Source organism: Bradyrhizobium sp. th-b2 (assembly GCF_000426785.1).
GTDB classification, from domain to species: Bacteria; Pseudomonadota; Alphaproteobacteria; order Rhizobiales; family Xanthobacteraceae; genus Bradyrhizobium; species Bradyrhizobium septentrionale.
Genome location: NZ_AUGA01000006.1, coordinates 113978 through 170777, shown reverse-complemented (window position 1 = coordinate 170777; position 56800 = coordinate 113978). Strand labels below are relative to the sequence as shown.

Here is a 56800-nt window from a genome sequence, read left to right as displayed (position 1 = left end):
AGCGGGTGCGCCAGTCCCTCGACCTGCGGCTTGGCGGCCTGGCCGCGCTTGTGCACGACGAGGCGAAACCGGCCGGTGAGCGAAAGCTCCAGCGCGGTGCCGTTGATCTCGCCGTCGCCTTGCGCGAAATGCGGATCGCCGATCGAAAACAGGGCGCCGGGCACGGCGACCGGAAGATAGAGCGTGGTGCCCTTGGTGGCGCGCCAATTGTCGACATTGCCGCCGAAATAGCCGGGCGGAATCGAATCGATGATGTCGGACTCGCGCGGCGCCACGGCCATGAAGCCGAAATGCAATCGTGCCGGGATGCGCACGCCGGCCAGCACGCCCGGCTGCTTCTCGACGATGGCGTGATCGACCGGCACGCCCGGGTAATCCATCGTGGGGTGGCGCACGCCGAACGGATCGGTCTGCGGCGTCCAGCGATAGGAATAGACCGCGCGGGCCCACTCCGCCTGCGCATCGGTCTCGAAGATCGTGATGGTCTCGCGCTTGGCCGGCGGATCGATCAGGTCGTTGTACTGGAAGCCCCACCACGCCGCAGCGTTGCTGCCGAACGACTTGCCGGCGAAGGCTGGATTGGCGGAAGGCCGCGGCCAGATATCGAGGATCTGCACCTCGAGCACGTCGCCCGGCTCCGCGCCGCAGACATGGATCGGGCCGGTGCAGATGTGCACGCCAAAACCTTCACCGGCGCCGCGGCCGAAGATCGAACCGTCCATCGGACCGGCACCGCGCCGTTCGATCGCCTTGCCCTCGGCGGTCCAGTGAAACACGCTCTCCGCGCCCGGATCGCCCTTGATCATGCGCTCATGGTCGTCGAAGGCGTGCTGGGTCAGCGTCTCGATCGTCACCAGCGCGCCCGACTGCACGCGCATGACAGGCGGAATGGCGCGGCTGAGATAGCCCCAATGCGCGGTCTCCCTGGACACCTTGAGATGGTGATGTGACGCGTCCGGCGGTGCCGCTGGCGGCTCAACCGGCAGGACCGGCTCTTGCCGCGCGACGCTCTCGCGAGCCGCCTGGCTCGGCGCGAGCCGCAGCACCGTTGCGCTGCCGCGGGCGAGCCGCGGCCGGCCGCGCGTGCGCTCGGCCTCCACATCGCGCGGCACCGCCTTGCGGAAGTCGCGCGGCGAGGTGCCGTAGGTCGCGCTGAACATTCGGCTGAAATGCGCCTGATCGGTGAAGCCCCAGCGGTAGCTGATTTCAGCAATGCGCTGGTCGGCATAGTTCGGGTCGATCAGGTCGTTGCAGCACCGTTCCAGCCGCCGCTCGCGCACATAGGCCGAGAATGTCGTGTTCTGCCGCTCGAACAGCCGTTGCAGATAACGCTGCGAGAGCCCCTCCTGGCGCGCGATATCCGCAATCGTCAGGCTGGCATTGCCAAGCTGGGCCTCGATCGCGGCATCGACCCGGCGTAGATGGCCGGCCTGGACCTGCGTCATCGTCTCGGCATCGAGCCGGGTCTCGCCGAGCAGCGCGCCGGCGACGAGCTCCGTGACCGCAACCTCAGCCGTGGCGAGATCGGCCTTGTCCAGGACCGCGAAATTGCCGCCCAATGTCCGCATCACTGGACGGACGGAAGCGGCGGCAATCGTCGCTCCGAGCACGGTCGGCAGACGCAGGCGGTTGTGCCCGAGCCGGCCGAACAGCCGCTCGCGCGGCAATTCGAGCAGCAGGATTTCGAAATCCTCCCGCAACGTCATGCGCCAGGGCGATTGCAGGTCGCACACCGAGACGTCGTTGTCGGCGAACTCGCAGCTGCGTTGCCCGGATGTGATGCTGCCGCGGCCGCTGGCATGGAAGATGATGGCGACCATCGCCGGCATTGCCGGCGATGCCGCATGACCGTTGCAGACGATCTGCTGTTCGGTCGAACGTAGCAGCGCGAGCTGCGCGCCGCTGGTCGAACGCTTTGCGCTCAACTCGCCGAACTGGAATGGGCCCTCCGGCAATTCACAATCGAGCCGCAAACCGGACAGCGCTTCGCGCCAGACCTCCCGCCGGTTTTGCCGCGGGATCGCATCGACCGAAACCCGGTAGGTCGTCGCGACCATCACCCCTCCAGGCCGCCGCACCGCGGCCTTCCAGTCACAGAGCCGTGAAGACAGCGTGCACCGATTGCGGGAGGGCGGCAAGCGTGTTGCGGTGGCACGAATTGCCCAGCCTTCGTGCAGCGGGCGACATGGGTTCCTCGGCCGGCGCGGACGCAGCGCAACTTGACCCCATGCGTCCGAATTCTTGACCACGCCCGCCATCCCGCGAAACAAAGGCGGCTGCGGCAGACGTTTTGCACGCGCTCTCACGCAGCGGAGAAGGCACGCGCACCGGCAAATTATTGGGCGCGCCCGGTCATGTCGGGACGACGCGGCGCGGTGCACTCTCACGCTCACTTTTCGAACCAAAGGGAGAGCAGAGATGTGCGCAGGTGACGACAAGAACTGCCCGGACTTCGAATTGCATCATCGCCAGTTCAAGGAGACGCTCGACCGGGAACGCCGCTCGTTCCTGCGGTCGAGCTTCGCGGCGGCGGGCGGCGCCGCGGCGATGACCGCGGGCGGCATCTCGCTGGTGACGCCGAAGATGGCGGCCGCTGCCGAGAAGCATCAGCCGGCGCAGCGCGCCTATCACCATCTGCCGGCGACTGCCGACACCGTGCACTGGGGTTATTTCAGCAAGACGCTGAAGCCGGCCGTCGAGATCAATTCCGGCGACTTCATCACGATCGAAGCGCTGACCCACCACGCCAATGACGATGCCGAGCGCATGGTCAAGGGCGATCCCGGCGTCGAGAGCGTGTATCTTTGGACCAAGGAGAAGAAGGGCGTGAACCGGCGCGGTGCCGGCCCGATGGATGCCTCGCTGTTCGGACGCGGTGCCGGCGAAGGCCTCGGCGTGCATATCTGCACCGGGCCGGTGTTCGTGCGCGGCGCCGAGGAAGGCGACGTGATCGAGCTGCGCATCATCGACGTCGCGCCGCGGCCCTGCGCCAATCCGAAATATCCGGGCAAGGCGTTCGGCAGCAACGCTGCGGCGTGGTGGGGCTTCCACTACAAGGATTTGCTCACCGAGCCGAAGCCGCGCGAGGTCATCACCATCTACGAGGTCGACGCGACAGGCGAACGCAACTGGGCGCGCGCGGTCTACAATTTCACCTGGACGCCGCAGACCGATCCGTCCGGCGTGGTGCACAAGACGATCGACTATCCCGGCGTCCCGGTCGATCATTCGACGATCAAGGAGAATCACGGCATCCTGAAGAACGTCCGCATCCCGGTGCGCCCGCATTTCGGCGTGATCGGGCTCGCGCCCAAGGAAGCCGACTTCGTCGATTCGATCCCGCCGAGCTACACCGGCGGCAACATCGACAATTGGCGCATCGGCAAGGGCGCCACGATGTACTACCCGGTGGCGGTCGAAGGCGGGCTGCTGTCGGTCGGCGATTCCCACGCCTCACAGGGCGATTCCGAACTGTGCGGCACCGCGATCGAATGCTCGCTCAACGGCACTTTCCAGATCATCCTGCACAAGAAGGCTGACCTCGCCGGCACCGCGCTGGAAGCGCTCGACTACCCGATGCTGGAGACCAAGGACGAATGGCTGGTGCACGGCTTCAGCTTCGCGAACTATCTGAACGAGCTCGGGCCCAAGGCGCAGTCGGAAATCTACAGCAAATCGTCGGTGGACCTCGCGCTGCGCGACGCCTTCCGCAAGATGCGCAAATTCCTGATGACGACGAAGAAGCTGACCGAGGACGAGGCGATCTCGCTGATCTCGCTCGGCGTCGATTTCGGCGTCACCCAGGTGGTCGACGGCAATTGGGGCGTCCATGCGGTGATCCGCAAGGACATCTTCGCCGGCGGCGATAGCTGACGGAAAGAATCTGGAGCGCGGCGATCCGCCGATCATCGCGCTTCAGCCGCGTCGAAGCCTTGGCGTAGACGGGACCGGGCGATCCAGTATTCCAGAGACGCCAGAGTTCCAACCGCTACGGCGCGGCGGTGCTGGATACCCGCTTTCGCGGGTATGACGACCGACATTGTGGATCAGCTTGCGGCCGCTCAGCCCGCGGCGGGCACGGCCTTCTCGGCCGGTGCGTTCCAAGGCCGGTCCGGCGAAGCGAGGCCGATCAGGCGGCCCTGGATGAAGTCGCAGCCCCACTCGCGCAACATCACGGCGGCCTCTTCGTCCTGCACCCATTCGGCAACCGTCTTGATCTCAAGACGGCGGGCGAGATCGATCAGCGTCTGCACGAAGGCGCGGTCGTCGGCCGAGCGCACGATGTTCTGCACGAAGGCGCCATCGATTTTGACAATATCGACGCCGAGCTTGCGCAGATTTCGAAACGAGGTGTAGCCGGCGCCGAAATCGTCGATCGCGATCCGGCTGCCGAAATTCTTCAGCCGTGTCACGAAGCCGCGGACGTCGTCGATGTCCTGGATCGCGACCGTCTCGGTGATCTCGACGATCAGCCGCTCGCCGACGCCGGGATGCGCCCGCATCAGCGATTCGATGGTGGCCCACCAGTCCGGGTCCATCGTGGTGTCGGGCGAGATGTTGAGGCTGAGCTGGACATCAGGTGCGGCGGCGAGCTCGGCGATGGCCAGCTCCAGCACGCGATGATCGACCATCCGGATCAGGCCGAGCCGCTCGGCGACCGGCACGATATCAGGCGCGAGCAGCGCCCGGCCGTCGTCCTGCTCCATGCGGACCAGGCACTCGTAAAACGAAGCCTGCCGCGAACGCGCATCGACCACCGGCTCGAAGCCGATCACGATACGGCGCTCGTTCAGCGCGGTGACGATCTCGTCGGTGACGCGGATGTTGACGCGGCGCTGGGCGTCGCGCTCGACATTCGGCTTCCACAGCGCGAACGATCCGGCGCGGCGGCTCTTGGCGGCGTCCAGCGTCTCCTGGGCGCGATTGACCGCTTCCTCCGCCGACCTGGCATGGCGCGGGATGGTGACGGCGCCGATCGACACGGTCACCGACACCGGGCCGGATTTGGTCGGCACCACCTCGTCGCGGACTGCGGCGAGGAAGCGCTCGGCCGCGATGTTGGTGTCATCGACGGTGCAGTTGCGCAGGATCAGGCCGAACTTGTTGCCGGAGAAGCGGCCGAGCATGTCGCCGCTGCGCAGCCGGGCGCGGATCCGCTTCGCAACCTCGGCGATGACGGCGTCCGCGACATCGAAGCCGAAGGCATCGTTGACTCGCGCCAGGTGATCGATGCCGATCAGCATGAAGGCGCAGGAGGTGCGGAAGCGCGCGCACTCCTCGATCGTCTCGGCGAGCGAGGCGATCAGATAGGTGCGGTTGAGCTCGTTGGTCAGCGGATCGTGCCGCGACAGCTTCATGAGCTGCTCGTCGCGGGCGTGCCGTTCATTGTTGATGCGGACGACGCCTTGCACCAGCGCCGGCCTGCCGTCGGCGCCGGCAAACCAGCAGCCGGTCTCCTCGATCCAGATCACCGGCGCCGAGGTGACGGCGCGCACGCCATATTCGATCCGGTAGGGAACGCCCTCCCCGCTGCGCACAGTCGCGGCCTGGCCGAGCGCATCTGATCGAACCGAACGCATTGGCTCGATCAGCTTGGCGAGCTCGGCGCCGCTCGCGAGCGCAGCGACTGGGATATCCGGGAAGACCGTCGCCGCATTGTCGCTCCAGGCGATCGCGTCGCTCGCCAGGTCCCAGGCGAACGTTGCCTGGCCGAGCGAGGCGAGGATGCTGGCAGCTGGCGGGACAGGTGGCATCGAACATGTCTCGATTTGGGACGGCGCCCGGTGATTCTGCACGCCCTCAAGATAGTGGTTCCGGCGAATCCAACGCTAGGAGAAGTTGATAAATAATCTGGAAACCACGTTTGCGACTACCGGGGAACGAACTGGGGATGCCGGGCATGACCCTTGCCACGGGGGTGTTGCGGAGGGACGCAACGTCCCAAAGTATAACGGTCAACGGGTCTGCGTGCGATGCCTGATATCGATCAAGCGGAAATCCTGGACGGCGAGGTTACAGGCGAACCTGCAGCCCCCTGCACCGCGTTGGTGCCGCTGGCCACGACCACCCATTGGGCGCCCAAGATTCCGCTGCCGCATGCCGATCCGTCGTTTGTGGCGCAGCTGATCGCAACCGCCGCCCACGAACCGCAGACGTGCGAGCTGCGGCGTGGGTCATTGGCCGACGCGCAAAGCGCCTACGGCCCGCACATCGACGAACGCCGCAGCGTCGCACGGCGCACCCGGCAGATCATCTAGATTCCAGAAGAGTATCAGCGCTGCGGCGTGTCCGACGGTGGCTGGCCGCCCGGCTGCAAATCCGGCGAGGTCACCGTCGGCTTTGGCGCGGACTGATCGAGCAGCACGGACTCCGCGACCGACGTCGCCGGAGGGACGGATGCGGCCGGCAGCGGCGCGGCAGGCGCCGGTGTGACGACAGTGGCCGGCGCGGGCTCGGCGACCGGCGCAGGCCGAGGCGCCTCAGCCGCTGCGGGCTGCGACTTGCTGACGCTCGGCGCAGGTGCCGCGACCACCGCACGGCGGCGGGTGCGCAGCGCAATTCCGGAAATGAAATCGACCAGCGCCAGCAGCGTGAGCAGGCCATAGGTCGAATTGCCGAATTTCGGCCAGAGCACGAATTCGGCGGCGGCCGCGCCGAACACGATCAGCGACAGCAGATGGTCGGTGAGAAATTTCGCGCCGGGCCGAGCGCCCTTGATGACCTCGAGCAGCAACAGCAGCACGCCGGCGGCGAGCAGCATGTCGCTGAGCGTGATCTGCCACTGCTCACCCGAGAGCAATGTCAGCCTGATCAGCGGGTCCGTGAAGGACACGCCGGGCATCAGGAAGGCGATGATGTTGTAGACCGCGAGCGGAACCAGCAGCAGCGGAAAACCGACCATCGGGGCTTGCGCCTTATTCCAGGGAGAACCAGCATGCGGCGATGCCTACGCTTCGCCGCGGACGCGCCCGTCTTGACCGGCCTCGTTGGCCGAATTCGGGCGCAGCGCCGTTTTGTTCGGAGCATGATCTTATCGGAAAACCGCTAGACACTTTTCCGGATCATGCTCTGCGGCGCGACAGCCGAATGTCCGATCAGGACTCTTTCTTGGCCTTCAGGACCTGGCGGCCCTTGTACATGCCGGTCTTCAGGTCGAGGTGGTGCGGGCGGCGCAGTTCGCCGGAGTCCTTGTCCTCGACATAGGTCGGGGTCTTGATCGCGTCAGCCGAACGGCGCATGCCACGGCGCGACGGCGAGGTTTTTCTTCTGGGAACGGCCATAACGGTGTCCTCTAGGGGTGTTGCGGAGGCATCGTCCGAAATGGGGACGAGCGCACAGCGCTTCAAAGCGCCAGCTGCGATGCCGGTAAGGCCGCGCTTATAGAGGAAGGCACTGCGTAAATCTAGGGTCCGATACGGTAAAATCCGCCCGAAATCAGCCTCAGGAGCCGCGATTTTCGCGCCAGCAGCGCTCCACCGCATTGCCCCGGGCCATATAGGTCCCGGACAGCCTGCGGACCCCCGGACCCGGGTTCCGGGCGCTCCGTTTCACCGGATTCGGCAGGATCGAAGCCATCAGCGCGGCCTCGCGGGCTGACAGCCCGGATGCCGACCGGCCAAAGGCATATTGGGCCCCGGCTTCGGCGCCAAACTGCCCGGACGGGCCCATTTCGGCGATGTTGAGGTAGATTTCGAGGATTCGCTGCTTGGGCAGCACGAAATCGATCCAGAGCGCCAGCGGCAGTTCCAGCCCCTTCCGGATCATGCTGCGGCCGGGCCACAAGAACAGGTTCTTTGCCACCTGCTGGGTGATGGTCGAGCCGCCGCGCGCCGCCTCACCATCCCCGGCGTCGTCGATCACCTCGCGCAGCGCGCCCCAGTCGACGCCCCGGTGCTTGCAGAAATGGGCGTCTTCCGCGCCGACCACGGACCGCGGCAGATAGGGCGACACGGCGCCGAAATCGATCCAATGCCGCGTCACCGGGGCCCCTCGCAGGGTCCGCCACGCCATCAGGGCCGAGACCGGGTGGCCGGTGCGGTAGAACGGCGTCACCAGATACGGCAGCACCAGCAGGGCCAGCAAAAGCAGCAATAAAATTCGGACGATGCGCAAAACGAGGGTTTCCGGGGAGAACCTCTCCAGGAAGGATTTGGGCCCCGCCCGCCAGGACACGGCCGGCGCTGTCAGACGTCTGTGGGATAATTCACGGTTTTTCCAGCACTTTTAAGGCGCGAATCCGTCGCAGGGTGGAATTGACGAAGCCGATGCCATCAACGATTGTCCGGCCGAAAATCGATCTGGAGCAATTCTTAATGACGACCGGTACTGCAGAGTTTTCCAAGCGGCTGGACCAGACCGCGGAGGATACCGAAGCCCTGCTCGCGAAACTTTTGTCCGACGCGATCGAAACCGACGAAATCGTGCGCCCGAAGCGGCTGATCGAGGCGATGCGCTATTCGAGCCTCGGCGGCGGCAAGCGGTTGCGGCCGTTCCTCGTGGTCGAGAGCGCGGCGGTGTTCGGCATCCCGCGCGAAGCCGCCCTGCTGGTGGGCGCCGCGCTCGAATGCATCCACTGCTATTCGCTGATCCACGACGATTTGCCGGCGATGGATAATTCCGATCTGCGCCGCGGCCGTCCGACCCTGCACAAGGCCTATGACGACGCGACCGCGATCCTGGCCGGCGACGCGCTGCTGACGATCGCCTTCGACATCATCACCCGTGATGCGATCCACAAGGATGCCCAGGTCCGCTTGCTGTTGACCCGCGCGCTGGCGCGCGCTTCCGGGATCGGCGGCATGGCCGGCGGCCAGATCCTCGATCTCGCCGGCGAAGGCCGCTTCGGCGACCGCGAGCCGGTCGACGTCGCGCGGCTGCAGCAGATGAAGACCGGCGCGCTGCTCCGCTTCGGCTGCATCGCCGGCGCGATCCTTGGGCAGTCCTCCGAGAGCGAGTATCGGGCACTCGACGATTACGGCAAAGCGCTCGGCGAAGCCTTCCAGATCGCCGACGATCTGCTCGACGTCGAGGGCGACGCCGCCGCGCTCGGCAAGCCGGCTGGCGCCGACGCTGCGCTTGGCAAGACCACCTTCGTCACCCAGCTCGGCATCGATGGCGCCAAGCAGCGCGTGCGCGATCTGCTGGCGCGAGCCGATGCCGCATTGTCGATCTTTGACGGCAGGGGCGACGTGCTGCGCGCGGCAGCCCGCTTCGTCGCCGAGCGCAAGAACTAACCGAAAGCACAGCGCGAAATGGACAAGGAGTTCACCGACCGCCTTGTTCGCTTCCGCAAGCTGCCGATGCCGGTCCGCTTGGTGGTGGGCCGGCCGCGCATGTTCGGCTCGATCGCCTTCGGCATCGTGGTAGCATTGCTGCTGCCGGGACCGGCACGCCTCGTCACGCATCTGCTGGCCGGCTGGGACGCCTTCGCCGTGCTCTATCTCGTGCTCGCCTATGTGATGATGCTGCGCTGTGACATCGGCCACATCAAGCACAATGCGATCGTGCAGGACGACGGGCGCTTCCTGATCCTGCTGCTGACCGCACTCGGCGCCTTTGCCAGTCTCGCCGCCATCATCTCCGAACTCGGCGCGGCGAAGGACAATCCGTGGGCGCTCGCGGTCGCTGTCGGCACCATCGCGCTGTCATGGACGGTGGTCCACACCGCGTTCTCGCTGCACTACGCCCACGACTTCTATCGCGGCAAGACGCCCGGAGGCCTGCAGTTTCCGAGCGGGGACGAGCATGCCGCGGCCGATTATTGGGACTTCGTCTATTTCTCGTTCGTGATCGGCATGACCGCGCAGGTCTCCGACGTCGGAATCACCGACAAGATCATCCGCCGCACCGCGACCGTGCACGGCGTCATCTCGTTCGTGTTCAACACCGCGCTGCTGGCGCTGATGGTGAACATCGCGGCGAGCGCGATCTAGCCGACACAGCCTAATCGACGGTCCCACCGACGCGCTCCTGCCCGGCCAAGACAATGGCATGGACCATGCCATCCTGACCGCTAGTCGACGAAACAGACCTGCGGTTCGGATTTGGCTGGTCACGATATTTCGGGCACGATCGGGGGAACGAGAACAATGCCACGGAGGACGTCATGCAGGGCGCAACCGCACCGGTTCTATCCGCCCGATCCGGCACGATCGGCCGCATGGCCAGAAACCTGCTCGCCCTCGCGCTGCTGGCCGGCTGCACCGCAGGCTGCGGCATGGTCGACGCCGTGTTCGACGGCTTCAAGCACGCAAAGGCCGTGGAGGAAGATCTCCTTGCGGCAGTCGGGGTCAAACCCGGGGTTGCGTTCAACTGGCGCAATGGCCGGCTCACATCGGTGACCGTCACCTTCCCCAGCCTGCTGCAGGACAAGCCGCTGCAGGAACTCGCCGACCCGGCGCGCAACTCGGTCGACAAGGAGTTCAAGCAGCGCGCCGACAATGTCGTGCTCGCCTTCGCGTTGGGGCCATCCAAGACGGACTCGGCACACGCGGACCAGCCTCAGGGCACGAACTGAGGTGGCGCGGATTTATTCCGCGCCTTTGGTGACGTGCCCCTGATATTGCGGCAGGTCGTCTGATATCGCGTACCACGGCGCCTTGGAGCCGACGAAGATATGCGCGGTCGGCCGGATCGCCGGCGCATCGCGCAGCGTTCCCATCGTGACATGGACATAGGCGCCGTCGCGCACCAGCGAATAGAGCAGCGAGCCGCAGCGGCCACAATGCGCGTCGTGGGTCAGCTCATCGCCGTAGATCATGAGACGATCGGCGCCGCTGACGACGGCGAATTTTTCACGCGCGATTCCCGCGAACGGCTTGAACGCCGATCCCGTGGTGCGCCGGCAGTTCGAACAGTGACAATTCAGCGCATAGGAAAATGCATCAGCCACCTCGTAGCGCACGTCGCGGCAGAAGCATTCGCCCGTCAGGATGCGATCGTTCGAATTTGCAGATGCGGTCACGGCTTTCTCCTCACGCGGAATTTTGCCGACGGCCATGGCGCAATCCGGTGGTTCATGGCTAAATCCTAGCAGACGAAAACCCCGCCGGGAGGACCAACCCATGAGCCAAGATCGATCCAGCGTCGAAAATGTCGTGCAAACCTATTTCGACGGTCTCTACGAGGGCGACGCCGACAAGCTTGCCGCGGCCTTTCATCCAAGCGCCGACCTGCGCTGGGTGGAGAAGGGCGAGCTGAAGGTTCTGACCGTGCCGGACTGGCTTGCCTGGGTGCGCAAGCGCCCGTCGGGGAAGGCCGAGGGCAAGGCCCGCGAGGATTTCATCGTGACCATCGACCGCTCCGACGACAACACCGCCTTCATCAAGGTGCGATGCCAGCTGCCGCCGCGCTATTTCACCGACTATTTGGTGGCGATGAAGCTCGCCGATGGCTGGCAGATCGTCTCGAAGTCGTACCGCTACGACCTGCGGGACTGACCGGCGGACCCGCCGTATCCCCACGACGCCTTTGTGACACACCCAGCGGTCCGGCTCCGGCCGGACCGCATTGACTGCCGGTGGTTTCCGGGCGAATTGAGCCCATTATGGAAGCCAAGTTTCAGATTTTTCTCACCCTGCTCGGCGTGCTGGCGGGAACCGCCCTAGTGGCGCGGCGGACCGACATCGCGCCGGCTATCCTGCTGCTGCTGACCGGCGTCGTGCTCGCCTTCGTGCCGGGCATGCCGTCGCTGGAACTGCCGCCGGAGCTGGTGCTTCTGGTGGTGCTGCCGCCGCTGATCTATTCGGCGAGCGTCGCGATGAGCTGGCGCGAGTTCAAGGCCAATCTGCGACCGATCATCCTGCTGTCGGTCGGCTGCGTTATCTTCACCGCCTTCATGGTCGCGGCCGCGACCCACTATCTGATCGGCCTGCCCTGGAGCGTCGGCTTCCTGCTTGGCGCGATCGTCGCGCCGCCGGACGTGGTCGCGCCGCTGGCGATCGCGCGCAAGCTCGGCCTGCCCCGGCGCGTCCTGGTGGTGCTCGAGGGCGAAGGGCTCGCCAATGACGCGACCGCGCTGATCCTCTACCGCTTCGCGCTGGCCGCCATCACCACCGGGCTGTTCTCGCTGCCGAAGGCGACCGGCACCTTCCTCGTCATCGTCGCCGGCGAGATCGCGTTCGGCACGGCGATCGGCTGGCTCAGCCTGCGCGCCCGCCGCCGCGCCAGGGATCCGCAGGTTGAGATCACGCTGTCGCTGATCACACCCTATCTCGCCTACTGGATCCCCGAGCATTTCGGCGGCAGCGGCGTGATCGCAACGGTTGCCTGCGGTCTCTACATGAGCTGGAACGGACCGCTGTTGATCTCGGCCGCGACGCGCCTGCAGGGCATCTTCTTCTGGGACCTGGTCATCTTTCTGATCGAGGGCCTGCTGTTCCTGATGACCGGCTTCCAGATGCGCTCGCTGTACGAGAAGTCGAAGTCGTTCCCGCTGCACGACATCCTCACCGCCACCGTGCTGGTCGCCGTCATCGTCATCGTCGCGCGCTTCCTCTGGGTGTTTCCCGGCACCTATCTGCCGCGCTGGATCAGCCGGAGCATGCGCGACCGCGATCCGCTGCCGTCGTGGCGGGCGGTGTTCGTGGTCGCCTTCACCGGCGTGCGCGGCGCAGTGTCGCTCGCCGCCGCGCTGGCGCTGCCGCTGACATTGCCTGGCGGAGACGCCTTCCCGTATCGCGACCTGATCCTGTTCGTCGCCTTCGGCGTGATCTTCGTGACGCTGGTCGGGCTCGGCCTCGGATTGCCGCCGGTGGTGCGCTGGCTCGGCCTCGCCCGGGACGGCCGCAACGAGCATATCGCCGAGCACGAGCAGGAGATTGCGGCGCGGCGCGAGGCGCTGAACGCCGCGCTGAAGTCGCTCGACGCCATCACCGACGACCGCGAGCTCTCCGACGAGGTGGTGAAGCTCTTGCGCTCGCGGCACGAGATCCGGTTCAACCAGCTGCCCGATACGCTCGACCCCGAGAAGCACGACGTCTCCGCCGCCGGCACCGCGCTGACGCGGGAGCTGATCTCCTCCGAGCGCAAGTTCATCCACATGCTGCTGCGCGACGGCAAGATCACCGACGAGACCAGGCGGCGCATCGAGCGCGACCTTGATCTGGAGGAGGCGAGCCTCTCCAACCGGGAGTATCGCAGGATTCCGTTGTAGGTTTGCGTCGTCCCGGGCAAGCGAAGCGCGACCCGGGACCCATAACCACAGGACGCTGTTGTTGCGCGACGCTGTGGTCCCAGCTCGCTCCATCCCCACGTCCTGTGGTTATGGGTCCCGGCGTTCGCCGGGACGACGGCAACCCCTACTCCGCCGCGGCGTTCTGCCCGGGGCCGCCGACGAACCCTGCGGGATCGCCGAACCGTTCGATCATCACGGCGGTGAGGTCCTTGGTCTTGCTGGTGACGCAGGCGCCGGAGCGCACGGTGTAGCGATCCTGGTGCGCGACATGCGGCGGCGCCTCGCCCTTCTGCAGCGCGCGGGCCGCCTCCATCATCAGCTTGCGGAAATGCATGATGCCGAGATCGGTCGGGCCGAGATGCTCACGGGTGCGGTCGGCGATCGGGCCCTGGCTGTCCTGCACCGCGGCGTCCTGCTCGGAAACGCCCTTGATGCCGGTATAGCTCTTGGTCCGCTGCAGCTTGCGGTCGATCAGATAGTCGTTCGCCTTGTTGCGCAGAGGCACGTAGTTCTCGTCGACCACCGCCATCACGCCGTTGCCATTGGCGTAGCCCTCACGCTCGGCGTCTGTCAGCGGGCGATGTGGATTCCAGGCGTAAGTGTAGATCCAGCAACTGGTGTCGCTGACCGGCACGAAGGTCTGGCCGAACATGTTCTCGCCCGGCATCGAGCTCGGCGCGTAGCTGTGGAACGGCATCAGGAATTGGGCGATGCGCCAGTAGATATTGTCGCTGCGGGTGAGCCGCCCGCCCGCGACCGTCAGCCCGGCTTCATGCGGATTGATCTTGATCACGGGGCGCGGATCCTCGGCGATCCAGCGCATGTGGTCGGTCGCGACCCGCGTCAGCGGGTTCACGAAATGCTTCTTGATGTCGAGGATCTCGTTCTCCTCCTTCTCGAAGGAGAGATGCGCGAAGGTGAAATGCGCGGTGTCGATCGAGCCTTCCACCGCCTGCACCCAGTTGCAGTCCTGCCACTTCTTGGTGACGAAGCGGTGCGAGGCCGGCAGCAGTGCCATCTCCAGCGCCGGCAATTCGGGCATCGCCTCGACAGGGCCCATATAGGCCCAGATCATCTCGCCCCATTCGCGCACCGGATAGGACTTGATGCGGATCAGATCCTTTGCATTGAGGTCCGGATACGATGTCGGCATGTCGACGCAGCGGCCGTCGGTGTCGAACTTCCAGCCGTGATAGACGCAGCGGATGCCGCATTCCTCGTTGCGGCCGAGCCAGAGATTGGCGCCGCGATGCGGGCAGTATTGATCGATGACGCCGACCACGCCTCTGCTATCGCGGAAGGCCAGCAACTCCTCGCCCATCACCACGATCTTCTTCGGATCGCTGTCCGGCTCCGGGAGTTCTTCCGACAGCAGCACCGGGATCCAGAACCGGCGCAGGAGCTCGCCCATTCCCGTCCCCGCACCTGATTCGGTGAGGAATTTGTTGTCTTCGGCGCGAAGCATGGACGACCTCCCGATTTGTTTTGTTGTTTTGCAGGGCGGGTTAGCCGAAGGCGTAACCCGCCATCTTTCTCGCAAGCACAATGGCGGATTACGCTTCGCTAATCCGCCCTACAGCCTCGGCAATCTCCTCACACCGGCCGTTCTCCCTTGACGGTCACGCGGGTGCCGGAGCGGGTGTGCGGCCAGTAATCCCACATCGCGCGGTGCTGGGCGCAGCGATTGTCCCAGAACGCGATGGCGTTCTCGGTCCAGCGGAAGCGGCACTGGAACAGTGGGTTCTCGGCGTGCTGGTAGAGATAGGCCAGCATGGCGTCACTCTCGTCGCGCGGGATGCCGACGATGAAGCGGGTGAAGCCGCGGTTGACGTAGAGCGACTTCTTGCCCGTCACCGGATGGGTGCGGACCACCGGATGCTCGGCGCGCGGATATTCCCGTTTGTCGGCGACGCCGTAATTCGCGTACAGCCCACGATAAGTCTGCTCGCCGTCATGCAGCGCGGTCAGCCCGTCGAGATAGGCCTTCATGCGATCCGACAGCGCCTCATAGGCGGCGTACATGTTGGCGAACAGCGTGTCGCCGCCGCGCGGCGGGCATTGCTTGATGTAGAGGATCGAGCCCATCGGCGGCTTGAGGTCGCAGGACACGTCGGTGTGCCAGCCCTCGCCGTTGGCGCGTGGTGAATCCTTGTCGGCATAGATCTTCATCAGCGCCGGATCGCCCTCGTTGGGCGCGGCGGGATGCACATGCAGCTCGCCGAACTTGCGGCCGAAGGCGAGATGCTGGTCGGGGCTGATATGCTGGTCGCGGAAGAAGATCACGAGGTTTTCGGCAAGCGCGCGATGGATCTCGTCCATCTGGCGGTTCGAGCGCGCATCGTCAGAGACAAGCTTGCCGATATCGACGCCGGAGATTTCCGCGCCGATAATCGGCGTCAGCTTCTCGACGCCGATGGTCTCATAGGGCTCGGATTGGTCGGCGAGGTGGCGATAGCGCGGACCCTGCTTGCCGGACAGTGAGCTCATGGGCCTTCTCCCGATCGTTCTTGATTGGGAGACATGGTAACGCGCGTCGGTGGAAGCGCAATCTGCACCGCAAACATATCTGACAAGCCAACGGGTCGGCGCGAAGCGCCGCCCGATGACAGGCTCCGCGCAGATCCGGGACCCATAACCACAGGACTGTGTTTTGCGAAGATTCGTAACCCGCATCTCGCGCCACAACCACCGCCTGGGGTTATGGGTCCCTGCTCCCGCGCGCAATTGCGCACTAGGCAGGGACGACGGTTGAGTGTGGGTCACGAGCGGAGTGAAGCTACTCCGCGGCGCCCGCGTGCTCTGGCACCTTGGCACCCGCGCCGTACTTCTGATCGATGTAGTCGATCACCAGCGCCTTGAAGTCGGCGGCGATGCCCGGACCGCGCAGGGTGCGGAACTTCTTGCCGTCGACGAAGACAGGCGCGGCCGGCGCTTCGCCGGTGCCGGGCAGCGAGATGCCGATATTGGCGTGCTTGGATTCGCCAGGGCCGTTGACGATGCAGCCCATCACGGCGACGTTGAGCTCTTCGACGCCCGGATACTTGGTCTTCCAGGCCGGCATCTCGTCGCGGATGAAATCCTGGATCGAGCGCGCCAGCTCCTGGAACGTGGTCGAGGTGGTGCGGCCGCAACCCGGGCAGGCCGCGACCAGCGGCACGAAGGTGCGGAAGCCCATGGTCTGCAGCAATTCCTGCGCGACCTGCACTTCCAGCGTGCGGTCACCGCCGGGCTCCGGCGTCAGCGAGATGCGGATGGTGTCGCCGATGCCCTGCTGCAGCAGGATGCCGAGCGCGGCCGAGGACGCCACGATGCCCTTCGAGCCCATGCCGGCCTCGGTGAGGCCGAGATGGATCGCGTAATCCGAGCGGCGCACGACTTCCTGATAGACCGCGATCAGATCCTGCACGGCGGACACTTTTGCCGACAGGATGATCCTGTTCTTCGGCATGCCGAGCTCTTGGGCACGCGCGGCCGACAGCAATGCGGACTGCACCATCGCCTCGCGGGTCACCGCGCGGGCGTCGCGCGGATTCGGCAGGGCGATGTTCTCGTCCATCAGCTTGGTCAGCAGCTCCTGGTCGAGCGAGCCCCAATTGGCGCCGATGCGCACCGGCTTGTCGTTCTTGTTGGCGATCTCGATGATGTCGGCGAACTGGGTGTCGCGCTTGTTCTTGAAACCGACATTGCCGGGATTGATGCGGTACTTGTCGAGCGCTTCGGCGCAGGCCGGATACTCGGCGAGCAGCTTGTGGCCGATATAGTGGAAGTCGCCGATCAGGGGCGTGGTGATGCCCATCTTGCGCAGGCCGTCGCGGATGTGCGGCACGGCGGCAGCGGCCTCCTCGCGATCGACGGTGATGCGCACCATCTCGGAGCCGGCGCGGGTCAAGGCCGCGACCTGGGCGATGGTGCCCTCGATGTCGGCGGTGTCGGTGTTGGTCATCGACTGCACGACGATCGGCGCACCGCCGCCGACGGCAACGTTGCCGACCATGACTTGCGTGGTTTGGTGCCGCGGCGCGGGGCCGGCGACGTCGTCGTCTTGCGGCAAAATCTCGGGCTTGTTCATGGCGTCTCGAATATCAGGTTTTGGTGACATTCACCAAGGGGGCGATAGGCCACGCGCGCGGCAGGCCAAACGGTCATGTTTCGGAGTGAATTCAACAGCTTATGGCGCCGATTGAGGCCAAAGGCAAGCCATGCAGCGGCGTCCTGCATGATCCGCTATATTGGGCCGAATTGGGGTGAATCAAAGGGCAAAGTGACAGCTTTTCATGTGACCTTGAGCATCTCCTTTGGTTTGAGCATGATCTTTTCGAAAAACCGGTACCCACTTTTTCGGATCATGCTCTAGCATCGTCTTAAGATCATTCCGGGAGGGCGCGACATGGCCGGCCATAGCGAGCTGATCAGCACGGCGGAACTCGCCGACATCCTGACCCGACCGGATCTCCGCCTGTTCGACTGCACGACCTATCTGGAGCCGGCCGCCGCCGGCAGCGGCGTCCCCTATATTGTCGTCTCGGGTCGCCAGACGTTCGAGGCCGGCCACATCCCCGGCGCGAATTTCCTCGATTTGCAGGCCGAATTCTCCGATGCCCATACCGAGCTGCGCTTCATGATGCCGCCGACACCCCAGCTCGAGGCCGCGTTCGGCCGCCACGGCATTTCGGCCAACAGCCGAGTGGTGCTCTACTCGATCGGCACCGCGATGTGGGCGACGCGGTTCTGGTGGATGCTGCACTCGCTCGGCTTCGAGGGTGCCGCGGTGCTCGACGGCGGCATCGACAAATGGACCGCCGAGGGACGCGACATCGAGACGGGGCTCGCCGGCGGCTATCCGCCGGCCACGTTCTCGGCGCGGTCGAAGGACGGCATGTTCGTCGACAAGCATGACGTGCTCGCCGCGACCACGGAGAGCGACACCGTCATCGTCAACGCGCTCGGCCCGCAATTCTACAAGGGCCTGGAGCCGAGCCGCTACGGCAGGCCCGGCCGCATCCCCGGCAGCGTCAGCGTGCCGGCCGCAAGCTTGATCGATCCCAAGCACAAGACGTTCGTACCGCTGGCGGAAGCCGAAGCGACATTCGCCGCGCAGGGCATCAGCAAGGACAAGCGCGTCGTCGCCTATTGCGGCGGCGGCATCTCCGCGACCATCGACCTGTTCCAGCTGCATCGGCTCGGCTACGACAATCTCACGCTCTATGACGGTTCGATGGGCGAATGGGCGAAGGATGCGTCGCTGCCGATCGAGGTGGGGTAGCGAGACGCCTACAGCTCTCTCCACTCGTCGTCCCGGCCTAGTGCGCAATTGCGCACTAGGCCGGGACGACGGTGAGTTTGTTGCGCCACTTGTGAGTCGCACAACTTGCTGAGTTGCCCGTCGGGATATTTTTTGCAGGGCGCAGCGGGACTGCCCAGCAATCACGCTGACTTCTTGACGATCTCGAAGCCTCGGGCCGCCAATTCCTTCAAGATGTTCTTTGCCAGATGGGAGCACTCATCCGGCTTGATCCAGCAGGCACTCCGCCAATCCGGATCATCCTCCTTGGAATATGCGGTGAACGCGGACCGGATTCCGGCTTCGATTGCATCGGTGGCATCGACTGGCATAAGCGCGCCTCCACGGCATCCCTCGCATCGGACACCTCACGTTAGTGGCGATGTTGACGTAGATCAACAACGTCCGGGCTCGTGACATCCGATCGGCCTGGTGCAATCGCGCCTGAAGGCTGCAAAATGCGCCTGAAGGAAATAGAGAAACGTAAATCTTCGCCGCTAGGCTGCCGCCGTCTGCCCGGAGATGGTCATGCAAGCCACCGCTTCGATCGCCACCTGCTTCAGGAAATTCGCCGATTTCAGCGGCCAGGCGTCGCGCGCCGAGTTCTGGTGGTTCTTCGGCTTTTGCCTGCTGGTTCTGCTCGCGGCACACCAGTTCGACAGCGCGATCTACGTCGCGATTGCGATGGCGCAGCCGCTGTTTGCGGTGACGGCCCGGCGTTTCCACGACAGCGGCCTGACCACCGGGCTCGCGGCGTTCTTTGCGGTCGCGCCGTTCGCCATCTTCTACTTCTTTGCCGCGATCCAGGATCGCGTCGAGGCCTGGTTTGGCGTTCACGTGCCGTATGGCCTGATCGCCGCCTTCCCGGCGACCTGCGCCTTTGCCTTCTCTGGTTTCTGTTTCCTCGCCGCGCTCGCAAGGCGAAGCCAGCCGACCGCTTCGACGGCACACCCGGGGGCCGGCGCTGGTTCATCGGGGACCGTTCCGCCTGATGCGGCCGTAGTCGCGAGGCAAGAGGCGGAACGCAAGGTCTCCCGTTTTTCCAAAGCCGTCATGGCCGTATTCGCCATCCCGCCGGATGGCGGGACACAGGCCGTCGCGGACAAGGCCGACCCTGGCGTCACTGCCGCGTGCAACATCGTCGTCGATCTCTGCGCGCGTTACGCACACGGCATCTCCTCGCCGCCCTTCGACGCGCTGTTGTCAGGGACCGGGGCGCGACTTGAAGCCGCCGGCTGGCGCGTCATGCCGCACGGCGGCGCGGAGATCGACCTGAACCATCGGGCAAGCGTCAGCGTCGTGAGCAAGCACGCGGCCGACCTCCGCAAGCAGGCCGGACCAATCGACGTCGACAGCCTCCTGCAGCAGGAGAGAGCGCAGTTGCAGGCGGCCGAAACGGCCACGCCGGAGCAGGATCGAACGGCGGCCTACTACACACTCCACGGAGCGGATGCGGATGCATTCATCGCAATCGAGAAGCAGCGCCAGGACTACAACACCTATTTCAGGATACGCCTTTGCCTTGGCGATAGACACGGGCGGGCGGCGATAGAGGCATTGCGCTCGTCGACGCTCTACCAGGCGTTCCGTCACGCGTTCTCCGATGGCCCGCCGACCTACCCGGCGTTCGGCCAGAGGATCATCAAGGGCTATCAGCCGATCCTGTACCGGGATGGGCTCGGCACTTCACTTGACGTCACCGATCTCGGCGCCGGCAGCGCGAAGATGCTGTCCGACCGCGGCCTGCATCACCCGGCGGTCTATGTCGATTTCGAGATGCATGAGCGGATGATGTAGCGAGCTGCGGCATTAACCATCCGCGCCAGTTCCATGCCGGAACACCGTACTGATCCGGATTTCTGGCGAGCCAGGACGGTCGTAATACAATCTCTGCCGGCACGACCGTAATTTGCAGAGCATTTTTCACGTTTGGGTTTTTACAGGGCAATTTCAACCGGCAGAAAAGGACCGTCCATGTGACGGTCCTTTTCGATTCAGCGGCCCGTCGAACTCAACGTCAGGGAAGCACCGGCGGAAGAGTTCCCTCTCCCCTTGCGGGAGAGGGTTAGGGAGAGGGGTGCCACACGACGTGCGCTCTCCGTACTCGTTATGACGACAAGCGAACAAGTCGCGAAATCGATGCGTTCATCGATCAGCTGGCCCGGGGCCACCCCTCTCCCCACCCTCTCCCGCAAGGGGAGAGGGAGCCTGAGAAGCGTGCTCACCTCACCATTCACGCCGGCACGTTCGGGTCCGGCGTCACCTTCGGGTCGGGCTTGTTGACGAGATAGAGGCCGGCGATCACCAGCAGCGCGGCGACGCCGAACACCGGCGTCAGCGTGTCGTGCACGATGAAATAGGCCGCGACCACGCCGAACAGCGGCGTGATGAAGGTGAAGGCCGACAGCTTGCTCGCCGAATAGGTCTTCACCATCGCAAACCAGATCACGAAGGTGCAGCCCACCACCCAGACCGCCTGATAGGCGAGCAGCGAGAGCGAGAGCGCGCTTGGCACATGGTCGATGCGCTCGCCCGCGATCCAGGCGGCAAACCCGAGGATCGGAATCGAGATCGCGACCTGGTACCCGAGCGCCTTTTCCGGCGCGGCCTGGCGCAGGCGCGTGCCCTTGGCGACCAGCGTGGTCGCGGCCCACAGCGCGCCGCCGCCGACCACCATGAGATCGCCGAGCAGCACCTTGGCGTCGACATTCGGTTGCGGCACGCCGATCGCGAGCGCGACGCCGGCAAAGCTCAGCGCAAGGCCACTCCATTGCACGGTGGAGAGACGCTCGCCGAGGAACTGGTGCGAACCCAGCGCGACGAAGAACGGCGCGGTGTAGAGAAATACCGAGGCGCGCGACGCCGAGGTGAAGACCAGCCCGGTGAAGATCAGCACGAATTCGCAGCCGAACATCAGCCCGGCGATCACGCCGGGCAAGAGCGAGCCGTCGCGCTCGAAGAATCTGACGCCGCGCAGCCAGCCCACGATCAGCATCACCGGCAGCGCGCCTGAGGAGCGGATCATCGCCTGCAGCATCGGCGGCACATCGGGCAGCGCAAGCTTGACCGCGAGCTGGTTGAAGCCCCAGCTGACGCACAGCATCAGCATCACGGCGATGGCGCCGGGCGGCAGCCCATGGCCGACGCTGACGGGCCTCGTGACGTGGGCAGTGATCGCTTGGGTCGACATGTTTCCTCGCGGGCCGGCTTGGTGCCGTGTTGTTGCTTGTGGATCTAATCGCTCAACGCTGCCTCACCTCTCCCGCTTGCGGGGGAGGTCGCTGCGCTCGAAGAGCGCAGCGGGTGGGGGCTCTCTCCACAAAACGACTCGCGGTGACACCCCCACCCCAGCCCCCCCCCCCGCAAGCGGGAGAGGGGCAGAGCATCTTCGCGGTGATCGCCTGCCTCAATCGCATCCGCGCATCACGTCTTCTGGCAATGCGCGCAGGTGCCGGCGATCTCGACGACGGACAGTTTCGGGATGAAGCCCGAGGCCCGCGCCGCAGCCGTCAGGCTTTGCGCGACCGGTGCGGCCGGGATCTCGCCGACCGAGCCGCAATGGTCGCAGATCAGGAACGCCACCATCGAGGCTTCGTCATGGTCGTGCGCGCAGGCGAGGAAGGCATTGCGGCTCTCGATGCGGTGCACGAGGCCGTTCTCCATCAGGAAGTCGAGCGCGCGGTAGACGGTAATCGGTGCCGGCCGCGGCATCGTCTTGGCCAGCTCGTCGATCACCTCATAGGCGCCGAGCGGGCGATGGCTCGACAGCAGCGCCTGCAGCACCTGACGCCGGATCGGGGTGAATTTCTGGCCGCGGCGCGCACAGACCTGCTCGGCATGCGCCATCGCGTCCGCGGCGCAGCGGCCGTGGTCGTGGTCGTGGGCAGGAAAGGTCGGCTTCGCGAGGCTCATACCGCGTTAAGATAGCATTCCAGCCCGCGTTCCCAAAGCCCGCCAGCCTTGCCGGCCCGCAGCCATGTGCGCAACGCGGGGCAGCCTCCCGTTAACCTGGCATGCAGAATTCATAAGCAAGCTTATTATATCCAAAGCTTATGGAGGCAGGATTTATGCGCGGTTCCGTGGATACGGACTTCTTGTTTACGCTCGGCGAGGTGTTCCGCCTGATCCGCGTCTATGCCGACAAGGAGGCCGCCCGCTACAGCATCACCCGCGCGCAATGGGCCGTGCTGTCCAAAGTGGAGCGCCAGGAAGGGCTGAAGCAGACCGAGCTCGCCGAGCTGCTCGAGATGCAGCCGATCACGCTGACGCGGCTGATCGACAAGCTCTGCGACAATGGCTGGATCGAGCGCCGCAGCGACGACAGCGACCGCCGCGTCAACCGCCTCTATCTCAAGAAGGCCGCGCGCCCGCTGCTCGGCAAGCTGGCCGGCCTGCGCTCCGAACTCACCGCGACCGCACTGGAGGGCATCAGCCCGGCCGACGCGCACCGCCTGCTCACTCAATTGGAATCGATCAAGGAAAACGTTCGCAATGCCATCCAAAGCCCAGCCGGCGAACCCTCCCGAAAGGAACAGCGCTATGGCTGAACCCGTGCTCAAGCTGGCACCCGAGCAGAAGAGCAATCCGGAAACGCCCGCGCCGTCGGGCAAGGCCAGCCGCGCGCCGCGCCGTCGCCTGATGGCGGGCCTGCGGCGCTATCGCCGCACGCTGCTGCTGGTCGTGCTGCCGACCGTGGCTGCGATCGGCGGCATCGTGTTCTATCTCAATGGCGGCCGCTATGTCGGCACCGACGACGCCTATGTCGGCGCGCAGAAGGTGCTGATCACGCCGGAGATATCCGGCAAGATCGACAAGATCGTCGTCAAGGAAGGCCAGCACGTCAGGAAGGGCGACGAACTGTTCGAGATCGATCCGGTGCCGTTCCGCCTCGCGGTCGCGCAGGCCAAGGCCGCGCTCGACCAGACCAGGACCAGCTATGACAATCTGGTCGACAATATCAAGATCAACAGCAGGATGCTCGAATTCGCTCAGCAGAGCATCGAGTTGAAGAAGAAGGACGTCGACCGCAAGTCGACGCTCGCCAAGCAGAATTTTGGCTCGCAGCTCGACCTCGACAACGCGGCGAATGCGCAGGTGACGGCCGAGAGCCTCGCGCAATACATCCGCCAGCAGATCTCCAACGCCAAGACGCAGCTGCTCGGCAATGTCGATCTGCCGATCGAGCAGTTCCCGCCCTACGCCCAGGCCAAGGCCAAGCTCGACGACGCCCAGCGCTATCTCGATCACACCGTGCTGCGCGCGCCGATGGACGGCGTGGCGACCCAGGTCGACCAGATCCAGCTCGGCCGCTTCGTCGCCGCAGGCGCGCCGGTGTTCTCGGTGATCGACGTCGACCATCCCTGGGTCGACGCCAACCCGAAGGAAAGCGACTTCACCTTTGTCGCGGTCGGCCAGCCGGTTGAGCTCGACGTCGACGCGTTCCCGAACCATCAGTTCAAAGGCAAGATCGGCTCGCTGTCGCCCGGCACCGGCGCGCAATTCGCGATCCTGCCGCCGCAGAACGCCACCGGCAATTTCGTCAAGGTGGTGCAGCGCGTGCCGGTGCGGATCTATTTCGACGAGAACGATCCGTTCGTGAAGAAGCTGAAGGCCGGCATGAGCGTCTATGCCACGATCGACACCAACCACCGCCGCACGCTGGCGGGTCTGCTCGGGCTGTCGCCGGCCTCGGCGCACCCGGACCACCAGGACTAACGATCGAATTGGGTTTTTGGTCGAGTTGTCGACCGCAGAGACAGTGCGCCCCCTCTCCCGCTTGCGGGGGAGGGTCGGGGTGGGGGTTCTCTCCACGAGTCTTGTGGAGAGAGCCCCCACCCGGCGCTACGCGCCGACCTCCCCCGCAAGCGGGAGAGGTGATTCCCGACACGTTCGACAAGGCGAGACTGACCTGAATGAATGCACCGTCACCATCCGCCGTACCCGGCATGCGCCGGAACATGGTGACGATCTGCGCGATGACCGCGACGATCATGCAGGCGCTGGACACCACCATCGCCAACGTCGCGCTGCCCTACATGCAGGGATCGCTGTCGGCCTCGCAGGACCAGATCAACTGGGTGCTGACCTCCTACATCGTCGCGGCCGCGATCATGACCGCGCCGGTGGGCTGGATCGCCAACCGCTTCGGCCGCAAGCGCATCTTCATCATTTGCTCGGCCGGCTTCACCTTCGCGTCAGTGCTGTGCGGCCTGGCGCAGGACATCAACCAGATGGTGCTGTTCCGCCTGTTACAGGGCGTGTTCGGCGCGGCGCTGGTGCCGCTGTCGCAGGCCGTGATGCTCGACTCCTACGCGCTGCATGAGCGCGCCAAAGCGATGTCGATCTGGGGCATGGGCGTGATGATGGGCCCGATCATGGGGCCGTCATTGGGCGCCTGGCTGACCGAGACCTATTCCTGGCACTGGGTGTTCTTCGTCAATCTGCCGTTCGGCGCCTTCACGGTGCTTGGCCTTGCAATCTTCATGGACGAGACCAGGCAGGACCACAATCTGCGCTTCGACTGGTTCGGCTTTGGCGCGCTCGCGGTGGCGATCGGCGCGCTGCAGCTCGCGCTCGACCGCGGCGAGCAGCTCGGCTGGCTCGAGTCCAACGAGATCATGATCGAGTTCATCGTCGCGGCGGTCGGCTGCTACTTCTTCTTCGCCCATTCGTTGACGACCGACAGGCCGTTCATCCAGTTCGCGATCTTCAAGGACCGGAATTTTCTCGGCGGCGTCGTGTTCATGACGGTGATGGGCCTCGTGCTGTATTCGACCATGGCGCTGTCCTCGCCCTATCTGCAGAACGTGGTCGGCTATCCGATCATTACCGCCGGCCTGCTGCTGGCGACCCGCGGCGCCGGCACCTTCGTCGCGATGATGCTGGTCGGCCGCATGATGCGCTACATCGAGGCGCGCACACTGATCATCTCCGGCCTCGCGCTGACCGCGGCGTCGCTGTTCCAGATGACCGGCTGGACCGACATGACCCAGGCGAACGAAATCATCACCGTCAGCGTGGTCCAGGGCTTTGGCTTCGGCCTCGTCTTCGTGCCGCTCTCGACGGTGGCGTTCCTGACCTTGCCGAACCATCTGCGCACCGACGGCACCTCGATGCTGACGCTGTTCCGCAACGTCGCGAGCTCGGTCGGCATCTCGATCGTTATCGCGCAGCTGACCGAGGGCGGGCGGCGGATCTACGCGAAACTCTCGGAGCAGATCAATCCGTTCAACCACGCGCTGCAGATGCCTGACATATCCGGCATGATGAACCTCAACACCGATACCGGCCGCGCGATGGCCGACAGGATGGTCGCCGCGCAGTCGCAGATCATCGCGTTCTCGCACGACTACCAGCTGGTGATGCTGTTCATCCTGGTCTCGATCCCGCTCGCGATGATGATCGGCTCGACCAAGGCCGCGCTGCGCAAGCAGTCGGCGCCCCCGGACCATGCCGCGGTGATGGAGTAGGTCCGCGCTCCGACCGCACTGCCGACGTCTCCCCCGGTGTCATCGCCCGCGAAGGCGGGCGATCCAGTACGCCGCGGCCTATCCTGCTCAAGCACTGCTGTCTCTGGAATACTGGATCGCCCGGTCAAGCCGGACGATGACAGTGTGGACCGCGACACCCTCCGAAAGCGCAAGACCCCGCGCCCGCAATCGCGTTGACTTTCCGACCTCGCCTCCCAATACTCCCTGGAAAACAAGCAATACCCGTCACAGCAATGACGGCTTCAGGGGAGGACGCGATGCCGACTTCACGCAGGACGCTGCTGAAGACTTCAGCGGCTGCCGCCGCTGCTTTCAGTTTCGATTGGACACGGGCGCAGGCGCAGGCCGAAACGGTGCGGATCGGCGTGATCTACGATTTGACCGGCCCGTTTGCCGCCGGCGGCTCGGTCGCCTCCTCGATCGGCACCCAGATCGCGATCGATCTCGTCAACGAGAAGGGCGGCGTCGGTGGCAAGTACAAGATCGCGCCGGTCAATGTCGATTCCCAGAGCAAGCCCGATGTGGCGATCAACGAGGCCAATCGGCTGATCGACCAGGAGAAGGTCGACATCCTCAACGGGGTGTTCGCGAGCTCGCACGCGGTGCCGCTCGCCGCCAAGGTCGAGCAGCAGAAGCGCATCCTCTGGATCACCACCGCGGTCTCCACCGCCGTGTTCAAGGACAAGAACCTGCAATATGTGTTCCGCGCGCAGATCCATTCCGACCAATACGGCCAGGCCTTTGGCGGCTTCCTCGCCGAGCACGCCAAGGCCAGGCTCGGCATGGAGCCGAAGGACGTCAAGGTCGCGCTGATCCATGAGGACGGCCCCTACGGCGTCGGCGTCGCCGCCGCCGACGAAACGTTCGCGAAAGAAGCCGGGCTGCAGGTCGTGCTCAAGGAAGGCTATTCGGCCTCGGCGCCCGACCTGTCGGTGCTGGTGACCAAGCTGAAGCGCGCCAAGGCCGACATCATCTCGCATGCCGGCTACAACCCCGACATCACGCTGTTCCTGCGCCAGGCGCGCGAGAGCGGGCTGAAGTTCAAGATGCTGTTCGGCGCCGGCGCCGGCTACAGCCAGCTCGACAAGCTGCGGACGGCGTTCGGCGCCGACATCGACAATTTCTGCAACATCGACCCCGTTCCGGCGCAGCTGCTCGATCCGGCCAAGCTGGCGCCGGGGGTCGGCGACCTCACCAAGACCATGGTTGCGCGCTATCGCGACAAGACCAGCGCCACCGAAGTGCCGCCGCACTGCTCGATGGGTTTTAACCAGACCTGGGTCCTGCTCAACAATGTGCTGCCGGTCGCCAAGGAGAAATATGGCGGCTTCGATCCCGAGGCGATCCGCAAGGCGGCGCTCGACGTCGACATCCCGCCGGGCGGCACCATCCAGGGCTATGGCGTGAAGTTTTATCCGCCGGGCACGCCGATGTCCGGCCAGAACGAGCGCTCGACCCCGGTCGTGATGCAGAACGCCGGCGAGCGCATCACCGTGGTGTGGCCGACCAACATCAGGACACAGGACCCGGTGTTTCCGCTGCCGAAGGGATCGGTGTATGGGGCGTAGGGACGACGTTCAGACTGCGGCGGCAGCGGCGCTGCACCCTCTCCCCTTGTGGGAGAGGGTGGCTTCGATGCAACGCATCGAAGGCGGGTGAGGGGTTTCTCTCCGCGAATGACCTCTTACGATTGCACTCGCGGTGACAACCCCTCATCCGGCGCACTTTGCGCGCCACCTTCTCCCACAAGGGGAGAAGGGAAGCGTTGCGCGTAGCTACAACACAACCCGCCTGCCCTCATCCGCGGCCCAATAGCCGGCGTAGTTCACCTTGGTCGTCTCATACGCCAGCGCCAGGTCGGCGAGCGGCGCGCGGCCGGTTGAGACGCATTCCATGAAATCCTGGATCTCCTGCAGATAACCGCGGGTCCATTCTTCCTCGAGGCAGACATATTGCCAGCCGGTTTTGCGATCGACCTTCTCGGTGATGTAGACCGAGGCGAGCTTCTCCTCTGATGTCTGGTAGCTCGTCAGATGGGTGTTCGGCGTGATGTTGGCGAACAGCGAGCCACCACTCGTATAGGTCTCGATCAGATTGCGTACGCCGCCCATGATCATGTCGCCGGAAAACACCGTCGCCTTGGTGCCGTCGGAGAAGGTTGCGGTCAGCGTGCCCCAATCCTCCACGTCGACCGGATTGGCCTTGATGTAGGCGCGCTCCTCGGGCTTGAGGCCGGCGGTGACATTGCCGACGTCGCAGGTGACGCTGGCAACTGAAATCGTCTCGCCGCGGGCTTTCGCCTCGACCTGCTTGAGATAGAGCACCGCCGACAGCGGATGGCAGCCCATCCGAATCAGCGAGCCGCCGCCGGTCATCGCCCACTCTGCGGCATGCGCGGCATGCGAGCCGGAATGGCTTTCCTCGCCCTTCATGAACAGGATCTTGTCGCCTGTGGCGCGGATGATCTCCGCGGTCTTGGTCACCGCCGGCGCGTAGATCCAGTCCTCGGCATACATGAAAAGTCTTCCGCTGCGCTCGATCGCGGCGCGGGTCTTTTCCATCTCCTCCATCACGCGCTGATACATCAGCGCTTTCGGCACGTGCCTGCCGATCGGCGCCTTGTCGCCGGGCTGCCCGAAATAGCCGCTGAACGGTTTCTCGCAGATCACGTGCTTGCCGGCCTGCATTGCGTCTACGATCATCACGGCGTGCAGGTTCGGCGGCGTGCAGATGTCGATGACGTCAAGCTCGCGGTCGGCGACCAGCTCGGCAAAGCTGCGATAGGCGTTCGGGATTTGATGCTTGCCGGCGAACTCATTCACATGATCGCCGCGCGCCGCGACCGCCCTCACCTCGACATCGACGCCATAGACGCGCCGGTATGCATACATGTGCAGCTCCGACACGAAGCCGCAGCCGGCCAGACCGATCCTGATTTTTGTCATTAAATGTCTCCGTCCTTCAGGCGGATGCAGAGTAGCGCGCAGCCATAACGGCGTCGAACGCATTTGCCATCGCGCCATGCGGCGGCGTCAATCCGGTGAACAGCTCGAACGCATCCGCCGATGCGTTGATCGCGAGGTCGCGTCCGGTCAGAACGCTTGCGCCGTTGGCCTTTGCCGCTGTCAGCAGCGGCGTCCATAGCGGCGTGTAGACGGCGTCGGCGACCCACATTGAGGGACGCAGCAGCGCATCCGGCACTGGCGCGTCGCGGCTTGGCAGCATGCCGACCGGCGTTGCGTTGACGAGGCCTGCGGCGCCGTCCACCGCGGCCGCGACACTTATGGCCTGAACCGCATGACGATCCTGCAGCTGTGCCGCAAGCTGCGCGGCCTTGGCGGTATCGGCGTCGAAGACACGGAGCTCGGCGACGCCGAGGCCGGCGAGCGCAAACGCGATCGCCTTGCCGACTCCACCGGCCCCGATCAGCGCGATCGGGCCGCGTGGCGCGGTCGCCAGCAGCGGTTCGATCGCGCGCGCAAAGCCGGTCGCGTCGGTGTTATGCCCGACGAGCCGCGCGCCATCGACGACGATGGTGTTGACCGCGCCGATCGCGCGCGCATCCGGCGCGAGGTCATCGAGCAGCTCGACGACCGCTTCCTTGTAGGGAAAGGTGACGTTGATGCCGGCAAAGCCGAGCCGCCTGATGCCGTCGAGCATCGCGCGCAGATCGTCGCGCCCGGCGCCCTTGACCTCGATCAGCTGGTAGTGACAGCGGACGCCGAGCGCTGCGGCGGCCTGCTCATGCATCGCAGGCGCCGCCGAATGCGCGATCGGATATCCGATCAGGCCGGTCAGGAAACGGTCGCGCATTGTCCCTCACGTCAGTCGCGCTCAGCTCATGCGGTCGAGCCGAGCATAGCTGTCTTCCATGCCGTGCTCCATGCCGGTCGCGAGCATCGCTGCGCGCGTCGCGGCATCCGGCAGCGTCATCCGCAAGGTCATGAGGGTGCCGGTGCCGTCAGGCGCGAACGTGGTCTCGACATGGTTGTCCGGCGTCGGATCGGGCAGATGCATGCGCCCGACATGCACGATGCGGCTGAACGGTTCGAGCGCGAGATATTCGCCGGTCTGATAGAACCCGCGGCCCTTGCCGTCGCTCCATTCGAAACGGATCCGGCCGCCGGGCCGAGCTTCGCTAATGCAAACCGGCATGGTCCAGCCGTCAGGACCGAGCAGCCACTTTTGCAGCAGCTCAGGCTCGGTGTGTGCGCGGTACACCGCCTCGGGCGGCGCAACGAAGCGCCTGGTGACGACGACATGGCGGTCGCCTTCGGTCGTCAGCGTCAACTTGCTCGTCAACTCGCTCATGGGGCACCTTTCACGTCTCGGGCTTCATCGCGGCCAGCACGCCGTCCAGCCGGTCGTAATTGGTTTCCAGCGCCCGCCTGAGCATGCCGAGCCATTGATCGATCTCGGCGACCGCCGTCGGCGCCAGCCGGCACGGGCGCTTGGTGCCCTCGATCCGCTTCACGATCAGGCCCGCGCCCTCGAGCACCTTGAGATGGCGGGAGATCGCGGGCTGGGTCATCTCGAACGGCTCGACCAACTCCATCACGGTCGCCTCGCCGAGAGCGAGCCGCGCCAGGATCGCCCGGCGGGTCGGATCGGCGAGCGCGGAGAAGGCGGCATCGAGGTTGGCCATGCTTGATCTCGTTCCAGTTATATAACTTATCTATTATATAACTAATCATGCATAGTCAAACGAAATCCGCCGCGACGAAGGCGCGCAGCGGATTTGTCAGTCTTTTCAATGCTGGATTTGCGCGCCGCTGACGGCGCGCCGCAGCCGGCTAGACGTCGAAGAACACCGTCTCGTTGTCGCCCTGCAGATGGACGTCGAACGTGTAGGTATGGCCCGCACCGGCCTTGCGCTTGGCGATCAAGGTGGCGCGGCGATCGGCCGGCACCAATGCGAGCACGGAATCGGCGGCATTGCCGGCCTCGTCGTCGAAATAGATCCGCGTGTAGAGATGCAAGAGCATGCCGCGCGCGAACACCGCGAGCGCGATATGCGGCGCCTGCGGCTTGCCGTCGGCATCCGGCACCACGCCGGGCTTGATGGTGTCGAAGGCGTAGCCACCGCTCTTGTCGGTGCCGCAGCGACCAAAACCCTTGAAGGACGAATTGGGCAGCGCGCGCGTATCCTGCGGATCGGAGAAGCGGCCCTGGCTATCGGCCTGCCAGATCTCCAGCATGCAATCCGGGATCACGGCGCTGTCGCCGTCATAGACCTTGCCCTCGACCCGGATGCGCTCGCCCGAGACATCTGATGTCAAGAGGTTGTTGGTGAAGGCGTCATTCCACTCATATTCGCCGTTCGGCGTCAGGCCGTACTTGAAATAGGGACCGACGGTCTGCGAGGGCGTGATTCCATCAGGACGCTGGTTCGACACGTTACTTGGTCTCCATCGGCGTGGCGTTGCGGCCGCGCAGCACGATATCGAAGCGGTAGCACAGCGCCCATTCCGGCTTGGTGTTGTCGAGATCGAACGACGAGATCATCCGCGCCCGCGCCTTCGCATCGGCCACCGAATTGAAGATCGGGTCGAACGGAAACAAGGGATCGCCGGGGAAATACATCTGCGTGACAAGACGCGAGACGAAGGAATGCCCGAACACCGAGAAGTGGATATGCGCCGGCCGCCAGGCATTGTGGTGATTGCCCCAGGGATAGGCGCCGGGCTTGATGGTGATGAACTTGTAATAGCCGGCGGCATCGGACTGCGTCCGCCCGGCGCCGGTGAAATTGGGATCGAGCGGCGCCGGGTGCTGGTCGACGACATGGATGTAGCGGCCGCAGGCATTGGCCTGCCACAGCTCGACCAGCGTGTTGGGCACGCCGCGGCCGTCCTCGTCGAGTACATGGCCGTGCACGATGATGCGCTCGCCGAGCGGCTCGCCCTTCGCCTGGATGGTGAGATCGTTGTCGTGCGCGCGCACGGTCTCATGACCATAGACCGGCCCGGTCAGCTCCGAGAGCGTGTGCCGCATCGGGATCAGCGGCTTTTGCGGCGAACGCTTCACGGTGGAGCGATAGTCCGGCGACAGCCGCGCCGGATGAGCCGCAAGCGATTGCAGCGGGTACGACAAGGTCATGGCGAATTCCTCCGCGGCCCACGCGCCCCGTGGGCTCACCTCAGATCATTATATTGCATAACCAAATTGGGGAAGGGCTGTTTTCAGCCCTTCCAAGCTATTGGACTAGTTCAGCTTTTCGATCGCGACCGCGACACCCTGGCCAACCCCGACGCACATAGTTGCCAAGGCAAGCTTCCCGCCCCGCTTCTCCATGCCGTGCACGGCGGTCAGCACCAGCCTTGCGCCGCTCATGCCGAGCGGATGACCGAGCGCGATCGCGCCGCCATGCGGATTGACGAAATCGGCGTCTTCCTGGACGCCGAGCTGACGCAGGACGGCGATGCCTTGCGAGGCGAATGCCTCGTTGAGTTCGATCAGATCAAAGTCCGACACCTTGATGCCGAGACGCTCGACGAGCTTCCTCGTCGCCGGCACCGGGCCGATGCCCATGATGCGCGGCGGCACTGCGGCCGAGGCGAGGCCGAGGATTTTTGCGCGCGGGGTCAGGCCGTGCTTCTTCACCGCAGCTTCGGAAGCGAGGATCATCGCGGCGGCGCCGTCATTGACGCCGGATGCGTTGCCCGCGGTCACAGTGCCCGGATTGCGCACGATCGGCTTCAACTTGGCGAGACCTTCGAGCGTGGTCTCGGGCCGCGGATGCTCGTCCTTGTCGACGGTGATGGGGCCGGCCTTGCACCGGGCACCTGGATCGGGATGATCTCCTCGGTGAAATAGCCCGACGCGATTGCCGCGCCGGCGCGCTGCTGCGAGCGGATCGCCATCGCGTCCTGATCGGCGCGCGACACCTGGAATTCCTCGGCGACGTTCTCGCCGGTCTCCGGCATCGCATCGACGCCGTACTGCGCCTTCATCAAGGGATTGATGAAGCGCCAGCCGATCGTGGTGTCGTAGATTTCGGCGGAGCGCGCGAAGGCTTCCGGCGCCTTGCCCATCACGAACGGCGCGCGCGTCATCGATTCGACGCCGCCCGCGATCGCGAAATCGATCTCGCCGGCGCGGATGGCGCGGCCCGCGGCGCCGACCGCATCAAGGCCGGAGGCGCAGAGCCGGTTCAGGGTCTGGCCGGGAACCGACTCGGGCATGCCGGCGAGCAGCAGCGCCATGCGCGCGACGTTGCGGTTGTCCTCGCCGGCCTGGTTGGCGCAACCGAAATAGACCTCGTCGACCTGATTCCAGTCGAGCGTCGGATGCTTGGCCATCAGCGCCTTGATCGGGGCCGCTGCGAGATCGTCGGCGCGCACCTTGGCGAGCGAACCGCCGAAACGGCCGATCGGGGTCCGGACGGCATCGCAAATGAACACATCACGCATTGAATCTCTCCCTGAATGCCGCGACTTAGGCGCTGGATCGGCTGGAACTTGAGGGGAGTTTTAGGAGCGTGCCCGCGGCAGGTCAATTGACCGGGACGCGCGTCAAGCGCGCATTGCCGTGATGTCTTGTCATATCTTAGGCCGTGGAGAGGGTGGAAAACCCGGCTCTCGCGGATAGGACCGCGCGACGAAATTTTGTAGTTTCCGCCCCCTGATGACAATCCAGCAACCCATTCCCGCTCCGCCTGAACCCGCTCCCGCCGAGGCGTCGTCGCGCGTCACGCCGATGATGGAACAGTATCTTGAAATAAAGGCCGCCCATCCCGGCCTTCTGCTGTTCTACCGGATGGGCGATTTCTACGAGCTGTTCTTCGAGGACGCCGAGATCGCCTCCAAGACGCTCGGCATCGTACTGACCAAGCGCGGCAAGCATCAGGGCATGGACATCCCGATGTGCGGCGTGCCGGTCGAACGCTCCGAGGATTATCTGCATCGCCTGATCGGTGCCGGGCATCGCGTCGCGGTGTGCGAGCAGACGGAAAATCCCGCCGAGGCAAAAGCCCGCGGCAACAAGAGCGTGGTCCGCCGCGGCGTGGTACGGCTGGTGACGCCGGGCACGCTGACCGAAGACACGCTGCTCGACGCCCGCACCAACAATTATCTGATCGCGATCGCGCGCGCCCGCGGCTCGGCCGGCGCCGACCGTCTCGGCCTCGCCTGGATCGATATCTCGACCTCGGAATTCATGGTGACGGAGTGTTCGAACGCGGAGCTTGCGGCGACGCTGGCGCGCATCAATCCGAACGAGGCCATCGTCACCGACGCGCTCTACAGCGACAACGAGCTCGCGCCGACCTTGCGCGAATTGCCGTCGGTGACGCCGCTGACCCGCGACGTGTTCGACGGCGCCACTGCCGAGCGGCGGCTGTGCGACTATTTCGCGGTCGCGACCATGGATGGCCTGTCCGCGATGTCGCGGCTGGAGGCGACCGCCGCGGCCGCGGCCGTCACCTATATCGACCGCACCCAGGTCGGCAAGCGTCCGCCGCTGTCGCCGCCGGCGCGCGAAGCCGCCGGCACCACGATGGCGATCGATCCGGCGACCCGCGCCAATCTCGAATTGACGCGGACGTTGGCGGGCGAACGCCGCGGCTCACTGCTCGATGCGATCGACTGCACCGTCACCGCGGCGGGCTCGCGGCTGCTGGCGCAGCGCCTCGCCGCGCCGCTCACCGATGTTGCCGTGATCGCGCGGCGGCTCGACGCCGTCACGGCCTTCGTTGCGGATTCGGCGGCGCGCGAGGACATCAGGACTGTGCTGCGCGCGGCGCCCGACATGTCGCGCGCGCTGGCGCGGCTCTCGGTCGGCCGCGGTGGCCCGCGCGATCTCGCGAGCCTGCGCGACGGCATCCTGGCCGCCGACCAGGCGCTGGAGCTGCTGGCGCAGCTTGCCAATCCGCCGGCCGAGGTGTCGACCGTAATGGCGGCGTTGCAGCGCCCGTCGCGCGATCTGGCGCAGGAATTCTCCCGCGCGCTCTCCGAACAGCTTCCGCTGATCAAGCGCGACGGCGGCTTCGTCCGCGAGGGCTACGAGGCCGCGCTCGACGAGAGCCGCAATCTGCGCGACGCCTCGCGCCTCGTCGTCGCCGCGATGCAGGCGCGCTATGCCGAGGACACCGGCATCAAGACGCTCAAGATCCGGCACAACAATGTGCTCGGCTATTTCGTCGAGGTCACCGCGCAGCACGGCGACAAGCTGTTCGCGCCGCCGCTCAATGCGACCTTCATCCATCGCCAGACACTGGCCGGGCAGGTTCGCTTCACCACATCGGAGCTCGGCGAGACCGAAGCCAAGATCGCAAATGCCGGCGAGCGTTCGCTCAATCTCGAGCTCGAAATCTTCGAGCGCCTGAGCGCGATGGCGCTCGCCGCCAGCGACGATCTGCGCAACGCCGCGCATGCCTTTGCAATGCTCGATGTCGCGACCGCATTGGCGAAACTTGCGATCGACGACCATTACGTGCGGCCGGACGTCGACGGCTCGCTCGGCTTTGCGATCGAGGGCGGCCGCCATCCCGTGGTCGAGCAGGCGCTGAAGCGCGACGGCCAGCCATTCATCGCCAATGCCTGCGATTTGTCGCCGGCGCCGGGACAGAAATCCGGCCAGCTCTGGCTGATCACCGGTCCGAACATGGCCGGCAAATCGACCTTCCTGCGGCAGAACGCGCTGATCGCGCTGCTGGCGCAGATCGGCTCTTACGTGCCGGCGTCGCGGGCGCGGCTCGGCATCGTCGACCGGCTGTTCTCGCGCGTCGGCGCGGCCGACGACCTGGCGCGCGGACGCTCGACCTTCATGGTCGAGATGGTCGAGACCGCCGTGATCCTCAACCAGGCCAGCGAGCGGTCGCTCGTCATCCTCGACGAGATCGGCCGTGGCACTGCGACCTTCGACGGGCTGTCGATCGCCTGGGCTGCGATCGAGCATCTGCATGAGAGCAACCGCTGCCGCACCCTCTTTGCCACCCACTATCACGAGCTGACGGCGCTCTCGGCCAAGCTGCCGCGGATGTTCAACGCCACGGTGCGGGTCAAGGAATGGCAGGGCGACGTCGTGTTCCTGCATGAGGTGCTGCCCGGCTCGGCCGACCGCTCCTACGGCATCCAGGTCGCAAAACTCGCCGGCCTGCCGCCCGCGGTGATCACGCGCGCCAAATCGGTGCTGGCGAAGCTCGAGGCCCAGGACCGCGGCCAGACCGCGCGCGCCTTGGTCGACGATTTGCCGCTGTTCGCCGTCCCCTCGCGCGCCGCCGCCGAGGACAAGCCGCCGAGCGAGACGGATTTGCTGCTCGAAGCGGTGAAGGCGCTGCACCCCGACGAGATGTCGCCGCGCGAGGCGCTGGATGCGCTCTATGCGCTGAGGGCGAAGCTGCCGAAAGGATGAACGTCGTTAAGATGCACTTGTCAGCAGCATCGCGAAACGACGAAAATAGGATATGGCCTCGTCTGAACGACCAGTTCTGTCGCCATCACTCGTTGCGCAGCTATCGAGCTTGGGCGCCAAGCTGCGACGCGGAAGTGGCGCTGACCACGAACTCAGCGAAATCCTGACGGAGCTTTCTACGCTGTCCGCGAACAAGATCGTGCGCGCTAGCCGCGAGATTACACAGGCCGCCGGCTTCGCCTGGTGGTGGCAACACCCGTCCCTGACGGATCGTTTGTTTCGATTTCCGCAGTCTGAGCGACAGCTCATGTTTCGAAACGCCGACTATGCGTGGCTGTTCCTGTTTCACCCGGACGGTTATCTGAGGGAGGCCGCTCTCTGCGCCATCGCAACGCCCCCGACGTCGTCGTTCTTTCTTTCCGCGCTCGCATGGCGGCTGAACGACTGGGCCGGGCCGGTTCGTCGCGCCGCGATAGAATGTTTCAGGCGCGTTTCGGCAAACACCTCTGCTGCTATCGCCGCGGAGGCAGCCCTCTACTTGCTTGAACGACGGTTCGTTTAGGGGCGGTGGTGCGATGAGGTCGCAACTCTTGATCCGTTGTTCGCTCGCGACGACGTCCTCGCGGCATTGGCGGCTCAGCTTGAAAGACGCCCGACTGGCGGGCTGAGCGGCTGTCTCCGCTCCGCATTGCGATATCCCGGCTTCGACCAACACTTGCCGCGACTGGCAATGGCGGCCGTTCAGCCGCCGGTCAGAGCCATCGCCTGTCCGTGCCTGATTTTGCGGAAGGCCAGCTGGCCGATCGGATTCGACTGGGTCTGGCTCGACAAGGTCTATGGCTCGAAACGACGCATTCCGAAGCTGGACAATCGAAGCATCGAATGCGATCGCCCGGTCGCAGACCTCATCGCCGAAGGTATCCGCGACAGATCGCCTTTTGTGCGAAAGATTGTCGCGGATGCCATGATTGTCGTCCGCTCGCAAATGGACGATGAGGCCCCTCTGGTTGCCCGACTTGTAGATGATCCCAATCCTGCAGTGCGCTCGCGAGCGGACTTCATGCTGAGACATCCGCCGCCACAAAAGGCTCTTTAGCCGGATCAGCGGAGAGACCGTCCCGGATTGCGCTGAGCCTGTCATCGGGCGCGCGTTCGCGCGACCCGTTGGCTCCATCCGGGCTACGGCTCACCCTTCTCCTTCGCCCTGAAAGGGGAAGGTCGGGATGGGGGTCAGCCGCAGACGACGCTGTTTGCGGAGAGAGCAGATCCCCACCCGCTTTGCTCTAACGAGCAAAGCAACCTCCCCTTTTCAAGGGGAGGTTAAGACGCACCCTACGCTTTCGACGTCTTCGCGCTCTTCCTCCGCCCGATCTGCCACAGCACCAGATTCCACACGATGCAGGTGGCGAGCGCGCAGCTCAGCCCAATCGGCGAGCCGAATTGCGCCACCGCGACATGCAGCACCGCAACGCCGAGGCCGAAGCCCATCAGGCCCCAGGCGCTGTTGGCGAGCACGGCTGCGGTTGCGGGTCCACCGATGCGCGGGTGCAGGATCAGCATCATCGAGGAGAACACGATCGGGAACAGCGCCATCACGCCGGTGACGCGGGGGCCGACCCAGCCAGACGCCGTGACCACCGTGCCGACCAGGCTCGCGACCAGCGCGGCGCGCAGCGGAATGTCGTACCAGCGCCGCGCGATCAGCGGCATCTTGGCGACGTGGTAGGGCCTGAGCAATGGAATGCAGATCGCAAAGGTGACGGCGTTGACGAGCAGCCCGCCGGCGAGCGACCAGCCGAACTGGCGGATGATGGTGGCGAGCACCAGCCACACCGCGATCGCAGATCCCGCGCTGATCCACATGCTGCGGCGCTGCGCCAGCACGGCGTAGGTCAGGCCCATATAGATCGTGGCCGCGTTGACCGGCAGGCTCGCCAGCGCACCCTCGGCGATGAAGGCGGCGTCATGGTCGAGCGCGAGGAAGGTGTAGGATGGCCCGGCCGAGATCGGTAGCGTTGCGATCAGCGCGCCGATCACCGGCCCCGAGCGCTCCGTGATGATGGACGCACTGACCACGAACGCCGCGGCGACGGCCATGCGCAGCACGAGGATCAGGACGAAGTGGAGTTCGGGGGACATTCGATCCGTCGTCCCGGCGAAGGCCGGGACCCATAACCACGACTAGTCGTGAGGAGCGAAAGCCGTTGGGCAGCACGGCTGAGAACCAGGGGACACGGCGTATGGGCCCCGGCTTTCGCCGGGGCGACGCGTCACACCCGCTGCATCGACACCGAAACCTTCGGGCCGTTCTTGATGGTCTGATAGACCACGCAATAACGCTCGGTGAGCTTCAGCAGCAGATCGAGCTTGTCCTGCGGCGCGTCGGTGCCGATCTCGAAGCGGAGGCGGATTTCGCGGAAGCCGACCGGGGTCTCCTTGTCGACGCCGAGCGTGCCACGGAAGTCGAGATCGCCCTCGGCGAACACATTGCCGACTTTCAGCGGCAGCTCGACGGCGGTCGCGACCGATTTCAAGGTGACGCCGGCGCAGGCGACCAGCGCCTCCAAGAGCATGTCGCCGGAGCAAAGCTCGAGCCCGGAGCCGCCGGTGGCGGGATGCAGGCCGGCGACCGCGAGTGCGCGGCCGGTCTCGACCTTGCAGGAGATGCTCTCATTGTCGATCGAGCCCTTGGCCTTCAGCGTGATCACGGCGGCCTGGGGGTCGGTCTTGTAGCGCTCCTTGATCGGAGCCTGCATTGCGCGGAGTTCGGCGGAGTCCATGGTTCTGCTCCCGGCTGTTCTTCTTTGTTCCGATGTAAGGCCTTAACGAGCCGATGTCACCACCACATCGCCTCGCCGGCGCTCGATTTGTCGGTGACGTCACGCACCTGCCGGTCCAGCGAGCGGTCGAGCGCGGTCAGCACGCGGCGCTTGAAGGTGTCGAACAGCTCCGATTTGCGGTCGCGCGGCCGCGCCAGATTGATGGTGATCTGCTCGAACAGGCGGCCCGGCCGCGGCCGCATCACCAACACGCGGTCAGCCAGCACCACGGCCTCGTCGACGTCATGGGTGACCAGGATCAGGGTCGGCCGTGTGTCGGCCCAGAGATCGAGCAGATGGTCCTGCAGGTCACGGCGGGTGAAGGCATCGAGCGCCGAGAACGGCTCGTCGAGCAGCAGCACTTCCGGCTGCGGCACCAGCGCGCGGGCGATCGCGACCCGCTGCGCCTGTCCGCCGGACAATTCGCGCGGCCAGGCCGCGGCCTTGTCGGCGAGGCCAACGCGGGCCAGCGCCGTCGCGACCCGCTCGCGCCTGGCATCAGTCGGGAGATCGGCGAGGCCGAAGCCGATATTGTCGGCGACGCTGAGCCACGGCAACAGCCGCGGCTCCTGGAAGATGATGCCGATCTTGGCGTGCGGCGACGTAATCACCGCATTGTCGAGTATCACGCTGCCGGTGGTGGCGCGATCGAGGCCGGCGATGGCGCGCAGCAGCGTCGACTTGCCGCAACCGGAGCCGCCGATGATCGCGATGATCTCGCCGGGCTGGATCTCCGCCGAGAAGCGTTCCAGCGCGTGGACGCCGTTCGGATAGGTCTTGCCGACGTCCCTCAGCGCAAGCATCACTGCCCTCCCCGCGCGCCGAACGCGTCCTGCCAGCGCAGCAGCGGCGCGGTGGCGATCTCGATCAGCCAGTCGGTGGTCTTGCCGAGGATCGCGAAAATCACGATCGCGGCAAGAATCTGCGCCGGCTTGCCGAGCTGCTGGCCGTCGATCAGGAGATAGCCGAGCCCTTCGGACGCCCCCATGAATTCGGCGGCGACCACGAACATCCAGCCCAGGCCAAGCCCGACCCGCAGCGACACCACATAGGCCGGCAGCACCGCGGGCAGCAGGATGCGGCGGATCATCGCAAAGCCGGACAGGCGGAACACGCGGCCGACCTCGACGACCTTGCGATCGACCGACAGGATGGCGCCCATCACCCCGAGATAGACCGGAAAGAACACACCGACCGCGATCAGCGCGATCTTCGAGGTCTCGAAGATGCCGAGCCACAGGATGAACAGCGGCACCCAGGCGATCGAGGGAATCGCGCGCAACGCCTGCACGGTCGGGTCGAGCAGTCGGCGCGCCAGGCCCCAATAGCCGGAGATCGCACCGAGGATGGTGCCGCCCACGACGCCGAGCGCAAAGCCCGCGCCGACCCGCCACAGCGTCGCAAGGATATGGCGCGACAGCTCGCCGCTCCGGGCGAGCGCCAGGATGGTCTCGAACACCTTTGACGGCGGCGGCACCAGGCGGCCGTTGGAGTAACCGAGCGCGACGACCAGTTCCCAGCCCAGCGCCAGCACGACCGGCAGTGCGAGCCCGAGCACCGGCCGCACATAACGCGACCACCGCGCCGGCGCCACACGCGGCGCGGCCGTCCGTTCCAGCGCGGGCAGGTCAACGGTCATGGCCATAGCAAGAACTATTCTTCGGGCGGGATTGCAAGGTGGGTGAGCCCAACTCCACTCACATCGTCCCGGGCAAGCGAAGCGCGACCCGGGACCCATAACCACAGGGCGAGATAGTGGAACGAGCTGGGGCCACAGCTTCGTTCAACAACAAAGCCCTGTGGTTATGGGTCCCGGCTTTCGCCGGGACGACGGCGGCGATCAATTCGTGGGCAACGGGACCTGGTCATCGATCAGGCTGTCGAGCGCGGCCTTGACGTCGGTCTTGGCGTCGATCACGCCGGCCTGCTGCAGCGCGAGACCAGCCGCGAGAATTGATTCGCGTTGCGGCGCGCCAATCCGGCTGTGGGTCAGCTCGGTGCGCTCCTTGAGCTGCTTGTCGACCACCGCGTCCGGCAGCTTGGTGACGGCGATGAAGGTCTTCTTCAGCTCGTCATAGTTCGCCAGCGAATATTTCCGCGCCTCCTCGTAAGCTGCGAGCACGCGGCGGACCACGTCCGGGTGGTCCTTCAAAAACTGCTCGCGCACATTGAGGATGCCCCAGGTGTTGGCGTCGGCCTTGCGATAGAACAGTTTTGCGCCGTCCTCGACCTCGGCCTGCGCCATCATCGGGTCGAGGCCGGCCCAGGCGTCGACGTCGCCGCGGATCAGCGCGGTCTTGCCGTCGGCGTGCTGCAACAGCACCGGCGTGATGTCCTTTTCGGTGAGGCCGGCGCCGAGCAGCGCGCGGACCAGGAAGATGTGCGGATCGGTCCCACGCGTCACCACGACGCGCTTACCCTTCAGGTCGGCGACGGAGCTGATCTTGGAATCCTTGCCGGTGACCAGCGCGGTCCATTCGGGACGCGAATAGACGTAGATCGACTTGATCGGGTTGCCGTTGATCCTGGCGACCAAAGCGGCCGAGCCCGCGGTCGAGCCGAGATCGATCGAACCGGCATTGAGGAATTCGAGCGCCTTGTTGGAGCCGGCCGACTGCACCCAGACGATGCTGATGCCGTCCTTGGCGAACTCCTTCTCCAGCAGGCCCTTCTGCTTGAGGACCATCGACACCGGATTGTAGGTCGCCCAGTCGATCCGGATCTCCTTTGGCGCGTCGGCGGCAAGCGCCGCGCCGGGCAAGAGTGTCGAGACCGCGAGCAGCGCAGCGAAGGCGCGCCGGGAAAATTTCTGCATTCGTCGATCTCCTCGATACGATTAAGAAACAATCTTTTATTTCAATGAGTTAGCCTTGCGGTCAACGAGAAAATCTCTACCCTTTACAGGATGGGGCGAGAACGATCTTGCCCGCAGCGCCGTTGAGAGAGCATGGAGCTGCTGTCGTTATACTTTGGTCAGTGACAGCAACAGCTTCGTCCGATATCGGATGGACGTATGGACAGCATCGTAGCCGACGGCCGCGCTGAAGCGGATGATCGTTTCGAGACCGAGCGGATCACCGCGGCGGTCAACGCGCTCGCCGAGCAGCATGCCGGCCGCGAGGACCAGTTCCGCGCCGCGATGGCGCAACTGCTCAAGGCCGAGCTGATCGCGGCGCGCGCCACGGCGCAGGCGCTGCTGCTGAAGGATCGCCACGGCCGCCGCTGCGCCGAACGGCTCTGCTTCGTGCAGGACGAGATCATCCGCATCCTCTACGCCGCGGCGACCCGGCATCTCTATCACTCGCCGATCCCCTCGGGCGCCGAGCGCATGGCCGTGGTCGCGACCGGCGGCTATGGCCGCGGGCTGATGGCGCCGGAATCCGACATCGATCTGTTGTTCATCCTGCCCTACAAGCAGACCGCCTGGGGCGAGCAGGTCGCCGAAGCCATTCTTTATTGCCTCTGGGACATGGGGCTGAAGGTCGGCCACGCCACCCGCTCGGTCGATGAATCGATCCGCCAGGCGCGCGGCGACATGACGATCCGCACCGCGATCCTGGAGACGCGGTTCCTGACCGGCGACCAGCCGCTCTATGACGAGCTGGTCGAGCGCTTCGACAAGGAAGTGGTGCAGGGCACCGCATCGGAGTTCGTCACCGCCAAACTCGCCGAGCGCGAGGAACGGCATCGCCGCGGCGGCCAGTCGCGCTATCTGGTCGAGCCCAACGTCAAGGACGGCAAGGGCGGCCTGCGCGATTTGCACACGCTGTTCTGGATCGCCAAATACGTCTACCGGGTGCGCGAGACCGATGAGCTGCTGGAACGCGGCGTGTTCGACGTGCAGGAGTACCGCACCTTCCGCCGCTGCGCCGATTTCCTGTGGTCGGTGCGCTGCAACCTGCACTTCTTCGCCGGACGCGCCGAAGAGCGGCTGTCGTTCGACATGCAGCGCGAGATCGCTGTTAGACTCGGCTATACCTCGCATCCCGGCATGCAGGACGTCGAGCGCTTCATGAAGCACTACTTCCTGATCGCAAAAGACGTCGGCGACCTCACCGCGATCTTGTGCGCCAAGCTCGAGGAGGAGCACAACAAGCCGGCGCCGGTGCTGAGCCGCATGGTGGCGCGCTTCCGGCCCGGCACCAAGCGGCGGCGGGTGGCCGGCAGCGACGACTTCATCGTCGACAACAACCGCATCAACCTCGCCGCGCCCGATGTCTTCAAGCACGATCCGGTCAATCTCATCCGGATCTTCCGCCTCGCGCAGCAGAACAACCTCGCCTTCCATCCCGATGCGATGCGCACGGTGACGCGCTCGCTGAAGCTGATCAACACCCAGCTGCGCGAGAACGACGAAGCCAACCGCCTGTTCATGGAGATCCTGACCTCCGACAATGCGGAGACCGTGCTGCGGCGGATGAACGAGACCGGCGTGCTCGGCCACTTCATCCGCGCCTTCGGCAAGATCGTGTCGATGATGCAGTTCAACATGTACCACCACTACACGGTGGACGAGCATCTGATCCGCTGCATCGGCTACCTGCAGGACATCGAGCGCGGCGGCAACGAGGAGTTCACGGTCGCCAGCGACCTGTTCCGCAAGATCCAGCCCGAGCACCGCCCGGTGATCTATATCGCGACGCTGTTGCACGATATTGCCAAGGGCAGGCCCGAGGATCACTCGATCGCCGGCGCCAAGGTGGCACGGCGGCTGTGCCCGCGGCTCGGCTTCTCGGCGGCCGACACCGAACTGGTGGCATGGCTGATCGAGGAGCATTTGACGATGTCGACGGTGGCGCAATCGCGCGACCTGTCGGACCGCAAGACCATCGAGAATTTCGCCGCCGTGGTGCAGTCGGTCGAGCAGATGAAGCTGCTCACGATCCTGACCACCGCCGACATCCGCGGCGTCGGCCCCGGTGTCTGGAACGGCTGGAAGGCGCAGCTGTTGCGCACACTGTATTACGAGACCGAGCCAGTGCTGACCGGCGGCTTCTCGGAGGTCAACCGTGCCCAGCGCATCGCGGTGGCGCAAGCCGAATTCCGCCGCGCCTTCACCGAATGGCCGGAGACCGAGCTCAACGCCTATATCGGCCGGCATTACCCGGCCTACTGGCTCAAGGTCGAGCTGCCACGCAAGATCCGCCAGGCACGCTTCATCCGCGCCAGCGAGCACGCCGGCCACAAGCTCGCGATCAATGTCGGCTTCGACGAAATCCGCGCCGTCACCGAGCTCACGATTCTGGCGACCGACCATCCCTGGCTGCTGTCGATCATCGCCGGCGCCTGTGCGTCGGCCGGCGCCAACATCGTCGACGCGCAGATCTACACCACGACCGACGGCCGCGCGCTCGACACCATCTCGATCTCACGCGAATACGACCGCGACGAAGATGAAGGCCGCCGCGCGACGCGGATCGGCGAGATGATCGAGCACGTGCTGGAAGGCAAGCTGCGGCTGCCCGAGGCGGTGGCGAAACGTGCGGTGCGCAGCAAGGCGCGCCCGTTCATCGTCGAGCCTGAGGTGACCATCAACAACCAGTGGTCCGACCGCTACACCGTGATCGAGGTCTCCGGCCTCGACCGCCCCGGCCTGCTCTACCAGCTCACCACCGCGATCTCGAAGCTCAACCTCAACATCGCCTCCGCCCACGTCGCGACCTTCGGCGAACGCGCACGCGACGTGTTCTATGTCACCGACCTGCTCGGCGCCCAGATCACGGCGCCGACCCGGCAGGCCGCGATCAAGAGCGCGCTGCTGCATCTGCTTGCGAGCGAGGACCAGGCCGCGAAGCCGGCGGCGTAGGTTAAGGCGGCGCATGCAAGACCCGTCATCCTGAGAAGGCCGCGCAGCGGCCGTCTCGAAGGATCGACGGCCACGCTCGCACCGCAAGGCTCTCACCTCCAGCGACAAAGGCGGAGCCTTTGCGCGGGGATGACGGTGAAAGGCTGCGCCTTTCGGGAGACGCCTGCGGGAACTGAGCCCGGAATCCATCAGGGCCGGGGCTAGACGGGGAGTGGATTCCGGGCTCTCACGGAGGCTGTTGTCGGACCCGTTTTGCGCGACCCAGGCGTGAGCAGCCAGCGCGTCGGTCCCGGCAGCCCGCCGGACTTAGAGTCTAGGGCGGGCTACGGCCCTGGATCTCACATGTCTAATTGCGGCTGCAGCGCCGCCAGGCTCGCCCCCAGCAAGGCCAGGTAGCTGGCATGACAGACCACAACGCCAAAATCGAAGACGTCGAGCAGATCGATCCAATTGTTGGTCCAGGGGTTGTCGACCGGCACGCTCGCTGTCTGCTTGCCACCGTCGATCACGGATGGCTGGAAGCTGCGGTCGCGTCTCTGACCCCGCGTCTCGTGCGCGATGTCATCGGAGCAAAGGATCAAATGCAGGCGAGCGTTCGGCAATTTCAACCTCCAGATCTCTGATCGGCGACTGCTGAATCCGGGATGCCTACTGTTATCGAATTACCCAACAAGCGTAGTCGCCGGGAAGGAACGCGCCATTGAACGGAGGTTGATCCGGCCGTTACATTCGGATGGGGACAACATACTTAGGTTTAACCGCAACCTGAATTTGAGCGTATCAGGTGATTTCGCGTTCCACGCGACTTGACGCGCGCGGGCGGATTGCCACAGGGCCCCACGATCTCGTCCGGACGCCGAGAAAGCTGCTAGGATACAGCCTGTTAGGAGGGCGACGTTGTCGCCGCTGATGATAGCGGTCACCTAGCGACGCAGCGCGGCCCATGACGGCCAAATGCTGGTGCTGCCGATGATGCGCAATCCGACCACGAAGCCCTGGTCGACCGAGCAATGGCTGCTCGGCGGCATGGTGCTGGCTTGGGCAGGAACCTGCGCTGGGCTGTTGCTCGGTCCGGAGCCCGCAGCGACCGCTCATCTGGCTGCCCTGGCGGCGCTGGTCGCCGCGCTCGCCGCTGCATTGCTCATGATGCGTGTGGTGGGCCGCACCCAAAGGCAGATGGAAGCCGCCTTGCGCGGTCGGGCCAGCGGCGAAGAGCGCGCGATCGAGGCGCTGCGCAACAGCGAAGCGCAGTGGAAGGAGGTGTTCGAGCACAACCCGGTCATGTACTTCATGGTCGACGCAACGGGCCTCGTCCTGTCGGTCAACACGTTCGGCGCGGCACAACTCGGCTACACCGTCGACGCACTGCTCGGACAATCCGTGCTGCGGGTGTTTGCCGCCGAAGACCGGGATATGGTCCTGCGCAACGTCGCGGCCTGCCTCGACAATATCGGCCAGACACATAGTTGGGAAATCCGCAAGGTCCGCAAGGACGGTTCAAGGCTTTGGGTTCGTGAAAATGCCAAAGCCGTGCGGCGGCTGGGCGATCAGTTGATTGTCCTGATCGCATGTGAGGATATTACCGAACGCAAGCAGGCCGAGAATGCGCTGCAGCAGAGTGAAATGTACCTGACCGAAGCCCAGCGATTGAGCCACACCGGCAGCTTTGGCTGGCACCTCGCCAGCGGCGAGATGATCTGGTCGGAAGAAACCTTCAGAATCTTCGCGTTCGACAAGGCGCCTTGCATCAAGCATGACACGGTCCTTCAACGCGTCCATCCGGACGATCGCGCCCGCGTGCAACGGACCATCGACCGCGCCTCGCTCGACGGCAAGGACTTCGAGCACGGCTACCGATTGCTGATGCCCAATGGGGCGATCAAATATGTCCACGCCCGGGCGCATGCGGTGGCGAACATCTCGGGCGACACCGAATTTATCGGTGCGGTCACCGACGTGACTGCCCGCAAGCGGGCCGAGGCCGAATTGCACGAAGCGCAGACCAACCTAGCCCACGTCACGCGCGTGACGGCGCTCGGCGAGCTCGCGGCGTCGATCGCCCATGAAGTGAACCAGCCGCTTGCCGCCGTGGTCACCAACGCCGCGGCATGCCTGCGGTGGCTCAACCGGGCGGCTCCCGATCTGAACGAAGCCCGCGGGGCGGTCAGGTCGATCATCAGCGACGGCAACCGGGCGGGCGAGGTCATCCAGCGTGTCCGCGCCCTAGTGAACAAGACGACCGATCAGAAGGCGCCGCTCGACATCAATGCGGCCATCAACGAGGTGATCGGCCTGGTACAGCATGAACTGCAGAGCCACCAGATTTCCCTGCAGCTGGACCTCGCTCCCGCGCTGCCGCCTGTTATCGCCGACCGTGTCCAGCTGCAGCAAGTCATCCTCAACCTGGTCCTCAACGGCATCGAGGCGATGCAGCCGGTCACGGACCGGCCGCGCGAACTCGTGATCCGGACACGCATCGATCCCGCCAAGCATGACGATGCCGGGCAAATCCTGGTCACGGTCACCGACTGCGGCGTCGGGATAACAACCGAGAATGCCGACCGGCTGTTCGACGCCTTCTACACCACCAAGGCCAGCGGCATGGGAATGGGGTTGTCGATCTGTCGCTCGATCGTCGAAGCCCACCGGGGTCGCCTGTCCGTGGCCGGAAATGCCGGCCCCGGCGCGACATTCCAGTTCACCTTGCCATTGCGTGAAGAGGATCATGCATGGTGACCGGACCCGTGGCATCACCTCCCACGCACGCAAGCGCCGGCGATCCGGCCGTCTTCGTCGTCGACGACGACCCGTCGGTGCGGGACTCGCTGAGCAATCTTTTCCGGTCGGTCGGGCTGCGGACCGAAGTGTTCGGATCGGCCCATGAATTTCTCCAGCACAAGCCCCCGGATGTCCCGAGCTGCCTGATCCTGGACATCAGGCTGCCCCGACTGAGCGGCCTCGACTTTCAGGCCGAGCTGGCCAAGGCCGACATTCATATCCCGATCATCTTCATGACCGGCCATGGCGATATCCCGATGACGGTCAGGGCCATGAAGGCCGGAGCTGTCGACTTCCTGACCAAGCCGTTCCGCGACCAGGACATGCTGGATGCCGTCACGACGGCGATCGAGCGCGACCGAAATCGTCGCGATGAGGCCAAGGCCCTTGCACACCTGCGCGCAGCCTTCGCGACCCTGACCGCCCGCGAGCGCCAGATCATGACCCTCGTCACCGCAGGGCTCATGAACAAACAGGTCGCAGCCGAAATCGGGGTGGCCGAGATCACGGTGAAGATACACCGCGGCCACATCATGCGGAAAATGGCGGCGAAATCGCTGCCGGATCTGGTCAAAATGGCGCAGATCCTCCGGATCGGACCGGCATCCGGCGGCCCGCAAACCTAAGTATGATTCTCCGATCCTGACTGGCGACGCACTGTGCCCAGGCGTCCGCGCACAGACCAAAGCCCGTTCTGGCCGTCCCAGGAAGGACCTCCTTGTCCCACCCGCCAATGATATCCATCATCGACGATGACATGTCGGTTCGCGCCGCGACCCACAATCTCGTCAGGTCGCTCGGCTACGCAGTCGAGACCTACGCGTCGGCCGAGGAATTCCTGCACTCGCCCCATCTGAATGAAACATCCTGCGTGATAGCGGACGTCCGGATGCCGGCCATGAGCGGGCTCGACCTGCAGAGCCATTTGATTGCCAGCGGACGGCGCTTTCCGTTCATTTTCGTCACCGCCTTCTCCGTCGAAAGCGATCGCGCCCGGGCCCTGAGGGCGGGAGCGATCTGCTTTCTGAGCAAGCCCTTCGACGGCGACGTCCTGATCAAATGCCTCGACACGGCCCTGGCGCAGAACGGAAGCGCGCCCGGCGAATGAGTTCACATCAGACATACGCAAGGATGATGCCGCCAAACATCAGGACAAGTTGCGCCTGGACGATGGTGGCGCGAGATTTCGCGCCGTCGTCCTTCGCAAAGATCGACGGCCAGGACAGCATCAGAGACAGCATCAGACATTTTGATTGGCAAATGGCAATTCCTCGGAAGGAGGTCGCCATGCGAGCGGAACCGCGCTGCGCCCAGTGTGACAGCGAAGAGCCCAAGATCATCAGTTTGCGAAATCCGGCGGGTGAACGCTACTGCGGACGCCTCTGCCTGTACAAAGCTCAGGAGGAATTCACTCGCTGGCTATGGCGCGCGAATGCGGAGGCCGCGTCATGACCGGCCGTTGCGGGAATCCGGGGTGCAAGCGCCCGTTCGGGCTGATCCGGCACAGCTGGCATTTCGAGCAGTTCTGCTCCGTGAAGTGCCGCGAGATCTACAAGCAGCAATTGGAGCGCAACAAGGCCTATTGGAAGTGGCTCTATCCCTTCCCCGGCAGCCGCGGCCCGGCGAGGAAACTGGTCTGACGGCCAGGACCAGACTTTTGTTTTGACGCGTTTTCTTCACGCGAACCGGCGTCCATCCCGCATCAAGTGCGGGACAGGCTTCGCTCGAAAACGCTCTGGCAACGCGCAAAGGAGTCCCCATGACGACGGTCGATGCGATGCTGGTAGGAGCGATACTCGCATGGGTGCCTTCGCTCATTGTGTTCCTCTATATCGTGCGCGATCTGCGAAACATGCCGAGCGAAGATCTCGATTGATCGCCTCGGGCGGCTGATGAAATGGGCCGCTAGAGCATTTCGGCTCTGATTGAATCAGAACCGAAACTCTGGCTTTGTGTTTTGACGCGTTTTCTTTACGCGAACCGGCGTCCACTTCGCTCGAAACGCTTCATATCTCCACGCCCTCGTGCCGCAGCAGCCAGCGCTTGCGCTCCAGCCCACCGCCATATTTGACCAGTGAGCCGTTGGCGCCGATCAGGCGGTGGCAAGGCACGACGACGCTGATCGGGTTGGAGCCGTTGGCGTGGCCGACCGCACGCATCGCGTTCGGCACTTTCAGTTTCGCCGCCAGCGCGCCGTAGCTCATGGTGGTGCCGGGCGAAATCTTCGGCAGCGCGTGCCAGACCTTCTGCTGGAACGGCGTGCCGGCGACGCGCCATTCGACATCCGCGAGCCGATCGAGATCGCCCTTGAAGTAATCGGCGAGCGCCTTGCGCATCGCCGCCGGCGCGCGGCCGTCCCGCAGCGTCACCGCGCCATAGTGCAGCCGCAGCAGCTCGAGCATGCGTCCTTCATAGTCGTCCCAGTCAAGCGCGCGTAGCACGCCGTCGTCATCGGTCACCAGCAGCGCGGTGCCGATCGGCGTCTTGAGGCGGTCGAGGTTGAAGCTCTGTGCAGTCTTGCGGTCGGCCATGGTCATCGCTCGGAAACAGTCGCTCGGCATACAATTCACCGCCCGCGTGCTAGCGTCCACCCGAATTCCGGTTAAGGGGGACCGCATCATGCTTTGGCTTGGCAAGGTTCTGGTCGCGGTGGTGGCCATGCTACACATCTATTTCCTTGTGCTCGAGATGTTCCTGTGGACCAAGCCGCTCGGGCTGAAGACGTTTCGCAACTCGATCGAGAAGGCGACCGACTCGGCCGTGCTCGCCGCCAATCAAGGGCTCTATAACGGCTTCCTCGCCGCCGGACTGATCTGGGGCCTGGTCCACGGCAATCCGGCCTTCGCGTTCCAGATCAAGACATTCTTCCTGCTCTGCGTGATCGTCGCCGGCGTCTACGGCGCCGCCACCGTCAGCCGGCGCATCCTTTATGTGCAGGCGGCACCTGCGGCGCTGGCGCTGATCCAGCTCTGGCTCGCTTAAGGCGCGGGCGCGCTTTTGCTTTCTGCAGCATGATCCCCTCGGAAAATCGCTTCACACTTTTCCGGATCGTGCTCAAACGCGACACTGCGCGCAGGGCGCATCGCCTTGCAATGCAACCACGCTTCCTCCATCATCCCTGATAACGGTGACATCCGCCGGCTTGAGGCTTGCGGACAAGATCACCGGCAACATGGGAGGTCACGGACATGAGGAGCGTGCAATTGCTCGCTGCGACAGCGCTTGCCATCGCGTTGTCGGTTACACCGGCCGCCGCGCAGAAGAAATACGACATCGGCGCGACCGACACCGAGATCAAGATCGGCCAGACCGTGCCGTTCTCGGGCCCCGCATCCGCCTATGCCGGCATCGGCAAGACCCAGGCGGCCTACCTCAAGATGATCAACGATCAGGGCGGCATCAACGGCCGCAAGCTGAACCTGATCCAGTATGACGATGCCTATTCGCCGCCGAAGGCGGTCGAGCAGGTGCGCAAGCTGGTCGAAGGCGACGAGGTGCTGTTCACCTTCCAGATCATCGGCACGCCATCAAATGCCGCCGTGCAGAAATATCTGAATACCAAGAAGGTGCCGCAGCTGCTCGCCTCCACCGGCGCCTCGCGCTTCTCCGACCCGCAGAATGCGCCGTGGACCATCGCGTTCAACCCGAACTACCAGTCCGAGGGACGCATCTACGCAAAATACATCCTGGCCAATCACCCCAACGCCAAGATCGGCATCTTCTACCAGAACGACGATCTCGGCCGCGACTACATCACCGGCCTGAAGAGCGGGCTCGGCGACAAGGCCGCCAGCATGATCGTCGCCGAGGTGTCCTACGAGCTGACCGACCCGACGGTGGATTCCCAGATCGTCAAGCTGAGGGCCTCCGGCGCCGATCTGATCTATGACGCCTCGACGCCGAAATTCGCCGCGCAAGCGATCCGCAAGATCGCCGACCTCAACTGGACCCCGGTGCACATCCTCGACATCAATGCGAGCCCGGTTTCGGCGACGCTGAAGCCCGCGGGCCTCGACATCTCCAAGGGCATCATCTCGACCAATTACGGCAAGGACCCCGCCGATCCGCAGTGGAAGGACGATCCCGGCGTGAAGGCCTATTTCGCCTTCATGGACAAGTATTATCCGGAAGGCGACAAGCTCAACACCGTCAACACCTACGGCTACTCGACGGCCGAGCTTTTGATCCAGGTGCTGAAACAGTGCGGCGACGACCTCACCCGCGACAACCTGATGAAGCAGGTGACCAGCCTGAAGAAGTTCGTGCCGAGTCTCGCGCTGCCGGGCATGTCGATCACGACGGGGCCGAACGACTATCGCATCAACAAGCAGATGCAGATGATGAAGTTCAACGGCGAGCGCTGGGAGCTGTTCGGCCCGATCATCGAGGACACCGGACCGGCGGGTTAGGTCGCGCCGCATCGAGGCTCTACTCCCTCTCCCGCTTGCGGGGGACGGTTGGGGTGGGGGTCTCTCCACGAGTCACGTGAGCCCCCACCCGGATTGCATCTTCGATGCAATCCGACCTCCCCCGCAAGCGGGAGAGGTAAGCAAGAGATCGGACAAAAGCCGGCGCAGCGCCTCTCCGCGGCCCACCCTCCTTTCCGCATCGCCCCCTCTTTCGTTGACTGAAATCGCTCACCTTTTCGGCGCCGCTCGTCTTGCGTTGCAGCAAGCGTTCCGCCAGTATCCGGCGCAAGCGATGGCGACCGCGGGGCTTGAACCTGCGGACAAGATCATCGGCCAACCATCAGTCACGTGAGGGAAACAGCATGATGAGGAACGGGATTTTACGTCTGGTTACGGGAACGGCGCTCGCAGTCGCGCTGTCTGTAACGTCGGCCTCCGCGCAGAAGAAATACGACACCGGCGCGAGCGATACCGAGATCAAGGTCGGCCAGACCGTGCCCTTCAGTGGCCCGGCATCCGCTTACGCCACGATCGGCAAGGCCCAGGCCGCCTACATCAAGATGATCAACGACCAGGGCGGCGTGAACGGCCGCAAGATCAACCTGATCCAGTATGACGACGCCTATTCGCCGCCGAAAGCGGTCGAGCAGGTGCGCAAGCTCGTCGAAAGCGACGAGGTGCTGCTGACTTTCCAGATCATCGGCACGCCGTCGAACGCCGCCGTGCAGAAATATCTCAACGGCAAGAAGGTGCCGCAGCTGTTCGCCGCCACCGGCGCCTCGAAGTTCACCGACCCGAAGAACTTCCCATGGACGCTCGGCTTTAACCCGAACTATTTCAGCGAAGGCCGCATCTACGGCCAGTACATCCTGAAGGAGTATCCGAACGCCAAGATCGGCGTGCTCTATCAGAACGACGACCTCGGCAAGGACTATCTGAACGGCATCAAGGCCGGCCTCGGCGACAAGTCGGCGAAGATGATCGTGGCCGAAGCCTCCTATGAGGTGTCCGACCCGACCATCGATTCGCAGATCCTCAAGATCAAGGATGCCGGCGCGGACCTGTTCTTCTCGGCCTCGACGCCGAAGCAGGCGGCGCAGGCGATCAAGAAGATCGCCGAACTCGGCTGGAAGCCGGTGCACATCCTCGACATCAACGCCACATCGGTCGGCGCGGTGATGAAACCGGCCGGACTCGAGGCCTCCAAGGGCGTGATCAGCGTCAGCTACGGCAAGGACCCGCTCGATCCGACCTGGAAGGACGATCCGGGCATGAAGCGCTACTTCGACATGATGGCGAAATACTATCCGGACGGCGATAAGGATTCGAGCTTCAACGGCTACGGCTATTCCACTGCGCAGCTGTTGGTTCACGTGCTCAAGCAGTGCGGCGACGACCTGACCCGCGAGAACGTGCTGAAGCAGGCGACCAACCTGAAGAATGTCGAGCTCGACCTCGCGCTGCCCGGCATCAAGGGCAACACCACGCCGGACGACTACCGCGTCAACAAGCAGCTGCAGATGATGAAGTTCAACGGCGAGCGCTGGGAGCTGTTCGGCCCGATCCTCGAGGACGCCGGCCCAACGGGCTAGCGCTTCGCGCAGGTTCGAGATGCAATCGGCGGCCTCCGGGCGCCGCCGATTTTGTTTTTTCGTCCATACGCGCTCTATTCCCGTCACGCTGAGGAGCGCGTAGCGCGTCTCGAAGGGTCGACGGCCCAACTGTGGCCGTACATCCTTCGAGGCTCGCCCAGCGGTGCAAGCGCACCGCAAGGCTCGCACCTCAGGATGACGGTGATAGAGATTCCCCTCGCGCTAACGCGGTCTCACTTCGGAATCTCGCCAAACGTCTTCCCGACCGGCAGCATCGCGTGGCGGATCAGCCGCGAATCCTCGACGCCAGCCTGGCGGTGCTTGACCGCCTCGCGATAGACGGGGTCGCGGATCATTTCGACGAAGGCTTCGACGCTCGGATACTCGGCGATGAAGCAATGGTCCCAGCGCTCCTCTTGCGGACCGATCAGCATCAATTCGAAACGGCCCTGCCAGACGATGCGGCCGCCGAGCCGCTCGAACACCGGGCCGCTCTCGCGACCATAGGCGGCATAGGCTTCGGCGCCGGTCGCCTTGCGGCCGTCGGGATAGGCGGCCCATTCACGCAGGCGCACCAGATTGAGCATGTGGATCGGGCCCGGCCGGTTGTTGTCCCGGAATTGCGCAAACACTTCCTTGGTTGGATCGATATGGCCCATGCGGTGCTCCCTGTTTCTTTGTTCCATCCTTATTTAGCAACGCGCCGCCTCACCTCCTAATCCCCCGTTAAGCTTTGCGTAACCGCCCCTTAAACCGGGAACGCTAGCGTGCCCGCGGTCAGGGTGTGAGCGTTGCGGATGACGTGGGGACGTAAAAAAGGCGGTGCGCGCAAGGAGCCGCTGTTCGGGCTTCCGGCCGCGCTTGCCGACCTCAGACTGTCGCCGTCCGATCGCATTCCCGGCGGCGGCGACGACAAACCCGCCAAATCCAAGTCCAAGAGCAGTGACAAGAGCGGCGATTCCGGTAGCGAGAAACCGCGCCCCTCGCGCAGCGGCAGCAAGCGGCGGAGCAAGTCGCGCGGATTTGGCATCGGCCGGCTGTTCTATTGGACCGCGGTACTCGGGCTATGGGCCGGCATTGCGGTGATCGGTGTCGTGGTGTGGGTCGGCGCGCATCTGCCGCCGATCCAGTCACTGGAAATTCCCAAGCGACCGCCGACCATCCAGATCGTCGGCATCGACGGCAGCGTGCTGGCGCAGCGCGGCGAAATGGCCGGCGCCAACATCGCGTTGAAGGATCTGCCGCCCTATCTGCCGAAGGCGTTCATCGCCATCGAGGACCGCCGCTTCTATTCGCATTTCGGCGTGGACCCGGTCGGCATCCTGCGCGCCGCGGTGACCAACATCCTGCATCGCGGCGTCTCGCAGGGCGGCTCGACCCTGACACAGCAGCTCGCCAAGAACCTGTTCCTGACCCAGGAGCGCACCATGCAGCGCAAGCTGCAGGAGGCCGAGCTCGCGCTGTGGCTGGAACGCAAGCATTCCAAGAACGAGATCCTCGAGCTCTACCTCAACCGCGTCTATTTCGGCTCCGGCGCCTACGGCGTCGAGGCCGCCGCGCAGCGCTATTTCGGCAAGTCGGCGAAGAACGTGACGCTGCCGGAAGCCGCGATGCTCGCGGGCCTCGTCAAGTCGCCGTCGCGGCTGGCGCCGAACCGCAACCCTGAGGGCGCGGAGCAGCGCGCGCAAATCGTGCTCGCGGCGATGGCCGACGCCAAGTTCATCACCGAGGCGCAGGCAAAGGCCTCGATCGGCCAGCCCTCGATCGCGGTGAAGCCGGCCGGTGCCGGCACCGTGAACTATGTCGCCGACTGGATCGGCGAAGTGCTCGACGACCTGGTCGGCCAGATCGACCAGGACATCGTGGTGCAGACCACGATCGATCCGAAGCTGCAGAACGTCGCGGAAGCCGCCGTCATCGACGAGCTCGCCGCCAAGAGCGTGAAGTTCAATGTCAGCCAGGGCGCGCTGGTGGCGATGACGCCCGACGGCGCGGTGCGCGCCATGGTCGGCGGCCGGAACTATGCCGAGAGCCAGTACAATCGCGCGGTCACCGCAAAGCGGCAGCCGGGCTCGGCGTTCAAGCCGTTCGTCTATCTCACCGCGGTCGAAGCAGGGCTGACGCCGGACACGATCCGCACCGACGCGCCGCTCGACATCAAGGGCTGGAAACCGGAGAACTACACCCACGAATATTTCGGCTCGGTGACGTTGACCCAGGCGCTGGCGATGTCGCTGAACACGGTCGCGGTGCGGCTCGGCGTCGAGGTCGGCGCCAAGAATGTGGTGCGCACCGCGCATCGGCTCGGCATCTCCTCGAAGCTCGAGCCCAACGTCTCGATCGCGCTCGGCACCTCGGAAGTGTCCGTGATCGAATTGGTCGGCGCCTATGCACCGTTCGCCAATGGCGGCTACAGCGTCTCGCCGCATGTGGTGACCAAGATCCGCACCAGCACGGGCAAGCTGCTCTATGACCGCCCGGCCGATCCGCCCAACCAGGTGATCGAGCCGCGCTATGATGCGATGATGAACAGCATGATGCGCGAGACGCTGATCTCGGGCACCGCGCGCAAGGCGGAAATCCCGGGCTGGACCGCCGCCGGCAAGACCGGCACCAGCCAGGATTACCGCGACGCCTGGTTCATCGGCTACACCGCCAAGCTCGTCACCGGCGTCTGGCTCGGCAATGACGACAATTCGCCGACCAAGAAGGCAACCGGCGGCGGGCTACCGGTCGAAGTGTGGACCCGCTTTATGAAATCAGCGCTTCAGGGCGTGCCGGTCGCGGCAATCCCGAACTCGCAAGGCAGCTGGGCGCCGGCGAATCTGGTGCAGATATCCTCGCAGATCACCGCGCCGTCGGCACCGATGCAGATCCAACCGCAGACCCAGACACCGCCGCCCGCGCCGGTCCCATCCGGCGGCGGCTATTATCGCCCGCCCCCGCCGACGCCGGCACGCGCGTCGGTGCCACCCAACCCGAACGCGCGGCCCGAGGCTGCGGCGGGACTGGATGGCTGGCTGGCCGATCGGTTGTTTCGATAGGCGCTAGCCAGGCAGGTCGCATCACACTCCGACTGTCATCCCCGCGAATGCGGG

The 56800-nt window shown here is 64.8% G+C and carries 51 protein-coding genes and 1 pseudogene (1 of these 52 only partly in view); 25 read left to right on the top strand and 27 right to left on the bottom strand.

Translation table 11 applies throughout. The features are described from left to right. Nucleotides 1-2057: the 5' portion of an acetamidase/formamidase family protein gene (locus K359_RS0111860; RefSeq protein WP_029079543.1), read on the bottom strand. 304 nt of this gene lie to the left of the window's left edge; the window shows 2057 of its 2361 coding nt (coding positions 1-2057); it begins with the start codon at nt 2055-2057; the stop codon falls past the left edge of the window. 361 nt (nt 2058-2418) lie between these two features. On the opposite strand from K359_RS0111860, the gene K359_RS0111855 reads away from it, so the two are divergent. Next, nucleotides 2419-3873, top strand: coding sequence for an acetamidase/formamidase family protein (locus K359_RS0111855; RefSeq protein ID WP_029079542.1), 1455 nt, complete (start codon nt 2419-2421; stop codon nt 3871-3873). A 188-nt stretch (nt 3874-4061) separates the two neighbouring features. On the opposite strand, the gene K359_RS0111850 is transcribed toward K359_RS0111855, so the two are convergent. Further along, entirely contained in the window at nt 4062-5753 is a 1692-nt protein-coding gene (locus tag K359_RS0111850) for a bifunctional diguanylate cyclase/phosphodiesterase (protein ID WP_035976480.1), read from the bottom strand. A 219-nt stretch (nt 5754-5972) separates the two neighbouring features. Here K359_RS0111850 and K359_RS0111845 point away from each other — a divergent pair, with 219 nt between their 5' ends. Continuing rightward, complete coding sequence (locus K359_RS0111845) at nt 5973-6257, top strand: hypothetical protein (protein WP_029079540.1); 285 nt, start codon at nt 5973-5975, stop codon at nt 6255-6257. A 14-nt stretch (nt 6258-6271) separates the two neighbouring features. Here K359_RS0111845 and K359_RS0111840 read toward each other — a convergent pair whose 3' ends face one another. The 3 genes from K359_RS0111840 to mtgA form a co-directional block, all read right to left on the bottom strand. Continuing rightward, nucleotides 6272-6901 carry a hypothetical protein gene (locus K359_RS0111840; protein WP_029079539.1) on the bottom strand — a complete coding sequence of 210 codons (630 nt, stop codon included), beginning with the start codon at nt 6899-6901 and terminating at the stop codon, nt 6272-6274. Between the two features lie 193 nt (nt 6902-7094). Continuing rightward, nucleotides 7095-7280 carry a 50S ribosomal protein L32 gene (gene rpmF / locus K359_RS0111835; RefSeq protein ID WP_021077536.1) on the bottom strand — a complete coding sequence of 62 codons (186 nt, stop codon included), beginning with the start codon at nt 7278-7280 and terminating at the stop codon, nt 7095-7097. A 160-nt stretch (nt 7281-7440) separates the two neighbouring features. Continuing rightward, nucleotides 7441-8112, bottom strand: coding sequence for a monofunctional biosynthetic peptidoglycan transglycosylase (gene mtgA / locus K359_RS0111830; RefSeq protein WP_029079538.1), 672 nt, complete (start codon nt 8110-8112; stop codon nt 7441-7443). Nucleotides 8113-8312: 200 nt separating this feature from the next. Here mtgA and K359_RS0111825 point away from each other — a divergent pair, with 200 nt between their 5' ends. The 3 genes from K359_RS0111825 to K359_RS0111815 all read left to right on the top strand — a co-directional run bounded on the left by K359_RS0111825 (nt 8313) and on the right by K359_RS0111815 (nt 10516). Then, entirely contained in the window at nt 8313-9233 is a 921-nt protein-coding gene (locus K359_RS0111825) for a polyprenyl synthetase family protein (protein WP_029079537.1), read from the top strand. Nucleotides 9234-9251: 18 nt separating this feature from the next. Continuing rightward, nucleotides 9252-9932: a DUF1345 domain-containing protein gene (locus tag K359_RS0111820; RefSeq protein WP_029079536.1), complete on the top strand. Its 681-nt coding sequence runs from the start codon at nt 9252-9254 to the stop codon at nt 9930-9932. A gap of 173 nt (nt 9933-10105) precedes the next feature. Further along, a complete protein-coding gene (locus tag K359_RS0111815; RefSeq protein ID WP_245284580.1) occupies nt 10106-10516 on the top strand; it encodes a hypothetical protein in 411 nt (136 codons plus the stop codon). A gap of 12 nt (nt 10517-10528) precedes the next feature. Here K359_RS0111815 and K359_RS0111810 read toward each other — a convergent pair whose 3' ends face one another. Next, on the bottom strand, nt 10529-10963 hold the full coding sequence (locus K359_RS0111810) for a GFA family protein (protein WP_029079534.1): 435 nt from the start codon (nt 10961-10963) through the stop codon (nt 10529-10531). Nucleotides 10964-11063: 100 nt separating this feature from the next. Here K359_RS0111810 and K359_RS0111805 point away from each other — a divergent pair, with 100 nt between their 5' ends. Next, nucleotides 11064-11438, top strand: a complete 375-nt coding sequence (locus K359_RS0111805; RefSeq protein WP_029079533.1) for a nuclear transport factor 2 family protein — start codon at nt 11064-11066, stop codon at nt 11436-11438. Between the two features lie 107 nt (nt 11439-11545). Next, nucleotides 11546-13153, top strand: a complete 1608-nt coding sequence (locus K359_RS0111800) for a Na+/H+ antiporter (protein WP_029079532.1) — start codon at nt 11546-11548, stop codon at nt 13151-13153. Between the two features lie 145 nt (nt 13154-13298). Here the strand turns inward: K359_RS0111800 and K359_RS0111795 are convergent, their stop codons facing one another. The 3 genes from K359_RS0111795 to ispG all read right to left on the bottom strand — a co-directional run bounded on the left by K359_RS0111795 (nt 13299) and on the right by ispG (nt 17243). Continuing rightward, on the bottom strand, nt 13299-14639 hold the full coding sequence (locus tag K359_RS0111795) for a Rieske 2Fe-2S domain-containing protein (RefSeq protein WP_029079531.1): 1341 nt from the start codon (nt 14637-14639) through the stop codon (nt 13299-13301). Between the two features lie 128 nt (nt 14640-14767). Further along, a complete protein-coding gene (locus K359_RS0111790; protein ID WP_029079530.1) occupies nt 14768-15661 on the bottom strand; it encodes a TauD/TfdA family dioxygenase in 894 nt (297 codons plus the stop codon). A 289-nt stretch (nt 15662-15950) separates the two neighbouring features. After that, nucleotides 15951-17243: a flavodoxin-dependent (E)-4-hydroxy-3-methylbut-2-enyl-diphosphate synthase gene (ispG, locus tag K359_RS0111785; protein WP_029079529.1), complete on the bottom strand. Its 1293-nt coding sequence runs from the start codon at nt 17241-17243 to the stop codon at nt 15951-15953. Nucleotides 17244-17561: 318 nt separating this feature from the next. Between ispG and K359_RS0111780 the strand changes: the two genes are divergently transcribed. Both K359_RS0111780 and K359_RS57215 read left to right on the top strand, forming a co-directional pair. Then, on the top strand, nt 17562-18437 hold the full coding sequence (locus K359_RS0111780; RefSeq protein WP_029079528.1) for a sulfurtransferase: 876 nt from the start codon (nt 17562-17564) through the stop codon (nt 18435-18437). A gap of 546 nt (nt 18438-18983) precedes the next feature. Further along, nucleotides 18984-20252: a DUF805 domain-containing protein gene (locus tag K359_RS57215; protein ID WP_084518368.1), complete on the top strand. Its 1269-nt coding sequence runs from the start codon at nt 18984-18986 to the stop codon at nt 20250-20252. 436 nt (nt 20253-20688) lie between these two features. On the opposite strand, the gene K359_RS0111765 is transcribed toward K359_RS57215, so the two are convergent. After that, nucleotides 20689-21564 (bottom strand): DMT family transporter, encoded by an 876-nt coding sequence (locus tag K359_RS0111765; protein ID WP_084518367.1) that lies wholly within the window; start codon nt 21562-21564, stop codon nt 20689-20691. 314 nt (nt 21565-21878) lie between these two features. Then, nucleotides 21879-22367, bottom strand: a complete 489-nt coding sequence (locus K359_RS0111760; RefSeq protein WP_029079525.1) for a Fur family transcriptional regulator — start codon at nt 22365-22367, stop codon at nt 21879-21881. Nucleotides 22368-22522: 155 nt separating this feature from the next. Here K359_RS0111760 and K359_RS66170 point away from each other — a divergent pair, with 155 nt between their 5' ends. The 4 genes from K359_RS66170 (at nt 22523) to K359_RS0111740 (ending at nt 27513) form a co-directional block, all read left to right on the top strand. Then, a complete protein-coding gene (locus K359_RS66170) occupies nt 22523-23002 on the top strand; it encodes a MarR family winged helix-turn-helix transcriptional regulator (protein ID WP_156928453.1) in 480 nt (159 codons plus the stop codon). Then, nucleotides 22947-24170 carry an HlyD family secretion protein gene (locus K359_RS0111750; protein ID WP_371261149.1) on the top strand — a complete coding sequence of 408 codons (1224 nt, stop codon included), beginning with the start codon at nt 22947-22949 and terminating at the stop codon, nt 24168-24170. Before K359_RS66170 ends, K359_RS0111750 begins: the two co-directional genes overlap by 56 nt. Nucleotides 24171-24367: 197 nt before the next feature. After that, complete coding sequence (locus K359_RS0111745; protein WP_029079522.1) at nt 24368-25924, top strand: MDR family MFS transporter; 1557 nt, start codon at nt 24368-24370, stop codon at nt 25922-25924. Between the two features lie 278 nt (nt 25925-26202). Beyond that, nucleotides 26203-27513, top strand: coding sequence for an ABC transporter substrate-binding protein (locus K359_RS0111740; RefSeq protein ID WP_029079521.1), 1311 nt, complete (start codon nt 26203-26205; stop codon nt 27511-27513). A gap of 207 nt (nt 27514-27720) precedes the next feature. Here the strand turns inward: K359_RS0111740 and K359_RS0111730 are convergent, their stop codons facing one another. The 7 genes and pseudogenes from K359_RS0111730 to pcaF form a co-directional block, all read right to left on the bottom strand. After that, nucleotides 27721-28890, bottom strand: coding sequence for a Gfo/Idh/MocA family protein (locus tag K359_RS0111730; RefSeq protein ID WP_029079520.1), 1170 nt, complete (start codon nt 28888-28890; stop codon nt 27721-27723). Between the two features lie 16 nt (nt 28891-28906). Further along, on the bottom strand, nt 28907-29758 hold the full coding sequence (locus K359_RS0111725; RefSeq protein ID WP_029079519.1) for a shikimate dehydrogenase: 852 nt from the start codon (nt 29756-29758) through the stop codon (nt 28907-28909). A 21-nt stretch (nt 29759-29779) separates the two neighbouring features. Next, entirely contained in the window at nt 29780-30256 is a 477-nt protein-coding gene (locus K359_RS0111720) for an SRPBCC domain-containing protein (protein WP_035976477.1), read from the bottom strand. 10 nt (nt 30257-30266) lie between these two features. Further along, nucleotides 30267-30590 (bottom strand): metalloregulator ArsR/SmtB family transcription factor, encoded by a 324-nt coding sequence (locus tag K359_RS0111715; RefSeq protein ID WP_029079517.1) that lies wholly within the window; start codon nt 30588-30590, stop codon nt 30267-30269. A gap of 148 nt (nt 30591-30738) precedes the next feature. Then, nucleotides 30739-31341: a protocatechuate 3,4-dioxygenase subunit alpha gene (gene pcaG / locus K359_RS0111710; RefSeq protein ID WP_029079516.1), complete on the bottom strand. Its 603-nt coding sequence runs from the start codon at nt 31339-31341 to the stop codon at nt 30739-30741. 1 nt (nt 31342) lies between these two features. Then, entirely contained in the window at nt 31343-32044 is a 702-nt protein-coding gene (gene pcaH / locus K359_RS0111705) for a protocatechuate 3,4-dioxygenase subunit beta (protein WP_029079515.1), read from the bottom strand. 105 nt (nt 32045-32149) lie between these two features. Continuing rightward, nucleotides 32150-33357, bottom strand: a pseudogene (pcaF, locus tag K359_RS51725) (3-oxoadipyl-CoA thiolase). 214 nt (nt 33358-33571) lie between these two features. On the opposite strand from pcaF, the gene mutS reads away from it, so the two are divergent. The 3 genes from mutS (at nt 33572) to K359_RS0111685 (ending at nt 37394) form a co-directional block, all read left to right on the top strand. Continuing rightward, complete coding sequence (gene mutS / locus K359_RS0111695) at nt 33572-36298, top strand: DNA mismatch repair protein MutS (protein ID WP_029079514.1); 2727 nt, start codon at nt 33572-33574, stop codon at nt 36296-36298. A gap of 109 nt (nt 36299-36407) precedes the next feature. Beyond that, complete coding sequence (locus K359_RS0111690) at nt 36408-36860, top strand: hypothetical protein (RefSeq protein WP_029079513.1); 453 nt, start codon at nt 36408-36410, stop codon at nt 36858-36860. A 168-nt stretch (nt 36861-37028) separates the two neighbouring features. Then, nucleotides 37029-37394 (top strand): hypothetical protein, encoded by a 366-nt coding sequence (locus tag K359_RS0111685; protein WP_029079512.1) that lies wholly within the window; start codon nt 37029-37031, stop codon nt 37392-37394. 236 nt (nt 37395-37630) lie between these two features. Here K359_RS0111685 and K359_RS0111680 read toward each other — a convergent pair whose 3' ends face one another. From K359_RS0111680 to K359_RS0111660, 5 genes are all read right to left on the bottom strand, one after another. Continuing rightward, complete coding sequence (locus tag K359_RS0111680) at nt 37631-38437, bottom strand: hypothetical protein (RefSeq protein WP_029079511.1); 807 nt, start codon at nt 38435-38437, stop codon at nt 37631-37633. Nucleotides 38438-38568: 131 nt separating this feature from the next. Beyond that, nucleotides 38569-39078 (bottom strand): OsmC family protein, encoded by a 510-nt coding sequence (locus tag K359_RS0111675; RefSeq protein ID WP_029079510.1) that lies wholly within the window; start codon nt 39076-39078, stop codon nt 38569-38571. A gap of 56 nt (nt 39079-39134) precedes the next feature. Next, complete coding sequence (locus K359_RS0111670; RefSeq protein WP_029079509.1) at nt 39135-39920, bottom strand: ABC transporter ATP-binding protein; 786 nt, start codon at nt 39918-39920, stop codon at nt 39135-39137. Further along, on the bottom strand, nt 39920-40756 hold the full coding sequence (locus tag K359_RS0111665; RefSeq protein ID WP_029079508.1) for an ABC transporter permease: 837 nt from the start codon (nt 40754-40756) through the stop codon (nt 39920-39922). The genes K359_RS0111670 and K359_RS0111665 overlap by 1 nt, the downstream gene beginning before the upstream one ends. Before the next feature lie 201 nt (nt 40757-40957). Then, a complete protein-coding gene (locus K359_RS0111660; protein ID WP_029079507.1) occupies nt 40958-41932 on the bottom strand; it encodes an aliphatic sulfonate ABC transporter substrate-binding protein in 975 nt (324 codons plus the stop codon). Between the two features lie 198 nt (nt 41933-42130). Between K359_RS0111660 and K359_RS0111655 the strand changes: the two genes are divergently transcribed. Beyond that, complete coding sequence (locus K359_RS0111655) at nt 42131-44923, top strand: [protein-PII] uridylyltransferase (protein ID WP_029079506.1); 2793 nt, start codon at nt 42131-42133, stop codon at nt 44921-44923. A gap of 338 nt (nt 44924-45261) precedes the next feature. On the opposite strand, the gene K359_RS0111650 is transcribed toward K359_RS0111655, so the two are convergent. Then, nucleotides 45262-45525: a hypothetical protein gene (locus K359_RS0111650; RefSeq protein WP_029079505.1), complete on the bottom strand. Its 264-nt coding sequence runs from the start codon at nt 45523-45525 to the stop codon at nt 45262-45264. A 352-nt stretch (nt 45526-45877) separates the two neighbouring features. Between K359_RS0111650 and K359_RS51720 the strand changes: the two genes are divergently transcribed. The 3 genes from K359_RS51720 to K359_RS0111635 all read left to right on the top strand — a co-directional run bounded on the left by K359_RS51720 (nt 45878) and on the right by K359_RS0111635 (nt 48809). After that, entirely contained in the window at nt 45878-47659 is a 1782-nt protein-coding gene (locus K359_RS51720; RefSeq protein WP_245284578.1) for a PAS domain S-box protein, read from the top strand. After that, entirely contained in the window at nt 47653-48327 is a 675-nt protein-coding gene (locus tag K359_RS0111640) for a response regulator transcription factor (RefSeq protein ID WP_035976475.1), read from the top strand. Before K359_RS51720 ends, K359_RS0111640 begins: the two co-directional genes overlap by 7 nt. Nucleotides 48328-48434: 107 nt before the next feature. Then, on the top strand, nt 48435-48809 hold the full coding sequence (locus K359_RS0111635) for a response regulator transcription factor (RefSeq protein WP_029079503.1): 375 nt from the start codon (nt 48435-48437) through the stop codon (nt 48807-48809). 7 nt (nt 48810-48816) lie between these two features. Here K359_RS0111635 and K359_RS65770 read toward each other — a convergent pair whose 3' ends face one another. Continuing rightward, a complete protein-coding gene (locus K359_RS65770; RefSeq protein ID WP_256375146.1) occupies nt 48817-48942 on the bottom strand; it encodes a hypothetical protein in 126 nt (41 codons plus the stop codon). A gap of 207 nt (nt 48943-49149) precedes the next feature. On the opposite strand from K359_RS65770, the gene K359_RS0111625 reads away from it, so the two are divergent. After that, nucleotides 49150-49341, top strand: a complete 192-nt coding sequence (locus K359_RS0111625) for a hypothetical protein (protein ID WP_156928452.1) — start codon at nt 49150-49152, stop codon at nt 49339-49341. A 366-nt stretch (nt 49342-49707) separates the two neighbouring features. On the opposite strand, the gene K359_RS0111615 is transcribed toward K359_RS0111625, so the two are convergent. Further along, nucleotides 49708-50232, bottom strand: coding sequence for a methylated-DNA--[protein]-cysteine S-methyltransferase (locus K359_RS0111615; RefSeq protein WP_198031137.1), 525 nt, complete (start codon nt 50230-50232; stop codon nt 49708-49710). Between the two features lie 88 nt (nt 50233-50320). Between K359_RS0111615 and K359_RS0111610 the strand changes: the two genes are divergently transcribed. The 3 genes from K359_RS0111610 (at nt 50321) to K359_RS0111595 (ending at nt 53702) form a co-directional block, all read left to right on the top strand. Further along, on the top strand, nt 50321-50683 hold the full coding sequence (locus K359_RS0111610) for a DUF1304 domain-containing protein (RefSeq protein ID WP_029079500.1): 363 nt from the start codon (nt 50321-50323) through the stop codon (nt 50681-50683). A gap of 206 nt (nt 50684-50889) precedes the next feature. Beyond that, nucleotides 50890-52110, top strand: coding sequence for an ABC transporter substrate-binding protein (locus tag K359_RS0111605; RefSeq protein WP_029079499.1), 1221 nt, complete (start codon nt 50890-50892; stop codon nt 52108-52110). A gap of 365 nt (nt 52111-52475) precedes the next feature. Further along, a complete protein-coding gene (locus tag K359_RS0111595; protein WP_029079498.1) occupies nt 52476-53702 on the top strand; it encodes an ABC transporter substrate-binding protein in 1227 nt (408 codons plus the stop codon). A gap of 233 nt (nt 53703-53935) precedes the next feature. Here K359_RS0111595 and K359_RS0111590 read toward each other — a convergent pair whose 3' ends face one another. After that, entirely contained in the window at nt 53936-54361 is a 426-nt protein-coding gene (locus K359_RS0111590; RefSeq protein WP_029079497.1) for a DUF1330 domain-containing protein, read from the bottom strand. 138 nt (nt 54362-54499) lie between these two features. Between K359_RS0111590 and K359_RS0111585 the strand changes: the two genes are divergently transcribed. Then, nucleotides 54500-56746: a transglycosylase domain-containing protein gene (locus K359_RS0111585; protein WP_029079496.1), complete on the top strand. Its 2247-nt coding sequence runs from the start codon at nt 54500-54502 to the stop codon at nt 56744-56746. Nucleotides 56747-56800: the final 54 nt, after the last annotated feature.

Coding starts and splice junctions, on each gene's coding strand:
- K359_RS0111640 (WP_035976475.1), top strand. CDS start 47,653: ATGGTGACCGGACCCGTGGCATCACCTCCCACGCACGCAAGCGCCGGC.
- K359_RS0111610 (WP_029079500.1), top strand. CDS start 50,321: ATGCTTTGGCTTGGCAAGGTTCTGGTCGCGGTGGTGGCCATGCTACAC.
- K359_RS0111740 (WP_029079521.1), top strand. CDS start 26,203: ATGCCGACTTCACGCAGGACGCTGCTGAAGACTTCAGCGGCTGCCGCC.
- K359_RS51720 (WP_245284578.1), top strand. CDS start 45,878: ATGCTGGTGCTGCCGATGATGCGCAATCCGACCACGAAGCCCTGGTCG.
- K359_RS0111625 (WP_156928452.1), top strand. CDS start 49,150: ATGACCGGCCGTTGCGGGAATCCGGGGTGCAAGCGCCCGTTCGGGCTG.
- K359_RS0111795 (WP_029079531.1), bottom strand. CDS start 14,639: ATGCTTCGCGCCGAAGACAACAAATTCCTCACCGAATCAGGTGCGGGG.
- K359_RS0111780 (WP_029079528.1), top strand. CDS start 17,562: ATGGCCGGCCATAGCGAGCTGATCAGCACGGCGGAACTCGCCGACATC.
- K359_RS0111800 (WP_029079532.1), top strand. CDS start 11,546: ATGGAAGCCAAGTTTCAGATTTTTCTCACCCTGCTCGGCGTGCTGGCG.
- K359_RS0111840 (WP_029079539.1), bottom strand. CDS start 6,901: ATGGTCGGTTTTCCGCTGCTGCTGGTTCCGCTCGCGGTCTACAACATC.
- K359_RS0111660 (WP_029079507.1), bottom strand. CDS start 41,932: ATGCAGAAATTTTCCCGGCGCGCCTTCGCTGCGCTGCTCGCGGTCTCG.
- K359_RS65770 (WP_256375146.1), bottom strand. CDS start 48,942: ATGCTGTCTCTGATGCTGTCCTGGCCGTCGATCTTTGCGAAGGACGAC.
- K359_RS0111615 (WP_198031137.1), bottom strand. CDS start 50,232: ATGGCCGACCGCAAGACTGCACAGAGCTTCAACCTCGACCGCCTCAAG.
- K359_RS57215 (WP_084518368.1), top strand. CDS start 18,984: ATGCAAGCCACCGCTTCGATCGCCACCTGCTTCAGGAAATTCGCCGAT.
- K359_RS0111720 (WP_035976477.1), bottom strand. CDS start 30,256: ATGAGCGAGTTGACGAGCAAGTTGACGCTGACGACCGAAGGCGACCGC.
- K359_RS0111725 (WP_029079519.1), bottom strand. CDS start 29,758: ATGCGCGACCGTTTCCTGACCGGCCTGATCGGATATCCGATCGCGCAT.
- pcaH (WP_029079515.1), bottom strand. CDS start 32,044: ATGACCTTGTCGTACCCGCTGCAATCGCTTGCGGCTCATCCGGCGCGG.
- rpmF (WP_021077536.1), bottom strand. CDS start 7,280: ATGGCCGTTCCCAGAAGAAAAACCTCGCCGTCGCGCCGTGGCATGCGC.
- K359_RS0111845 (WP_029079540.1), top strand. CDS start 5,973: ATGCCTGATATCGATCAAGCGGAAATCCTGGACGGCGAGGTTACAGGC.
- K359_RS66170 (WP_156928453.1), top strand. CDS start 22,523: ATGCGCGGTTCCGTGGATACGGACTTCTTGTTTACGCTCGGCGAGGTG.
- K359_RS0111855 (WP_029079542.1), top strand. CDS start 2,419: ATGTGCGCAGGTGACGACAAGAACTGCCCGGACTTCGAATTGCATCAT.
- K359_RS0111595 (WP_029079498.1), top strand. CDS start 52,476: ATGAGGAACGGGATTTTACGTCTGGTTACGGGAACGGCGCTCGCAGTC.
- K359_RS0111665 (WP_029079508.1), bottom strand. CDS start 40,756: ATGACCGTTGACCTGCCCGCGCTGGAACGGACGGCCGCGCCGCGTGTG.
- K359_RS0111815 (WP_245284580.1), top strand. CDS start 10,106: ATGCAGGGCGCAACCGCACCGGTTCTATCCGCCCGATCCGGCACGATC.
- K359_RS0111585 (WP_029079496.1), top strand. CDS start 54,500: ATGACGTGGGGACGTAAAAAAGGCGGTGCGCGCAAGGAGCCGCTGTTC.
- K359_RS0111790 (WP_029079530.1), bottom strand. CDS start 15,661: ATGAGCTCACTGTCCGGCAAGCAGGGTCCGCGCTATCGCCACCTCGCC.
- K359_RS0111805 (WP_029079533.1), top strand. CDS start 11,064: ATGAGCCAAGATCGATCCAGCGTCGAAAATGTCGTGCAAACCTATTTC.
- K359_RS0111635 (WP_029079503.1), top strand. CDS start 48,435: ATGATATCCATCATCGACGATGACATGTCGGTTCGCGCCGCGACCCAC.
- K359_RS0111685 (WP_029079512.1), top strand. CDS start 37,029: ATGGCGGCCGTTCAGCCGCCGGTCAGAGCCATCGCCTGTCCGTGCCTG.
- mutS (WP_029079514.1), top strand. CDS start 33,572: ATGACAATCCAGCAACCCATTCCCGCTCCGCCTGAACCCGCTCCCGCC.
- K359_RS0111680 (WP_029079511.1), bottom strand. CDS start 38,437: ATGTCCCCCGAACTCCACTTCGTCCTGATCCTCGTGCTGCGCATGGCC.
- K359_RS0111765 (WP_084518367.1), bottom strand. CDS start 21,564: ATGCTGATGCTGTGCGTCAGCTGGGGCTTCAACCAGCTCGCGGTCAAG.
- K359_RS0111590 (WP_029079497.1), bottom strand. CDS start 54,361: ATGGGCCATATCGATCCAACCAAGGAAGTGTTTGCGCAATTCCGGGAC.
- K359_RS0111715 (WP_029079517.1), bottom strand. CDS start 30,590: ATGGCCAACCTCGATGCCGCCTTCTCCGCGCTCGCCGATCCGACCCGC.
- K359_RS0111820 (WP_029079536.1), top strand. CDS start 9,252: ATGGACAAGGAGTTCACCGACCGCCTTGTTCGCTTCCGCAAGCTGCCG.
- K359_RS0111670 (WP_029079509.1), bottom strand. CDS start 39,920: ATGCTTGCGCTGAGGGACGTCGGCAAGACCTATCCGAACGGCGTCCAC.
- K359_RS0111825 (WP_029079537.1), top strand. CDS start 8,313: ATGACGACCGGTACTGCAGAGTTTTCCAAGCGGCTGGACCAGACCGCG.
- ispG (WP_029079529.1), bottom strand. CDS start 17,243: ATGAACAAGCCCGAGATTTTGCCGCAAGACGACGACGTCGCCGGCCCC.
- K359_RS0111750 (WP_371261149.1), top strand. CDS start 22,947: ATGCCATCCAAAGCCCAGCCGGCGAACCCTCCCGAAAGGAACAGCGCT.
- K359_RS0111655 (WP_029079506.1), top strand. CDS start 42,131: ATGGACAGCATCGTAGCCGACGGCCGCGCTGAAGCGGATGATCGTTTC.
- K359_RS0111850 (WP_035976480.1), bottom strand. CDS start 5,753: ATGCCACCTGTCCCGCCAGCTGCCAGCATCCTCGCCTCGCTCGGCCAG.
- K359_RS0111730 (WP_029079520.1), bottom strand. CDS start 28,890: ATGACAAAAATCAGGATCGGTCTGGCCGGCTGCGGCTTCGTGTCGGAG.
- K359_RS0111675 (WP_029079510.1), bottom strand. CDS start 39,078: ATGGACTCCGCCGAACTCCGCGCAATGCAGGCTCCGATCAAGGAGCGC.
- K359_RS0111760 (WP_029079525.1), bottom strand. CDS start 22,367: ATGAGCCTCGCGAAGCCGACCTTTCCTGCCCACGACCACGACCACGGC.
- K359_RS0111745 (WP_029079522.1), top strand. CDS start 24,368: ATGAATGCACCGTCACCATCCGCCGTACCCGGCATGCGCCGGAACATG.
- K359_RS0111605 (WP_029079499.1), top strand. CDS start 50,890: ATGAGGAGCGTGCAATTGCTCGCTGCGACAGCGCTTGCCATCGCGTTG.